The sequence below is a fragment of the Citrobacter sp. Cf072 genome, from assembly GCF_030334485.1.
Lineage (GTDB): Bacteria > Pseudomonadota > Gammaproteobacteria > Enterobacterales > Enterobacteriaceae > Citrobacter > Citrobacter freundii.
The window spans coordinates 1-57028 of sequence record NZ_JAOWDX010000035.1; the positions used below are offsets into that span (position 1 = coordinate 1).

57 protein-coding genes and 1 pseudogene (1 of these 58 cut by a window edge) are annotated in these 57028 nt (G+C 50.6%); 35 read left to right on the forward strand and 23 right to left on the reverse strand.

Annotated features, from left to right (window positions below):
- The 4 genes and pseudogenes from OGX66_RS04025 to OGX66_RS04040 all read left to right on the forward strand — a co-directional run.
- On the forward strand, positions 1 to 873 hold an 873-nt coding region (locus OGX66_RS04025; RefSeq protein ID WP_502873834.1), incomplete at its 5' end, for a bacteriophage T4 gp5 trimerization domain-containing protein.
- The gene (locus tag OGX66_RS04030) at positions 861 to 1511 is read left to right on the forward strand and encodes a T6SS effector amidase Tae4 family protein (protein ID WP_061549912.1); all 651 of its coding nucleotides are present in this window, start codon (positions 861 to 863) and stop codon (positions 1509 to 1511) included. The genes OGX66_RS04025 and OGX66_RS04030, both read left to right, overlap by 13 nt.
- Entirely contained in the window at positions 1508 to 2122 is a 615-nt protein-coding gene (locus OGX66_RS04035; RefSeq protein ID WP_044714158.1) for a hypothetical protein, read from the forward strand. The genes OGX66_RS04030 and OGX66_RS04035 overlap by 4 nt, the downstream gene beginning before the upstream one ends.
- An 86-nt stretch (positions 2123 to 2208) precedes the next feature.
- Positions 2209 to 2502 (forward strand): annotated as a pseudogene (locus OGX66_RS04040) (RHS repeat protein); the annotation flags it as partial.
- An 887-nt stretch (positions 2503 to 3389) separates the two neighbouring features.
- On the opposite strand, the gene OGX66_RS04045 reads toward OGX66_RS04040, so the two are convergent.
- Both OGX66_RS04045 and OGX66_RS04050 read right to left on the reverse strand, forming a co-directional pair.
- On the reverse strand, positions 3390 to 4526 hold the full coding sequence (locus OGX66_RS04045; protein WP_003024188.1) for an HlyD family secretion protein: 1137 nt from the start codon (positions 4524 to 4526) through the stop codon (positions 3390 to 3392).
- Between the two features lie 2 nt (positions 4527 to 4528).
- Entirely contained in the window at positions 4529 to 4891 is a 363-nt protein-coding gene (locus OGX66_RS04050; RefSeq protein ID WP_003844553.1) for a DUF3302 domain-containing protein, read from the reverse strand.
- A gap of 530 nt (positions 4892 to 5421) precedes the next feature.
- On the opposite strand from OGX66_RS04050, the gene mtlA reads away from it, so the two are divergent.
- The 3 genes from mtlA to mtlR all read left to right on the forward strand — a co-directional run bounded on the left by mtlA (position 5422) and on the right by mtlR (position 9198).
- The gene (gene mtlA / locus OGX66_RS04055; RefSeq protein WP_016151161.1) at positions 5422 to 7335 is read left to right on the forward strand and encodes a PTS mannitol transporter subunit IICBA; all 1914 of its coding nucleotides are present in this window, start codon (positions 5422 to 5424) and stop codon (positions 7333 to 7335) included.
- A 127-nt stretch (positions 7336 to 7462) separates the two neighbouring features.
- Positions 7463 to 8611 (forward strand): mannitol-1-phosphate 5-dehydrogenase, encoded by a 1149-nt coding sequence (gene mtlD, locus OGX66_RS04060; protein WP_003024180.1) that lies wholly within the window; start codon positions 7463 to 7465, stop codon positions 8609 to 8611.
- Positions 8611 to 9198 carry a mannitol operon repressor MtlR gene (mtlR, locus tag OGX66_RS04065; protein ID WP_003024179.1) on the forward strand — a complete coding sequence of 196 codons (588 nt, stop codon included), beginning with the start codon at positions 8611 to 8613 and terminating at the stop codon, positions 9196 to 9198. The genes mtlD and mtlR overlap by 1 nt, the downstream gene beginning before the upstream one ends.
- A 12-nt stretch (positions 9199 to 9210) precedes the next feature.
- On the opposite strand, the gene OGX66_RS04070 is transcribed toward mtlR, so the two are convergent.
- Positions 9211 to 9417 (reverse strand): hypothetical protein, encoded by a 207-nt coding sequence (locus OGX66_RS04070; RefSeq protein WP_003024176.1) that lies wholly within the window; start codon positions 9415 to 9417, stop codon positions 9211 to 9213.
- A gap of 292 nt (positions 9418 to 9709) precedes the next feature.
- Here OGX66_RS04070 and OGX66_RS04075 point away from each other — a divergent pair, with 292 nt between their 5' ends.
- The 6 genes from OGX66_RS04075 (at position 9710) to trmL (ending at position 16006) form a co-directional block, all read left to right on the forward strand.
- Positions 9710 to 10072 carry a YibL family ribosome-associated protein gene (locus OGX66_RS04075; protein WP_003024174.1) on the forward strand — a complete coding sequence of 121 codons (363 nt, stop codon included), beginning with the start codon at positions 9710 to 9712 and terminating at the stop codon, positions 10070 to 10072.
- Between the two features lie 262 nt (positions 10073 to 10334).
- Positions 10335 to 11990, forward strand: coding sequence for an L-lactate permease (gene lldP, locus OGX66_RS04080; RefSeq protein WP_088902957.1), 1656 nt, complete (start codon positions 10335 to 10337; stop codon positions 11988 to 11990).
- Positions 11987 to 12763: a transcriptional regulator LldR gene (gene lldR, locus OGX66_RS04085; protein ID WP_003024170.1), complete on the forward strand. Its 777-nt coding sequence runs from the start codon at positions 11987 to 11989 to the stop codon at positions 12761 to 12763. The genes lldP and lldR overlap by 4 nt, the downstream gene beginning before the upstream one ends.
- The gene (gene lldD, locus OGX66_RS04090) at positions 12760 to 13950 is read left to right on the forward strand and encodes an FMN-dependent L-lactate dehydrogenase LldD (RefSeq protein WP_003837647.1); all 1191 of its coding nucleotides are present in this window, start codon (positions 12760 to 12762) and stop codon (positions 13948 to 13950) included. The genes lldR and lldD overlap by 4 nt, the downstream gene beginning before the upstream one ends.
- Before the next feature lie 195 nt (positions 13951 to 14145).
- On the forward strand, positions 14146 to 15486 hold the full coding sequence (locus tag OGX66_RS04095) for an MFS transporter (protein WP_088902956.1): 1341 nt from the start codon (positions 14146 to 14148) through the stop codon (positions 15484 to 15486).
- A 46-nt stretch (positions 15487 to 15532) separates the two neighbouring features.
- Positions 15533 to 16006, forward strand: coding sequence for a tRNA (uridine(34)/cytosine(34)/5-carboxymethylaminomethyluridine(34)-2'-O)-methyltransferase TrmL (gene trmL, locus OGX66_RS04100; RefSeq protein ID WP_003837643.1), 474 nt, complete (start codon positions 15533 to 15535; stop codon positions 16004 to 16006).
- 86 nt (positions 16007 to 16092) lie between these two features.
- On the opposite strand, the gene cysE is transcribed toward trmL, so the two are convergent.
- The 5 genes from cysE to OGX66_RS04125 all read right to left on the reverse strand — a co-directional run bounded on the left by cysE (position 16093) and on the right by OGX66_RS04125 (position 19261).
- Positions 16093 to 16914, reverse strand: a complete 822-nt coding sequence (cysE, locus tag OGX66_RS04105) for a serine O-acetyltransferase (protein WP_003024160.1) — start codon at positions 16912 to 16914, stop codon at positions 16093 to 16095.
- A 78-nt stretch (positions 16915 to 16992) separates the two neighbouring features.
- Positions 16993 to 18012: an NAD(P)H-dependent glycerol-3-phosphate dehydrogenase gene (gene gpsA / locus OGX66_RS04110; RefSeq protein ID WP_003844543.1), complete on the reverse strand. Its 1020-nt coding sequence runs from the start codon at positions 18010 to 18012 to the stop codon at positions 16993 to 16995.
- Positions 18012 to 18479 carry a protein-export chaperone SecB gene (gene secB, locus OGX66_RS04115; protein WP_003024155.1) on the reverse strand — a complete coding sequence of 156 codons (468 nt, stop codon included), beginning with the start codon at positions 18477 to 18479 and terminating at the stop codon, positions 18012 to 18014. Before secB ends, gpsA begins: the two co-directional genes overlap by 1 nt.
- Before the next feature lie 46 nt (positions 18480 to 18525).
- Positions 18526 to 18777, reverse strand: coding sequence for a glutaredoxin 3 (grxC, locus tag OGX66_RS04120; RefSeq protein WP_003024152.1), 252 nt, complete (start codon positions 18775 to 18777; stop codon positions 18526 to 18528).
- Between the two features lie 52 nt (positions 18778 to 18829).
- On the reverse strand, positions 18830 to 19261 hold the full coding sequence (locus OGX66_RS04125) for a rhodanese-like domain-containing protein (RefSeq protein WP_003024148.1): 432 nt from the start codon (positions 19259 to 19261) through the stop codon (positions 18830 to 18832).
- A 249-nt stretch (positions 19262 to 19510) separates the two neighbouring features.
- Between OGX66_RS04125 and gpmM the strand changes: the two genes are divergently transcribed.
- The 3 genes from gpmM to OGX66_RS04140 are packed head-to-tail and all read left to right on the forward strand — an operon-like array spanning position 19511 to position 23287.
- Positions 19511 to 21055 carry a 2,3-bisphosphoglycerate-independent phosphoglycerate mutase gene (gene gpmM / locus OGX66_RS04130; protein WP_032950516.1) on the forward strand — a complete coding sequence of 515 codons (1545 nt, stop codon included), beginning with the start codon at positions 19511 to 19513 and terminating at the stop codon, positions 21053 to 21055.
- Between the two features lie 33 nt (positions 21056 to 21088).
- Entirely contained in the window at positions 21089 to 22348 is a 1260-nt protein-coding gene (gene envC / locus OGX66_RS04135; protein ID WP_270934379.1) for a murein hydrolase activator EnvC, read from the forward strand.
- A gap of 3 nt (positions 22349 to 22351) precedes the next feature.
- A complete protein-coding gene (locus tag OGX66_RS04140; protein ID WP_048217053.1) occupies positions 22352 to 23287 on the forward strand; it encodes a divergent polysaccharide deacetylase family protein in 936 nt (311 codons plus the stop codon).
- On the opposite strand, the gene OGX66_RS04145 is transcribed toward OGX66_RS04140, so the two are convergent.
- The 3 genes from OGX66_RS04145 to kbl form a co-directional block, all read right to left on the reverse strand.
- Positions 23288 to 24325, reverse strand: coding sequence for a glycosyltransferase (locus OGX66_RS04145; RefSeq protein ID WP_003844540.1), 1038 nt, complete (start codon positions 24323 to 24325; stop codon positions 23288 to 23290).
- A 192-nt stretch (positions 24326 to 24517) separates the two neighbouring features.
- On the reverse strand, positions 24518 to 25543 hold the full coding sequence (gene tdh, locus OGX66_RS04150; RefSeq protein ID WP_003024132.1) for an L-threonine 3-dehydrogenase: 1026 nt from the start codon (positions 25541 to 25543) through the stop codon (positions 24518 to 24520).
- Positions 25544 to 25552: 9 nt separating this feature from the next.
- On the reverse strand, positions 25553 to 26749 hold the full coding sequence (gene kbl / locus OGX66_RS04155; protein ID WP_003837635.1) for a glycine C-acetyltransferase: 1197 nt from the start codon (positions 26747 to 26749) through the stop codon (positions 25553 to 25555).
- 215 nt (positions 26750 to 26964) lie between these two features.
- Between kbl and rfaD the strand changes: the two genes are divergently transcribed.
- From rfaD to OGX66_RS04190, 7 genes are read left to right on the forward strand one after another with little or no spacing between them, the layout of a single operon-like run.
- The gene (gene rfaD / locus OGX66_RS04160) at positions 26965 to 27897 is read left to right on the forward strand and encodes an ADP-glyceromanno-heptose 6-epimerase (protein ID WP_003827312.1); all 933 of its coding nucleotides are present in this window, start codon (positions 26965 to 26967) and stop codon (positions 27895 to 27897) included.
- 12 nt (positions 27898 to 27909) lie between these two features.
- Complete coding sequence (gene rfaF / locus OGX66_RS04165; RefSeq protein ID WP_003837632.1) at positions 27910 to 28956, forward strand: ADP-heptose--LPS heptosyltransferase RfaF; 1047 nt, start codon at positions 27910 to 27912, stop codon at positions 28954 to 28956.
- 3 nt (positions 28957 to 28959) lie between these two features.
- Positions 28960 to 29928, forward strand: a complete 969-nt coding sequence (gene rfaC, locus OGX66_RS04170; protein WP_049002654.1) for a lipopolysaccharide heptosyltransferase RfaC — start codon at positions 28960 to 28962, stop codon at positions 29926 to 29928.
- A 16-nt stretch (positions 29929 to 29944) separates the two neighbouring features.
- On the forward strand, positions 29945 to 31228 hold the full coding sequence (locus OGX66_RS04175; RefSeq protein ID WP_174335188.1) for an O-antigen ligase family protein: 1284 nt from the start codon (positions 29945 to 29947) through the stop codon (positions 31226 to 31228).
- The gene (locus tag OGX66_RS04180; protein ID WP_088902950.1) at positions 31221 to 32234 is read left to right on the forward strand and encodes a glycosyltransferase family 2 protein; all 1014 of its coding nucleotides are present in this window, start codon (positions 31221 to 31223) and stop codon (positions 32232 to 32234) included. The genes OGX66_RS04175 and OGX66_RS04180 overlap by 8 nt, the downstream gene beginning before the upstream one ends.
- A 1-nt stretch (position 32235) precedes the next feature.
- A complete protein-coding gene (gene rfaQ, locus OGX66_RS04185; protein WP_088902949.1) occupies positions 32236 to 33291 on the forward strand; it encodes a lipopolysaccharide core heptosyltransferase RfaQ in 1056 nt (351 codons plus the stop codon).
- Positions 33292 to 34236, forward strand: a complete 945-nt coding sequence (locus OGX66_RS04190) for a glycosyltransferase family 8 protein (RefSeq protein ID WP_088902948.1) — start codon at positions 33292 to 33294, stop codon at positions 34234 to 34236.
- A gap of 26 nt (positions 34237 to 34262) precedes the next feature.
- Here the strand turns inward: OGX66_RS04190 and OGX66_RS04195 are convergent, their stop codons facing one another.
- From OGX66_RS04195 to OGX66_RS04210, 4 genes are read right to left on the reverse strand one after another with little or no spacing between them, the layout of a single operon-like run.
- Complete coding sequence (locus OGX66_RS04195) at positions 34263 to 35273, reverse strand: glycosyltransferase family 8 protein (protein ID WP_044714175.1); 1011 nt, start codon at positions 35271 to 35273, stop codon at positions 34263 to 34265.
- 50 nt (positions 35274 to 35323) lie between these two features.
- Positions 35324 to 36343, reverse strand: coding sequence for a glycosyltransferase family 8 protein (locus OGX66_RS04200; protein WP_044714178.1), 1020 nt, complete (start codon positions 36341 to 36343; stop codon positions 35324 to 35326).
- A gap of 30 nt (positions 36344 to 36373) precedes the next feature.
- Entirely contained in the window at positions 36374 to 37171 is a 798-nt protein-coding gene (gene rfaP / locus OGX66_RS04205) for a lipopolysaccharide core heptose(I) kinase RfaP (protein ID WP_088902947.1), read from the reverse strand.
- Complete coding sequence (locus OGX66_RS04210) at positions 37164 to 38288, reverse strand: glycosyltransferase family 4 protein (protein WP_088902946.1); 1125 nt, start codon at positions 38286 to 38288, stop codon at positions 37164 to 37166. The genes rfaP and OGX66_RS04210 overlap by 8 nt, the downstream gene beginning before the upstream one ends.
- 423 nt (positions 38289 to 38711) lie before the next feature.
- On the opposite strand from OGX66_RS04210, the gene waaA reads away from it, so the two are divergent.
- Entirely contained in the window at positions 38712 to 39989 is a 1278-nt protein-coding gene (gene waaA / locus OGX66_RS04215; RefSeq protein ID WP_003837609.1) for a lipid IV(A) 3-deoxy-D-manno-octulosonic acid transferase, read from the forward strand.
- A gap of 8 nt (positions 39990 to 39997) precedes the next feature.
- Positions 39998 to 40477 (forward strand): pantetheine-phosphate adenylyltransferase, encoded by a 480-nt coding sequence (gene coaD, locus OGX66_RS04220; RefSeq protein WP_003024099.1) that lies wholly within the window; start codon positions 39998 to 40000, stop codon positions 40475 to 40477.
- Positions 40478 to 40515: 38 nt separating this feature from the next.
- Here the strand turns inward: coaD and mutM are convergent, their stop codons facing one another.
- The 4 genes from mutM to radC all read right to left on the reverse strand — a co-directional run bounded on the left by mutM (position 40516) and on the right by radC (position 42732).
- On the reverse strand, positions 40516 to 41325 hold the full coding sequence (gene mutM, locus OGX66_RS04225; RefSeq protein ID WP_003844529.1) for a bifunctional DNA-formamidopyrimidine glycosylase/DNA-(apurinic or apyrimidinic site) lyase: 810 nt from the start codon (positions 41323 to 41325) through the stop codon (positions 40516 to 40518).
- Positions 41326 to 41423: 98 nt separating this feature from the next.
- Positions 41424 to 41591: a 50S ribosomal protein L33 gene (gene rpmG, locus OGX66_RS04230; RefSeq protein WP_003024094.1), complete on the reverse strand. Its 168-nt coding sequence runs from the start codon at positions 41589 to 41591 to the stop codon at positions 41424 to 41426.
- A gap of 20 nt (positions 41592 to 41611) precedes the next feature.
- Positions 41612 to 41848, reverse strand: coding sequence for a 50S ribosomal protein L28 (gene rpmB, locus OGX66_RS04235; RefSeq protein WP_003024071.1), 237 nt, complete (start codon positions 41846 to 41848; stop codon positions 41612 to 41614).
- A gap of 218 nt (positions 41849 to 42066) precedes the next feature.
- On the reverse strand, positions 42067 to 42732 hold the full coding sequence (gene radC, locus OGX66_RS04240) for a RadC family protein (protein WP_003837605.1): 666 nt from the start codon (positions 42730 to 42732) through the stop codon (positions 42067 to 42069).
- A gap of 171 nt (positions 42733 to 42903) precedes the next feature.
- Here radC and coaBC point away from each other — a divergent pair, with 171 nt between their 5' ends.
- From coaBC to slmA, 3 genes are all read left to right on the forward strand, one after another.
- Positions 42904 to 44124 carry a bifunctional phosphopantothenoylcysteine decarboxylase/phosphopantothenate--cysteine ligase CoaBC gene (gene coaBC, locus OGX66_RS04245; RefSeq protein WP_088903385.1) on the forward strand — a complete coding sequence of 407 codons (1221 nt, stop codon included), beginning with the start codon at positions 42904 to 42906 and terminating at the stop codon, positions 44122 to 44124.
- A complete protein-coding gene (gene dut / locus OGX66_RS04250) occupies positions 44102 to 44560 on the forward strand; it encodes a dUTP diphosphatase (protein WP_006687626.1) in 459 nt (152 codons plus the stop codon). The genes coaBC and dut overlap by 23 nt, the downstream gene beginning before the upstream one ends.
- A gap of 116 nt (positions 44561 to 44676) precedes the next feature.
- The gene (gene slmA, locus OGX66_RS04255) at positions 44677 to 45273 is read left to right on the forward strand and encodes a nucleoid occlusion factor SlmA (RefSeq protein WP_003024060.1); all 597 of its coding nucleotides are present in this window, start codon (positions 44677 to 44679) and stop codon (positions 45271 to 45273) included.
- 82 nt (positions 45274 to 45355) lie between these two features.
- Here the strand turns inward: slmA and pyrE are convergent, their stop codons facing one another.
- Positions 45356 to 45997, reverse strand: coding sequence for an orotate phosphoribosyltransferase (pyrE, locus tag OGX66_RS04260; RefSeq protein ID WP_003024058.1), 642 nt, complete (start codon positions 45995 to 45997; stop codon positions 45356 to 45358).
- A gap of 65 nt (positions 45998 to 46062) precedes the next feature.
- Positions 46063 to 46779: a ribonuclease PH gene (gene rph / locus OGX66_RS04265; protein WP_286510937.1), complete on the reverse strand. Its 717-nt coding sequence runs from the start codon at positions 46777 to 46779 to the stop codon at positions 46063 to 46065.
- 125 nt (positions 46780 to 46904) lie between these two features.
- Here rph and OGX66_RS04270 point away from each other — a divergent pair, with 125 nt between their 5' ends.
- Entirely contained in the window at positions 46905 to 47768 is an 864-nt protein-coding gene (locus tag OGX66_RS04270) for a YicC/YloC family endoribonuclease (protein WP_003024052.1), read from the forward strand.
- A 259-nt stretch (positions 47769 to 48027) separates the two neighbouring features.
- Positions 48028 to 48645 (forward strand): trimeric intracellular cation channel family protein, encoded by a 618-nt coding sequence (locus tag OGX66_RS04275; RefSeq protein WP_003024049.1) that lies wholly within the window; start codon positions 48028 to 48030, stop codon positions 48643 to 48645.
- Here OGX66_RS04275 and ligB read toward each other — a convergent pair.
- Positions 48642 to 50321 carry an NAD-dependent DNA ligase LigB gene (ligB, locus tag OGX66_RS04280; RefSeq protein WP_088902944.1) on the reverse strand — a complete coding sequence of 560 codons (1680 nt, stop codon included), beginning with the start codon at positions 50319 to 50321 and terminating at the stop codon, positions 48642 to 48644. The genes OGX66_RS04275 and ligB overlap by 4 nt on opposite strands.
- Before the next feature lie 261 nt (positions 50322 to 50582).
- Here ligB and gmk point away from each other — a divergent pair, with 261 nt between their 5' ends.
- From gmk to recG, 5 genes are read left to right on the forward strand one after another with little or no spacing between them, the layout of a single operon-like run.
- Complete coding sequence (gene gmk, locus OGX66_RS04285; protein ID WP_003024042.1) at positions 50583 to 51206, forward strand: guanylate kinase; 624 nt, start codon at positions 50583 to 50585, stop codon at positions 51204 to 51206.
- 54 nt (positions 51207 to 51260) lie between these two features.
- Positions 51261 to 51536 (forward strand): DNA-directed RNA polymerase subunit omega, encoded by a 276-nt coding sequence (gene rpoZ / locus OGX66_RS04290; RefSeq protein ID WP_000135058.1) that lies wholly within the window; start codon positions 51261 to 51263, stop codon positions 51534 to 51536.
- 18 nt (positions 51537 to 51554) lie between these two features.
- Entirely contained in the window at positions 51555 to 53669 is a 2115-nt protein-coding gene (gene spoT / locus OGX66_RS04295) for a bifunctional GTP diphosphokinase/guanosine-3',5'-bis pyrophosphate 3'-pyrophosphohydrolase (RefSeq protein WP_003024038.1), read from the forward strand.
- A gap of 10 nt (positions 53670 to 53679) precedes the next feature.
- Positions 53680 to 54369: a tRNA (guanosine(18)-2'-O)-methyltransferase TrmH gene (gene trmH, locus OGX66_RS04300; protein ID WP_003837594.1), complete on the forward strand. Its 690-nt coding sequence runs from the start codon at positions 53680 to 53682 to the stop codon at positions 54367 to 54369.
- Between the two features lie 5 nt (positions 54370 to 54374).
- The gene (recG, locus tag OGX66_RS04305) at positions 54375 to 56456 is read left to right on the forward strand and encodes an ATP-dependent DNA helicase RecG (RefSeq protein WP_003837591.1); all 2082 of its coding nucleotides are present in this window, start codon (positions 54375 to 54377) and stop codon (positions 56454 to 56456) included.
- Positions 56457 to 56498: 42 nt separating this feature from the next.
- Here recG and gltS read toward each other — a convergent pair whose 3' ends face one another.
- On the reverse strand, positions 56499 to 57028 hold the 3' end of the coding sequence (gene gltS, locus OGX66_RS04310; protein ID WP_003024029.1) for a sodium/glutamate symporter. The gene runs 676 nt beyond the window's last position; only the last 530 of its 1206 coding nucleotides appear in the window; its start codon lies beyond the right edge, outside the window; its stop codon occupies positions 56499 to 56501.

The window sequence follows — 57028 nt, forward strand, 5'->3', positions numbered from 1 at the left end:
ACGGTCGCGCATGACCAGCGCAACACGACGGGGAATGACCGTCAGGTGACGGTGGGTCATGATGACACGGTGACCGTAAAGAACGACCGGAAGACAGAAGTGATGCACGACCGGCGTGAGCAGGTGGGGAATGACGAGACGCTGGTTGTGGGCAATGACCGGAAGATGTCGGTGAAGGGAAAACAGGAGCAGACCACCACCGGTGACCATATCAGCCTGGTGAAAGGGATGAAGAGCCTGGAGGTGAAGGGGGACCTGGCGCAGAAGATAAGCGGCGCGCTGGGAATAAAGGTTCAGAGCGATATTGTGCTGGAAAGCAGCAGCCGGATAAGCCTGAAGGTGGGCGGTTCATTTGTGGTCATCCACCCGGGCGGCGTGGACATTATGGGGCCGAAAATCAACCTGAACGGCGGGGGGAGTGCGGGAACCCCGGTGGGGGTGATGCAGCCGGGCGCGCTGGAGGCGCTGGCGGATAATGCGGGAGACGGGAAGGATAACGGAAGTAGCGATGGTGATAACGGTGCCGGGAGTGGGGTGGGCGATGACCAGGGTTACTCCAGCAGTGGGGATGATGAACAGGATAATAAAGAGAAAAAAATCACCTCAATTAGCTGGTCTTATGGTGAAGAACAAACAGAGCTTAGTGATATATCTAGACACTATGTTGATTTGAATCTTCATATGCATACTCTAAATTATGATATAGGTGAAAACGTAAGTTGTGATGTTTTTTATTTCACTCCTGATGGGACGGAGGATAGCCTTTCTGTTAGTGCTGATGTAAATAAAAATAATGAAGCTATTGCGATGAATATTTTTTCTGATATTTCCTCTAAAATATATCTTACTATGGTGATTAAATGGCTGGGATAGTGACGGTTAAAGAAAAGGGTAAAGACATAGGCAAGGTCGTTGTAAAAAGACCACCGTATGACCTCATCAAGGAAAAATATTTGGACCTATTCCCTAACAATGTAGATACGGGTGCTCCGTTGGATAGTGCCGCTTCTGTATATTTTGCGTATCTGTGGGTCGGTGGGCATGCTTTTAGAGAGTATAAAAGAAATCCATCCGCATATGGTAACGCATGCGCGTTACGAATCAGTTACGCTTTGAATATGTCTGGGATGCTTATTCCATCAAAGGTTTCGGTGTTGCCTACAACAAAAATTGGTGGGGATAGAATACTCCAGGGCGGAAATGAATATGTGATTGATGGGGGTAAATATTATTACATATATTCCGTAGAAAATCTCATAACTTTCCTTGAGTACGCTTGGGGAAAAGCAGACATGTTTAAATATGTTCCAAAGAGAGTTTCACAATTAGATGAACTTAAGAAAATGAATAAGAAAGGGATTGTTATATTTTACATTGACGGATTTAGTGATGCGACTGGTCATGCTACTATCTGGGATGGAGTTAAATGCCTTGATGGCAGTACATATTATGATCCGTCGTTACATCCAAAACAGACACTTACTGCTATTAAATTTTGGGATCTCAAATGAAGTTAAGTATGTTCTTTATACTTTTATTATTGAGTTGTGGTGAAGTGTTTGCTTCAGAGCCAGATTATATCCTGCGAGGCAGAGCAATATTATCTCAGTGGGGGGAGATTTATTGTATTAAAAAGTATGTTTTGCAAGGGGTTGATAACAATGATGTTAATGATTCATTACATCTATTTGATTATAGTGATAGAGTGAGCTCTTTAATTTATAGTGATATTTCTAAAGGTAATGTGTTTTATTACATAGATAAGAATATCAGTGATTTTGGGAATTTAGTTAATGGAAAACGGTTAAATCTCATCGCTTGTGTTGAGTTGGTGGATTCTGTTAAGTATATAGAATTTATAAAAAAACAAGACCGATATTTTTACCAAAATAATGCTGGCGTGGGATCTGTAATTCGGTCCTGTGGGCAGAAAATTCCATTTGGAGGATACTGGAGAATGATCTCAAGGTATGGCATTTATGAAAGTCGTAGATTTAAAAAAGGAGATATTTTTCCTGAGTGGAAAAGTAATGATGGATTTAATGGTGGCGAATGGATTCTTGAGTCAAGGGATGATGGCGGTCCCATTAAATTAGATGTCCCATATTTTAAATTTGATTAAATAAATTTAAAAATCAACATCGGGCTTAGGGAAAGATCACACTAAAGAGTGTTTTTTGTACAGATAAATAGAAAGGAACTATCTATGCCCACAGCCCTTACGACTACACACCGTATCGTCGGAAATGGGTGAAACCAAACCTGACCTGCACACCGTGGGATGATCCCAGCTATCCTGGGATGGACACAAAGACAGCAAGAGATTACCTCCCACAAAAAGATTGGCAAATAGATAAATTACCTGCGGGATATACTTGCGCAGAGACTTATTTATTCCCAGACCTTGATGACCCCGGAGGACCTGCAACGGCAGGGATAGATGATTTGGCTGAATTAGGAGTTAAAGGTGCTCAGAGAATTATGAGAGGAGCAAGAAAATGAAACGATTTTTATTAATTTTTTTACAATCATCATTAATTTTAATGCATTAGCATCTTGTGAAATACATCCTGCCGAAGGCTCCTTGCAGGACTTGCTGGATGCAGCTGAAAAAAAAGCGTTTTACGATAATGAAATTACACATATTAATGTGAGAAGCCATATCAGGGGTGCTTTTGCTCAGGAAAAGAGTAGCGACCCTGCGCAGTTGTTGGCAATTCTTGATAATTCATCCATGGTAAAATACTTCAAAGCAGAGAATTCGACTTACGCTCGTATGACCGCGTATCTTCCTAAAAAAATGAATCTTACGAATGTGTCACCGAGATTCAATATGGAGTACTTCGTAGTGAGAGAAAGTAAATCCTGGCTGAGGAAATGCATAATAGCGGTGTGGCCGGAAGAGGCATGGAGCCAAAACGGAAGATCTACATCATTGTAGACTGCCGCTGGCGCTGATTGATGCCGATAACCGTGTGATATGACGGGCGGAAAATGACGAATGGGGTAATCTGCTTTATGAAGATAACCCGCTGAATCTGCAACAGCTTATCCGGTTGCCAGAACAGCAGCGGGATAAAAAAACTGGGCTGTACTCCCCCTGACTGGCTAGAAAGGTTTAAGAAAAAACAACATGCTTTTTAAACAGACTCTGATAGATAATTTATTAAGCAATCGATACTTCCTCTATGTCTTACGAAAATGATCAGTGTGACTATTGTAAATCAATAAATATCCGAGGATATGAGTCAGATTGAATGGTGGAGGGGAAAAAAGAATAACCTCAAGTAAACATATTCAACATCCAAGGTAAATGAATTGCTATTTACAACATATAAACAATTCACTTTACCTTGGTTAAATTTCTATCCGTGTAATCCAATATCAACTCAATGATCCAAATAAAGGTAATGCATCCAGCTGGTCATGCGCAGCAGCACTTTACGCATCACTGAAACGTGAGCGAAATGGTCGGAATAGACCGCCACCTGAGCATAGATACCGTCCGGCAGCGCATCCACATCGGCATTAGGATCCAACTCAATCGTAGCCAGCACGCCATCGGTACCCGGCACCACAGTTAAGGACTGTAATGCTCCCTGCGCCTGATAAGAACCGCCCGGCACAACCGGAAGAATGGAGGTCAACTTACCGGAGAAAACCTGACCAGGCAGCGCGTTGAAGACCACTTCCGCTTCATCACCCGGTTTAAGACGCAGCAACGAGTTCTGGCGGAATTGCGCCACAATTTGCCGTTTCTGTTCCGGAATAAATACCATCACCGGGCGCAGAGGTAGTGCGGCGGCGTAGGTCCCGGGCCGAATAAGCACCTGCGTAACATAGCCGTTGCTGGGGGCACGGACGATAGTCTGCTCAAGATTGTATTTGGCTTCAGCGAGCTGAGCGCGCAGAGACGCAACCTGAGATTGCTCCCCGTTGACCATACTGTCTAACTGACTCTGAATCTGCGTCTGTTCGGCAACGGAACCTTTTACCAGCGCGTCCTGTGCCAGATAGTTCTGCCGGGCGTTGTCGATATCGCTTTCAGAGAAGGGATTAACCTTCGCCTGGCTGCCCTTCAAATAGCGTTGATAATCTTTATACAGACGATCGCGTTCAGCGGAAACACGGGTAGTATTGGCGACGGCTTCAGAAAGTTGGGCTTTCAGATTGTCGATGTTGTGTGTGGCGGTAACAAGATCAGCCTGCAGTCTGTCAACACGTGCCTGATAGCGGCCTGGATCGAGTTTAAATAACACTTCGCCTTTTTTAATCAACTGATTATTTTTATCCGTTACCTCACTAACAATTCCTGTGACTTGCGGAGTGATCGGAATTGAAATAACCGCTTTTTGCGCCGTAAAGGTATACGGGTGGTTATAGTTCATTAATAAGATCAGTCCCGCAACAATGAATACCCCACCTAATGCAGCAGTAGCGAGCGTCCATTGGTTTACCGGAATACGGAATATTTTAAAGATGGCCCAGGCAAAGGCCACATAGGTCAGGACTATCAACAAATCCATGATTAAATCTCCGGAAAGGTGGAGTTATCTGTTTTCTTCTCCCCATCCAGTCTTTTTTCCAACTGGGTGATGCGCTCTGCCAGTGCGGCAATCTCGGGGTCTGGGTCCTTTCCGTTCGACATGATGTGTGATTGCATGCCCCACCCCCGTTCAGGCTGGTAGAGCGTCGCCCAAATCCACAGGAACGGCCATATTGCATGGAGTGTAAACAGGCTAATCCAACCCGCCGTATGAATGGCATCAGCATGAGGATGGTTGCGTTTTTTAGCCATGTTATAGGGAATATCGTGAATGGCGATGATTCCGTAAAACAGAACCAGAAAGACGAAGATCAGCACACCCAGTGCGAAATAATTTAGAAACATACCTGCCTCGAATTCACGCTAATTAGAGTTTTTTTATGCCGGCAGCCGCATGCACCCAGGCTGATGTTTTGAACATAACTGCAGTTTGGGGTTTTCGCCATACCACAAAATAAATATTTTTTCTGGTGAGAAGTTGCTTTCTTTGCAATAAAAATATCGGGGGGTAGAACCTGCTGTAGATCACATCCGAGCAAATGCAGATGAAAATACTTTGCGATCTGCATCACAAAGATTCAACAAACAGCAAAGGATAAAATGTGAATCAGTTCACATTTACCCCCCATTTTTGGCGAATTCTGATCCAGTGATGTTTTTTTGTACCGATACTTTGTGATTAAGATCACATTAACTAACGCCATACACCCTATATTTACGTGACGAACATCACATAAAAGGTCGTCGACTGGACAGTTGAACGATTCAGTGCCAGATTTCGCAGTATCTACAGGGTCCGGCTACCTCCTGCCGCTACATTAACAAACCTCGGGCTTTCAGCCTGCGCGATAGCAAACATAAGAAGGGGTGTTTTTATGTCATCCGATATTAAGATCAAGGTGCAAAGCTTTGGTCGATTCCTCAGCAATATGGTGATGCCAAATATCGGCGCGTTTATCGCGTGGGGTATTATCACCGCATTATTCATTCCGACAGGGTGGTTGCCGAACGAAACGCTGGCGAAGCTTGTCGGTCCTATGATCACCTATCTGCTGCCGCTGCTGATCGGTTATACCGGTGGTAAGCTGGTTGGCGGCGAACGTGGCGGCGTGGTTGGTGCTATCACCACCATGGGCGTTATCGTCGGTGCAGATATGCCAATGTTCCTCGGCGCGATGATCGCAGGTCCGCTGGGCGGCTGGGCTATCAAACATTTCGACAACTGGGTAGACGGTAAGATCAAGTCCGGTTTTGAGATGCTGGTGAATAACTTCTCCGCAGGCATCATCGGGATGATCCTCGCCATTCTGGCATTCCTTGGCATTGGCCCATTGGTTGAAGCACTGTCCAAAATCCTGGCGGCAGGCGTTAACTTCATGGTTGTCCATGACATGCTGCCGTTGGCGTCTATCTTCGTTGAACCGGCGAAAATCCTGTTCCTCAACAACGCCATCAACCACGGTATTTTCTCACCGCTGGGTATTCAGCAGTCCCATGAGATGGGCAAATCCATCTTCTTCCTGATTGAAGCTAACCCGGGTCCGGGTATGGGCGTTCTGCTGGCATACATGTTCTTCGGTCGCGGCAGCGCTAAGCAGTCTGCGGGCGGCGCGGCAATCATCCACTTCCTGGGTGGTATCCACGAAATTTACTTCCCGTACGTGCTGATGAACCCACGTCTGATCCTGGCCGTTATCCTCGGCGGTATGACTGGCGTATTTACCCTGACTATCCTGAACGGCGGTCTGGTTTCTCCGGCCTCTCCGGGTTCTATCCTGGCCGTGCTGGCCATGACGCCGAAGGGCGCTTACTTCGCTAACATCGCTGCTATCTGTGCTGCTATGGCAGTCTCCTTTGTGGTTTCAGCCATTCTGCTGAAAACCAGCAAAGTGAAAGAAGATGATGACATTGATGCCGCAACCCGTCGTATGCACGACATGAAAGCGGAATCCAAAGGCGCATCTCCGCTGGCGGCTGGCGACGTGACCAACGACCTGAGCCATGTGCGTAAAATCATCGTTGCCTGCGATGCCGGTATGGGTTCCAGCGCCATGGGTGCGGGCGTACTGCGTAAGAAAGTACAGGATGCAGGTCTGTCTCAGATTTCCGTCACTAACAGCGCGATTAACAATCTGCCGCCGGATGTGGATCTGGTCATTACCCACCGTGACCTGACCGAACGCGCGATGCGCCAGGTGCCTCAGGCACAGCACATTTCGCTGACCAACTTCCTCGACAGTGGCCTGTACTCCAACCTGACCGAACGTCTGGTCGCTGCACAGCGCCACAACGTGAACGAAGAGAAAGTCCGCGATCACCTGAAAGACAGCTTTGAAGAGGGTGATACCCACCTGTTCAAACTGGGTGCGGAGAATATCTTCCTCGGTCGTAAAGCCACTAACAAAGAGGAAGCAATTCGCTTTGCTGGTGAGCAACTGGTGAAAGGCGGTTACGTTGAGCCAGAATACGTCGAGGCGATGCTGGACCGCGAAAAACTGACTCCGACTTACCTCGGCGAGTCCATCGCAGTACCGCACGGGACGGTTGAAGCCAAAGACCGTGTGCTGAAAACCGGTGTGGTGTTCTGCCAGTACCCGGAAGGCGTTCGCTTCGGTGAAGAAGAAGACGATATTGCCCGCCTGGTGATTGGTATCGCAGCACGTAACAACGAGCACATCCAGGTGATTACCAGCCTGACCAACGCGCTGGATGACGAATCCGTGATCGAACGTCTGGCCCATACCACCAGCGTGGATGAAGTTCTGGAGCTGCTGGCTGGTCGTAAGTAAACGTTATTGCCCGGTAGCACTCACGCTTACCGGGCCTAAAAATCCTCTCCCTTGTGGAGAGGGTTAGGTTGAGGGAAAAGCCTCACCCCAGCCCTCTTGGGTAAAAACATTGATGAAGGTTAATACTATGAAAGCATTACATTTTGGCGCAGGTAATATCGGTCGTGGCTTTATCGGCAAACTGCTGGCGGACGCGGGGATACAGCTGACGTTCGCGGATGTAAATCAGGTCGTACTCGATGCCCTGAATGCCCGTCATAGCTATCAGGTTCATGTCGTAGGTGAAAACGAACAGGTTGATACCGTCTCCGGCGTCAACGCCGTGAGCAGCATCGGCGATGATGTCGTCGACCTGATTGCCCATGTAGATTTAGTCACTACCGCCGTCGGTCCAGTCGTGCTTGAGCGTATCGCTCCGGCCATCGCCAAAGGGCTGGTTAAACGCAAGGCACAGGGTATAGCTACTCCGCTGAATATCATCGCCTGTGAAAACATGGTGCGCGGAACGACCCAGTTGAAAGGCCATGTAATGAACGCGCTGGCAGATGAAGACAAAGCCTGGGTTGAAGAACATGTTGGCTTCGTCGATTCCGCCGTGGACCGCATTGTTCCGCCTTCGGCTTCAGCAACCAATGACCCGCTGGAAGTTACCGTAGAAACCTTCAGTGAGTGGATTGTCGACAAAACACAGTTCAAAGGTGAACTACCAAATATTCCAGGAATGGAATTAACTGATAACCTAATGGCATTTGTCGAACGTAAACTCTTCACGCTGAACACCGGGCATGCTATAACCGCGTACCTCGGAAAATTGACCGGTCATCAGACCATCCGTGACGCGATTCTCGACGAGAAAATCCGCGCAGTGGTAAAAGGTGCGATGGAAGAGAGCGGCGCGGTACTGATCAAACGCTATGGTTTTGATGCAGCAAAACATGCGGCATACATTCAGAAAATCCTCGGTCGCTTTGAAAACCCGTATCTGAAAGATGACGTTGAGCGCGTGGGTCGTCAGCCGCTGCGTAAGCTGAGCGCGGGAGATCGTCTGATTAAACCGCTGCTGGGTACGCTGGAGTATGGTTTGCCGCATGCGAATCTGGTTATCGGTATTGCGGCAGCGATGCACTATCGCAGCGAAGAAGATCCGCAGGCACAGGAACTGGCCGCGCTGATTGACGAAAAAGGTCCACAGGCCGCGCTGGCGCAAGTTTCCGGGCTGGATGCCAACAGCGATGTCGTGCTTGAGGCTGTTAACGCGTATAACGCAAAGAAATGATGCAGGACCTGGCGCAGGATATCCTGCGCCTGAATAATAGATTGTCAGATATGCAGGCAATAATGGAACAAACGCAGGCCTTTGAAAATCGTGTGCTTGAGCGTCTGAATGCTGGCAAAACCGTACGCAGCTTCCTCATCACCGCCGTAGAACTGCTCACCGAGGCGGTGAATATTCTTGTGCTTCAGGTATTTCGCAAAGACGACTATGCGGTGAAATATGCTGTAGAACCACTGCTTGACGGCGACGGTCCGCTGGGCGATCTTTCCGTTCGCCTGAAGCTCATCTACGGTCTGGGCGTACTCAGCCGGCCGGAGTATGAAGACGCCGAGCTTCTGATGGCGCTGCGGGAAGAGTTAAACCATGACGGCAATGAATATGCGTTCACCGACGATGAAATTCTTGGTCCTTTTGGCGAACTCCACTGCGTGACGGCACTCCCGCCGCCACCGCAGTTTGATACCTCAGACTCAGGTCTGCACGCGATGCAGATCCAGCGCTACCAGCAGATGGTGCGCTCCACGATGGTACTTTCCCTGACCGAGCTGATTTCTAAAATCAGCTTAAAAAAAGCCTTTCAAAAATAAGACGATGCTTGCTTATTTCTCTTCCTGCTGCGGTCGATAAAGCTGCCGATAATACGCCAGACGTTGCAGATACAACTGCGCATTCTCCTGCGGTATTTCAGAAGGGACAACGTTGCGTGGCGGTGTTTTATTCAGATACTCGCGAAAAGCCTGGCTTGAAGCCATAAAATCGACCGTCTTATCAATTAGAGCCGAAACGTTCTCACCTATTTTCGCCATAATCTTCCCTCCTCCATGTATTAACCGCGCTCAGCCTGCGCGGTTGATCGTTTAAGTTTAGGATCGGTTTGGCAATTACATTAAGGAAAACGTGCTTCACTATGGACCCGCCAACAAAATGCGCCATGGTCGATCTTATCGCTTAAAATTCCTTATTAATCAAAATAGTAATATTTTCATTAGCTGAATAATACTTGCAACATTTGATTATTTATCTTCGATTAGTTGTGAATAATCCCGCTCTGCGCGCATACTATAGGATATTCATCCTATTTTTATCAGAAGCTATCCTATGAAAGAAGTCGAAAAAAACGAAATTAAACGCCTGAGCGATCGTCTGGACGCTATCCGCCACCAGCAGGCTGACCTGTCTCTGGTTGAAGCCGCCGACAAATATGCTGAGTTGGAGCAAGAGAAAGAAACTCTGGAAAACGAGATTGCGCGTCTGCGTGAAGTCCATGGTCAGAAGCTGAGCAAAGAAGCGCAAAAGCTGACGAAACTCCCTTTCCGTCGTACCATCACCAAAAAAGAACAGGCCGACATGGGCAAGCTGAAGAAGAGCGTGCGCGGCCTGATTGTCGTTCACCCGATGACCGAGCTTGGCCGTGAAATGGGCCTGAAAGAGATGACGGGCTTCGCGAAGAGCGAGTTCTGATCTCCCACCGGGCAACATCCGCTTGCCCGGTCCTTCACTTCCCCTCGCAATTGGCCCTACCAATTTTAGCCAGATCATACCAGCACCTCACATTTCATTAAAATGTGCGTACAATGCCGTTGCCAATAAATAACATTTGATTAACCATTCATTGTCATTACCCCTACACAACAATATTGGCAGGGCCACTTTTACACATAATGTGACGAAGATTTGAGCAAAGACTCATTCCATTATGTCGGCGGCCCCCAGGAGACCTGCAATGAATCTCTGGCAACAGAACTACGACCCGGCCGGTAACATCTGGCTTTCCAGTCTGATCGCATCGCTCCCCATCCTGTTCTTTTTCTTCGCCCTGATTAAGCTCAAGCTGAAAGGCTACGTTGCGGCGTCATGGACGGTGGTGATCGCTTTGTCGGTCGCCCTGCTGTTTTACAAAATGCCGGTCGATCACGCTCTGGCATCCGTAGTGTACGGTTTCTTCTACGGTCTGTGGCCAATTGCCTGGATCATTATCGCCGCGGTATTCGTCTATAAAATCTCGGTGAAGACTGGGCAGTTCGACATTATCCGCTCCTCGATACTCTCGATTACCCCAGACCAGCGTCTGCAAATGCTGATTGTCGGTTTCTCCTTTGGGGCATTCCTCGAAGGGGCGGCAGGCTTCGGTGCTCCGGTAGCGATTACCGCCGCACTGCTGGTTGGCCTAGGCTTTAACCCACTGTATGCAGCAGGTTTGTGCTTGATCGTAAACACCGCTCCAGTCGCTTTTGGGGCAATGGGCATTCCGATTCTGGTTGCCGGTCAGGTTACCGGGCTGGACAGCTTCGAGATTGGCCAGATGGTGGGCCGTCAACTGCCGTTCCTGACCATTATCGTGCTGTTCTGGATTATGGCGATTATGGATGGCTGGCGTGGTGTCAAAGAAACCTGGCCTGCGGTGATGGTCGCTGGCGGCTCGTTTGCTATCGCGCAGTATCTCAGCTCTAACTTTATCGGACCGGAACTGCCGGACATCATCTCTTCTCTGGTTTCCCTGGTCTGTCTGACGCTGTTCCTGAAGCGCTGGCAGCCGGTACGCATCTTCCGCTTTGGTGATATGGGCGCTTCGCAGGTCGATATGGATCTGTCGCGCACCCGCTACACCGCCGGGCAAATCATCCGCGCCTGGTCGCCGTTCCTGTTCCTGACAGCTACCGTCACGCTGTGGAGCATACCGCCGTTTAAAGCGCTGTTTGCGCCAGGCGGCGCGATGTACCACTGGGTAGTCAATATTCCGGTTCCGTTCCTCGACAAGCTGGTTGCCCGTATGCCGCCGGTCGTACACGAAGCCACAGCCTACGCGGCGGTGTACAAATTTGACTGGTTCTCCGCGACCGGTACCGCAATACTGTTTGCCGCCCTGCTGTCCATCGTCTGGTTGAAGATGAAGCCGTCTGCTGCGCTTCAGACCTTTGGTAGCACGCTGAAAGAGCTGGCGCTACCTATCTACTCCATCGGGATGGTGCTGGCATTCGCCTTTATCTCTAACTACTCCGGGCTTTCATCCACCCTGGCATTGGCCCTGGCGCACACCGGCAGCGCATTTACCTTCTTCTCGCCGTTCCTTGGCTGGCTGGGGGTATTCCTGACTGGATCCGACACCTCATCAAACGCACTGTTTGCCGCCCTACAGGCTACGGCCGCTCAGCAAATCGGTGTTTCGGATGTATTGATGGTGGCTGCAAATACCACCGGCGGCGTGACCGGAAAGATGATCTCTCCGCAATCTATCGCTATCGCCTGTGCGGCAGTGGGATTAGTGGGAAAAGAGTCTGACCTGTTCCGCTTTACCGTGAAGCACAGTCTGATTTTCACCTGCATGGTGGGTGTGATTACCACACTGCAGGCCTATGTCTTAACCTGGATGATTCCATGATAGTAATGCCCAGACGCTTGTCAGACGAAGTCGCATCTCGTGTGCGGGCGCTGATTGAAGAACAACAGCTGGAAGCGGGCATGAAGTTGCCCGCTGAGCGTCAGTTGGCCGTACAGCTCGGCGTATCGCGCAACTCGCTGCGCGAGGCGTTAGCAAAGCTGGTGAGTGAAGGCGTACTGATTAGCCGTCGTGGCGGTGGGACGTTTATTCGCTGGCAGCATGAGGCATGGTCTGAACAAAACATCGTTCAGCCGCTGAAAACCCTGCTGGCGGACGATCCTGATTACAGTTTCGATATTCTGGAAGCCCGCCACGCCATCGAAGCCAGCACCGCCTGGCACGCAGCTATGCGTGCCACTGCTGCCGACAAAGAGAAGATCAGGCTCTGTTTCGAGGCCACACAAAGCGAAGATCCAGATCTCGCCTCGCAGGCAGACGTTCGCTTTCATCTCGCCATTGCGGAGGCCTCACACAACGTGGTGCTGTTACAGACCATGCGCGGTTTCTTCGACGTATTGCAGTCTTCGGTGAAACAGAGCCGCCAGCGAATGTACCTCGTGCCGCCCGTATTTTCACAGCTGACGGCACAGCATCAGGCCGTACTGGATGCGATTGTTGCCGGAGATGCCGACGGCGCGCGTAAAGCGATGATGGCGCACCTCAGTTTTGTCCACACCACGATTAAACGATTTGATGAAGATCAGGCCCGCCAGGCGCGAATCACCCGCCTGCCCGGTGACCCTGGTGAGAATAGCAGGGAGAACAACACATGATTATTTCAGCAGCCAGCGACTATCGCGCCGCAGCCCAGCGCATCCTACCCCCCTTCTTGTTCCACTATATTGACGGTGGGGCGTATGCAGAGCACACTTTGCGCCGTAACGTGGCAGACCTGTCGGAGGTGGCCCTTCGCCAGCGCGTGCTGAAGAATATGTCCGACCTGAGCCTGGAGACAAAACTGTTCAACGAAACGCTCTCCATGCCGGTGGCCCTTGCACCTGTCGGTCTGTGCGGCATGTATGCGCGTCGGGGCGAAGTTCAGGCCGCCGCCGCCGCTGATGCCAAAGGCATTCCGTTTACGCTTTCCACAGTATCCGTATGCCCGATTGAAGAAGTCGCCCCGACTATCAAGCGTCCGATGTGGTTTCAGCTGTATGTTCTGCGCGATCGCGGCTTTATGCGTAACGCCCTGGAACGAGCCAAAGCGGCAGGTTGCTCCACGCTGGTCTTTACCGTCGATATGCCAACACCTGGCGCACGCTACCGTGACGCCCATTCCGGGATGAGCGGTCCAAATGCGGCACTGCGCCGCTACTGGCAGGCTGTCACCCATCCACAGTGGGCATGGGACGTTGGCCTGAACGGTCGCCCGCATGATTTAGGCAACATCTCGACCTATCTTGGCAAACCCACCGGCCTTGAAGACTACATCGGCTGGCTGGCGAATAATTTCGATCCGTCGATTTCCTGGAAAGACCTCGAGTGGATCCGCGAATTTTGGGATGGTCCGATGGTGATCAAAGGGATCCTCGATCCTGAAGATGCTCGCGACGCCGTACGCTTCGGCGCTGATGGCATCGTTGTCTCTAACCACGGTGGTCGCCAGTTAGACGGCGTGCTGTCTTCAGCTCGCGCGTTACCCGCTATTGCCGATGCGGTAAAAGGCGATATCACCATTCTGGCAGACAGCGGGATCCGCAACGGTCTGGACGTCGTACGCATGATTGCGCTGGGCGCGGATAGTGTTCTGCTGGGACGTGCTTATCTGTACGCGCTGGCAACCCACGGTCAGGCCGGGGTAGCGAATCTGCTGAATCTGATCGAGAAAGAGATGAAGGTGGCAATGACCCTGACCGGTGCAAAATCGATTAGCGAAATCAGTCATGATTCGCTGGTACAAGAACTGGGAAAAAGCCTGCCTGCTGCGCTGGCACCTCTGGTTCAGGGTAGCGCGGCGTAACAATATCCCCATAAAACCCACTTTCTGCATGGTCGGTCTGTTCTCAGCCCGGCCATTTTTTATCCAAAAATAACGACCAGTTAACATTTATAACCAATATATTTGACAACTTTTTATCCACCTGTCAGATGTATATACAAGCTAATACAAGGGCGAAATATACAGATAACAACCATCATAACGGGCGAGGGTAACATGGCTTATTCCGGAAAAGTGAATATCCAGCAGGCGATAGATGACAGTCCTTTTTCGCGCTTCCACTGGGTCATTATTGTCCTGGGTTTTCTGGTCCTGGCCATCGACGGCTTCGATACGGCGGCGATGGGCTATATTGCGCCCACGCTCTCAGCCGACTGGGGCATCAAGAAACAGGATCTCGGACCGGTGTTAAGCGCCGCGCTATTGGGCCTGTCATTTGGTGCACTGCTGGCCGGTCCGATTTCCGATCGTATGGGCCGTAAACGCGTGCTGGTCTTTTCCTGTCTGTTTTTTGGCCTCGCCAGTCTGGGAACTGCCTATGCCCAGACGCTGAATATGCTCACATTTTGGCGCTTTCTCACCGGGCTGGGTCTTGGCGCGGCAATGCCCAATGCCATCACCCTGGTGTCAGAATTTGCACCAAAACGCTGTCGTTCAATGGCGATTAACACCATGTACTGCGGCTTTCCGTTAGGGGCTGCAGGCGGCGGGGTGATCTCCTCCTGGCTTATCCCCAACTACGGCTGGCACAGCGTCCTGCTTGCCGGTGCGATCGCCCCGCTGGCCCTCACCGTATTGTTGGTGCTGTTCCTGCCGGAGTCGGTGAAGTATCTGGTTCACCGCGGTAAAGGGGTTGCACAGGTTAAACGCATTGCTCAACGCTTTATATCGGGAAGTCTGGAACAGGTTACCCAGTTTTATCTGGATGAAGACCGCGTCACGGTCAAAAAAGGCAGCGTGGCACAGCTATTCAGTATGCCCTGGCTGCCGGGCACGCTGATGCTCTGGATGACCTACTTTATGGGATTGGTTATCTATTACGTGCTGCTGAGCTGGATGCCAACGCTGATGCTGGGAATGGGCTATCCGCTGGCTGAATCCGCCTGGCTGACGTCACTGTTTACCTTCGGCGGTACTGCGGGGATCCTGCTGGCCGGTTGGTTAATGGATCGCTGGGAAGCACATAAAGTGGTGTCACTTGGCTTTATTCTGACGATGCTGTTTGCCCTCGCTCTCGGGTTTGAACATAACCATATCATCCTGTTCGGCGCACTGATCTTCCTGATGGGGATTACCATGAACGGCGCGCAGTCCGGGCTGCAGACGCTGGCCGCCACGTTTTATCCAACCCACTGCCGCGCGACGGGCATTGCCTGGATGCAGGGCGTGGGCCGCTTCGGTGGCGTAGCCGGAACGATGATGAGCGCCCAGTTGCTTTCCCTGCAATGGCAGGCAGACAGTATATTAATGTTCCTCAGCCTTCCGGCGCTGGTTGCGGCTGCCGCAACGGTTTACAAACTGCAACGCTATAAACCGCACGCGCTGACCGTCGCATAGTACCCGCTCTTTCTGCTATTCTGCCCCCCGTTATCAAGGGGGCAGTATGCTTAACATCGTTTTATTCGAACCAGAAATCCCGCCAAATACCGGCAATATTATCCGTCTTTGCGCCAACACCGGCTTTCGTCTGCATATTGTTGAGCCAATGGGCTTTACCTGGGACGACAAGCGCCTGCGTCGCGCGGGGCTGGATTACCATGAGTTTACCGCAGTGCTGCGCCACCCTGATTACGCCAGCTTCGTCGCCGCAGAAAATCCGCAACGTCTGTTTGCCCTGACCACCAAAGGTACGCCAGCGCATAGCGCAGTAAGCTATCAGGATGGGGATTATCTGATGTTTGGCCCTGAAACTCGCGGTCTGCCATCCAGCATCCTCGACGCGCTGCCAGCCGAACAAAAAATTCGAATTCCGATGATGCCGGACAGTCGCAGCATGAACCTGTCAAATGCAGTGTCGGTGGTGGTGTATGAGGCCTGGCGCCAGTTAGGTTATCCCGGCGCGGTATTGCGTAGTTGATTTTTGTCGGATGGCGGCTGACGCCTTATCCGACCCACGAGATTTGTAGGCCCGGTAAGCACTGCGCCGCCGGGCATAGCTCGAAATCAGATGCCATCACCGTATTCGAAAGTATGATGAATCCCGTTGAAATGCTGATCCATATCCATAGACGGTTTATCGCTGTCAGGCTTACCGACGATGCGTGCAGGTACGCCTGCCGCAGTGGTATGTGGGGGTACCGGTTGTAAAACCACGGAACCTGCGCCAATCTTCGCGCCGCGCCCGACTTCAATGTTGCCGAGAATTTTTGCCCCCGCGCCAATCATTACACCTTCACGAATTTTCGGATGACGATCGCCGCCGGCTTTACCGGTCCCGCCGAGCGTGACGGATTGCAGAATAGAGACATCATTTTCAATCACTGCCGTTTCACCGACCACAATGCCGGTTGCGTGATCGAGCATAATCCCACGGCCAATTTTTGCCGCCGGATGAATGTCTACCTGGAAGGTAACGGACACCTGATTTTGCAGGAAGATCGCCAGCGCCTGACGCCCCTGATGCCACAGCCAGTGACCGATACGGTAGGCCTGAAGCGCATGAAAACCCTTCAGGTACAGAAGTGGGGTGGAATATTTATCGACAGCCGGGTCACGCGTACGTACCGCCTGAATATCACAGGCCGCTGAGGCAATCATTTCAGGATCGGCGGCATAGGCCTCTTCCACGACTTCGCGAATCGCAATGGCGGGCATGATTGGAGAAGCAAGTTTATTCGCCAGCATATAGCTTAGCGCACTGCCGAGATTTTCATGTTTGAGCAGCGTTGCGTGGTAAAAACTGGCCAACATTGGCTCACATTCCGCCAGTGCCCGGGCTTCCGCTTTAATGTTTTTCCAGACGATATCCAGTTCTTCACACGGCATTGCGTACTCCAGAAGGTAGCAAAACGACCGACCCGTTCTTCGCGGGTCGGGTCGTTAGATTGAAACGGTTCCTTACGGCTAGTGGCTGCTTCGCTCGTCCTTGCGCGCACGACCTAATAACGTCAATGCTGCCTCGCGCGCGTTTTTTCCGCAATACAATACTTGATAAATTTCCTCGGTTATTGGCATCTCGACACCAAAACGGTGCGCCAATTCACGAACTTCTTTCGTATTGCGGTAGCCTTCAACCACCTGACCAATCTTGTCCTGCGCGCCCTGCACGTCCATACCCTGGCCGAGCATCATGCCAAAACGACGGTTACGCGACTGGTTGTCGGTACAGGTCAGCACCAGATCGCCTAAACCCGCCATCCCCATAAAGGTGGCAGGATCGGCACCCAGCGCCGCGCCAAGGCGAGACATTTCGGTCAGTCCACGGGTGATCAATGCGGTACGCGCATTCGCGCCAAAACCGATGCCGTCAGACATCCCCGCACCAATCGCAATGACGTTTTTCACCGCGCCGCCAAGCTGCACGCCAATGAAATCCGGGTTGCTGTAAACGCGAAAGCTTTTGCCGCAGTGCAGCAACTGCTGGAGATCGTCAGCAAAGGCATCGTCCGTCGAGGCCAGAGAAATCGCCGTCGGCATGCCCGCAGCCAGCTCTTTGGCGAACGTCGGGCCGGAAATAACCGCCAGTGGAATTGAGTCCCCCAGCGCTTCACGCGCGACGTCCTGCAGCAGACGCCCTGTTTCCGCCTCCAGACCTTTTGTCGCCCAGACCAGTCGTGCGTCAGGACGCATCAATGGTTTGATGTTTCGCAGCACTTCGCCAAAGACGTGGCTCGGCACCACCACCAGAATATTACGACTGGCGGCCAGCGCAGTGGCTAAATCACTTTCCAGGCGCAGTGTGTCAGGAAAAGGCACATCAGGAAGGAACGCGACGTTGCAGCGATCGTGCTCAAGGGTCGCGATATGTTTCGGATCATGGCCCCACAGGACAACCTGATGGCCATTTCTTGCCAGGGTGATGGCAAGAGCGGTGCCGTACGAGCCGGCACCAATCACAGTCATTGAAGCATTACTTTGGTTCATCAGGCATCCTGATGTTCTTCAGTACCTTCGCCAGCCTGCTGCTGTAAATAGTTCATGAACAGCGCATCAAAGTTGACCGGCGCAAGGTTCAGTTGCGGGAACGTACCGCGTGAAACCAGGCTGGTGATGCATTCGCGGGCATACGGGAACAGAATGTTCGGGCAGTATGCGCCCAGGCAATGCGCCATCTGAGTCCCTTCGATACCACTGATGGAGAAAATACCGCCCTGCTGAACTTCGCACAGGAACGCAGTTTCTTCACCAAGAGAAGCCGTTACAGTGACACGCAGCACTACTTCATACACGTCATCTGCCAGTTGGGTAGATGCGGTATCAAGATCAAGTTTAACCTCTGGCTGCCAATCTTTCTGGAAAACATGCGGTGCATTTGGCGCTTCGAAAGACACATCCTTGGTATAGATACGTTGGATCTGGAAAGCCATTTCAGTGTTATTTTGTTCTGACATGTTTAGAAAACCCTTAGTGTTGTCCTTTAAATACTTTCAGTACGCCTTATCGCAGCAGGGGATCCAGTCCACCACGCGCATCCAACGCATACAAGTCGTCACAACCGCCAATGTGCTGTGCATCAATAAAAATCTGCGGAACCGTCGTACGGCCACTGCGCTTGATCATCTCTTCACGTTTTACGGCATCGCCGTCAATCGGAAGCTCCTGGAAACTCACACCCTTGCTGTTCAACAGCGCTTTTGCGCGATGGCAAAACGGGCAGGTTGCTTTGGTGTAGATCTCAATATTGGCCATGACTTATCTCCAGTGTTCTTTTTACCCTGCGGCATGAAAGAAGATGGGTAAATTACTTGCCGCGAACCAGTGGCAGATTCTCACCACTCCAGCCCGCTACGCCGTCTTTCAGTACGGATACTTGCTCAAAACCGGCTTTAATCAGCGCAGTTGCTGAATCCTGGCACTGCATGCCTGAACCATCAACCACAATCACAGGTTTGTTTTTGTGTTTTTCAAGTTCGCCAAAATTGTTGGCTTTGATTTCGCTCGGCAGCAGGTTAGTGGAGCCTGCGATATGGCCTTTGCGGAAGTCGTCGCGCTGGCGTAAATCCACAACAACGGCGTCTTCTTTGTTGATGAGACGTGTAGCTTCGCCGCGAGTAATCACCTTCACTTTTGAGGTCAGGCTCTTAAACGTGGTAAATAATACAGCCGCCAGTAACGCAATCCAGGCGATACTCAAGACAGGGTGGCGACTAACAAATTGCATAATTTCTTGCATGGGGGGTAACAACTCCCGACTCAGTGATTAAAAAAACCAGGAAAGGAGTATACCTGCGCGTTGGCGCAAATACAGCCAGAGCGTGCATTGGATTGCATTTTTGCGGGGCGCTACGGAAAAAAAAATGTAAATCGGTGTTCCCCCTGGCACGCGATCCCCCATTATTTGATCTTCGGGGGCTACTTTATCGATTCAGCTGTAGTAAAATTACGCAATTATTTTTTATCTCTTGAGTGTGAGGTTGTCGCAATGTCGGTTTCTAAAAAACCTATGGTACTGGTGATTCTGGATGGCTACGGCTATCGCGAAGACAGCCAGGATAACGCCATTTTTAGTGCTAAAACCCCGGTAATGGATGCGCTGTGGGCAAAACGTCCGCATACCCTGATTGATGCGTCCGGTCTGGAAGTCGGCCTGCCCGATCGCCAGATGGGCAACTCCGAAGTGGGTCACGTCAACCTGGGCGCGGGCCGTATCGTGTATCAGGACCTTACCCGTCTGGACGTTGAAATCAAAGAACGTACTTTCTTCGCTAACCCGGTGCTGACCGATGCGGTCGACCAGGCAAAAAATGCCGGAAAAGCGGTACACATCATGGGTCTGCTCTCTGCTGGCGGCGTTCACAGCCACGAAGATCACATCATGGCGATGGTAGAAATGGCCGCTGAACGCGGCGCTGATAAAATCTATCTGCACGCTTTCCTTGATGGTCGTGATACTCCGCCGCGCAGCGCTGAACATTCACTGCAGAAATTCGAAGAGAAATTTGCCGCGCTGGGCAAAGGCCGCGTAGCGTCCATCATCGGTCGTTACTACGCTATGGACCGCGACAACCGTTGGGATCGCGTTGAACAGGCTTACGATCTGATGACGCTGGCGAAGGGCGAGTTCCAGTTCGCTACGGCGGTTGAAGGTCTGCAGGCTGCTTATGCCCGCGACGAAAACGACGAATTCGTTAAAGCCACCGTGATCCGTGCCGAAGGTCAGGCAGATGCTGCTATGGAAGATGGCGATACGCTGATTTTCATGAACTTCCGTGCTGACCGTGCGCGTGAAATCACCCGTGCGTTTGTTAACGCTGATTTCGACGGCTTCGCCCGTAAGAAAGTCGTTAACCTCAACTTTGTGATGCTGACCGAATACGCGGCAGACATCAAAACTGCGGTTGCTTACCCACCAGCATCTCTGGCCAACACCTTTGGTGAGTGGATGGCGAAGAACGAAAAAACGCAGCTGCGTATTTCCGAAACTGAAAAATATGCGCACGTGACCTTCTTCTTCAACGGCGGCGTAGAAGAGCCGTTCAAAGGCGAAGACCGCATCCTGATTAACTCTCCGAAAGTTGCGACCTACGATCTGCAGCCGGAAATGAGCTCTGCTGAACTGACTGAGAAGCTGGTTGCAGCGATTGAGAGCGGTAAATACGACACCATCATTTGTAACTACCCGAACGGCGACATGGTTGGTCACACCGGGGTGATGGAAGCAGCGGTTAAAGCGGTTGAAGCGCTGGATCACTGCGTTGAGCAGGTGACTAAAGCGGTTGAGTCCGTTGGCGGCCAGTTGCTGATCACCGCAGACCACGGTAACGCAGAGCAGATGCGTGATCCGTCCACCGGTCAGGCACATACTGCACATACCAACCTGCCCGTTCCGCTGATTTATGTCGGTGGTAAGAACGTCAAAGCAGTCGAAGGCGGCAAACTTTCTGATATCGCCCCGACGATGCTGACGCTGATGGGTATGGAAATCCCGCAAGAGATGACTGGTAAGCCGCTGTTCATCGTGGAATAATCCCTCCCCATGAGGGGAAAGGCGATTAATACCATCACTCGGGCCGTGAAACCGCGTAAGTTTTCAGTCAGGCCCTTGTTCTACGCCAGCGCGCTTAGCGCTGGCGTATTGCTGTGCTCCTTTTCCGCCCACGCGGACGAACGCGATCAGCTCAAATCTATTCAGGCCGATATCGCGGCAAAAGAACGCGCGGTACGCCAACAGCAACAACAACGTTCCACTCTCCTCGCTCAGCTTAAAGCTCAGGAACAAGCCATCGCCGTTGCCGCAAGGCAGTTACGCGAAACGCAGAACTCACTGGCACAGCTGAACGCACAAATCGCTGAGATGAACGCCGCGCTCGCGAAGCTGGAAAAGCAGCGGGCAGCGCAAGAGCGCAGTCTGGCAGCCCAGTTAGACGCCGCGTTTCGCCAGGGTGAACACACCGGTATTCAGCTCATCCTTAGCGGCGAAGAAAGCCAGCGCGGACAGCGTCTGCAGGCCTATTTCGGCTATCTGAACCAGGCGAGGCAAGAAACTATCGCGCAGCTGAAACAAACGCGCGAAGAGGTCGATTCGCAAAAAGCCGAGCTGGAAGATAAGCAGAGCGAACAGCAGACCCTGCTGTACGAACAACGCGCTCAGCAGGCTAAGCTGGAACAGGCACGTAACGAACGCCAGAAAACGCTTTCGAGTCTGGAATCATCGATTCAACAGGGCCAGCAGCAACTGGGCGAAATGCGCGCTAACGAATCCCGTCTGCGCAACAGCATTGCTCGCGCCGAAGCTGCGGCCAAAGCGCGCGCGGAACGTGAAGCGCGCGAGGCGCAGGCCGTACGTGATAAGCAGAAGGATGCGTCACGAAAAGGCTCGACCTACAAGCCGACCGAAAGCGAAAAATCACTGATGTCCCGTACCGGCGGCCTGGGTTCGCCGCGCGGCCAGGCATTCTGGCCCGTTCGTGGCCCAACACTGCATCGTTATGGCGAACAGCTGCAGGGTGAGCTACGTTGGAAGGGTATGGTTATTGGCGCATCCGAAGGCACCGAAGTTAAAGCCATTGCCGATGGTCGCGTCATTCTGGCGGACTGGTTGCAGGGCTATGGCCTGGTGGTCGTCGTTGAGCACGGTAAAGGCGATATGAGCCTGTACGGTTATAACCAGAGCGCACTGGTCAGCGTCGGTACGCAGGTTCGCGCCGGGCAGCCTATAGCACTAGTGGGTAGCAGCGGCGGTCAGGGCAGGCCGGCACTCTATTTCGAAATTCGTCGCCAGGGTCAGGCGGTCAATCCACAGCCGTGGTTGGGAAGATAAGTTTTGCCACAACAATTTCGTCGTCTACTACTCTCTCTCGCCAGCCTGCTGGCCTTCGCAACACCTGTTTTTGCTGGCAAACTCGCCATCGTCATTGATGATTTCGGCTATCGCCCACACACTGAAAACCAGGTACTGGCGATGCCTTCTACCATCTCCGTTGCCGTTCTGCCTAACGCCCCACATGCACGTGAAATGGCAATCAAAGCGCATAACAGCGGGCATGAAGTATTAATCCATCTGCCAATGGCGCCGCTGAGCAAGCAGCCGTTAGAGAAAGATACATTACGCCCTGAAATGAGCAGCGAAGAGATTGAGCGAATTATTCGCGACGCGGTAAGCAAAGTACCGAATGCGGTCGGTCTGAACAACCATATGGGCAGCGCGATGACCTCCAGTCTGTTTGGCATGCAGAAGGTGATGCAGGCGCTGGAGCGATACGATCTCTACTTCCTGGACAGCATGACCATTGGTAACAGCCAGGCAATGCGCGCAGCGTCAGGGACCGGTGTGAAAGTCATCAAACGCAAAGTCTTCCTGGATGACACGCAAAACGAAGCCGATATTCGCCGTCAGTTTAATCGTGCCGTCGAGCTGGCGCGCCGCAACGGTTCCGCAATCGCCATTGGCCATCCTCACCCGTCTACGGTTCGTGTCCTGCAGCAGATGCTGTATAGCCTGCCAGCCGACATCACGTTGGTTCGCCCAAGCAGCCTGCTCAATGAACCGCAGGTGGATACCTCCAGACCAAACCTCACGCCACCGAAGAACGGTATACCTGATGCGCCGCGTAATCCTTTCCGCGGGGTGAAATTATGCAAACCGAAGCAGCCGTTAGAGCCGGTGTACGCCAGCCGCTTCTTCAGCGTGCTCGGCGAAAGCATTACCCAAAGCACGCTGGTGCAGTATATGCGCCTGCAGTGGCAGGGCTGGCAATAATCAGTCTTTGCTATCCAGCGTTAAATGAGCCAGGCGGCGCGGCGTCAGTGCTTTATCGCGCCACTGGCTAAAGCGGATGGCCCACAACAGCACCTGATAACCCAGCTTAACGCTGCAAATATTGCTTACCATACGCTTGAACATACCTGACACGAATACTTCAGCAATCATGCGCTGGCGGATTTTCTCGTCCGGTTCTTTACGGATGCAATGACAAACGCGTAGCGCTTCGTAAATCACCTGCTGTTTGAATTCCGGGTAAATGGGAATACGCCCGGCGTAGTCGTGATTCATCTTATCCAGCAGACGGGTAATTTTGATGTAGTGGCGCTGGTAAGCGAGATTTTTCAGCCCGGTGCGCGGCAGACGGCTAACAGATGCGCCGTGCAGGAAGTATTTATACAGAGGGATTTCCGTGTAACGCGCGCGCTTCGCATTAAACATAAACTCCGTCGTCCAGATAATATCCTGGTGATGCAGGCCAGACAGGAAGGTCAGCCCCGCGTCGCGGATAGTCTGATGACGATAAACGCCCATCCAGACAACGTGTCGCCAACGGCGGCTGGCTAACGCTTTGCGTAACCAGTCTGGCCCGGTCATCACGCCGGTAGAACGAATACGATCGGTAGGAATGGATGCCCAGGTGTGGCCGGTTTCCGCAATACACCAATCAGCGTTGCACTGCGCAACATCCAGGTTGTCTTTCAGCGCCATAGTCATCAGCGTTTCATACATTTCCGGATAGGCAATATCATCGCCGTCTACGTACGCGATGTACTCCCCCCTGGCGACTTTCATCCCGGTATTGCGCGCCGCCGAAACGCCCCCATTGCGCTGGTGCAGCAGATGAACGTGCGGATAACGATCCGCATAAGACTGAGCAAGCTCCGCAGAGTTATCCGTAGAGCCATCATTAACAATGATGATCTCCAGGTTCTTCCAGGTTTGCGCAATCAGCGAATCCATACACGCAATGAACGGTTCACCCGTGTTGTAAAGCGGCATAATGACGCTCAGGAGACCAGGGATATAGGTCATATCAAATCCAGCCAGACAATAGAGTAATCGGCACTTTTTAGCATATTAAGCGGTAGATTTTCAGAAAAAATTATTAATTCTTTAGCGGAAAATGCGCCGGGCGGGGGAGATTGTGCAGGCAAAAAACGCCCCGGATGATTAATGATAATCAACATCCGGGGACAACACACAGAATCCACAGGGTGGATACGGTTAATCCCAGCTCAGGATCACTTTCCCTGACTGGCCTGAACGCATCGCGTCAAAGCCCTGCTGGAATTCATCGATGGAGAATCGATGGGTGATGATCGGCGACAAATCCAGACCAGACTGGATCAGTGCAGCCATTTTGTACCATGTCTCAAACATCTCACGACCGTAGATACCTTTAATAAACAGTCCTTTAAAGATAACTTTCGTCCAGTCGATGGACATATCAGATGGCGGAATACCCAGCATAGCAATACGGCCACCGTGATTCATGGTGTCCAGCATAGCGCGAAACGCTGGCGGCGCCCCGGACATCTCCAGGCCCACATCAAACCCTTCGGTCATACCCAGTTCAGCCATCACGTCGGTCAGATTCTCTTTCGACACGTTGACCGCGCGGGTGATACCCATTTTGCGCGCCAGCTCAAGGCGATACTCATTAACGTCGGTGATCACCACGTGGCGTGCGCCAACGTGCTTCGCGACCGCCGCCGCCATAATACCGATTGGACCCGCACCGGACACCAGTACATCTTCCCCAACCAGATCGAACGACAGCGCCGTGTGCACTGCATTACCGAACGGATCGAAGATAGACGCCAGGTCGTCGGAGATATTGTCCGGGATTTTAAATGCGTTAAATGCCGGGATCACCAGGTACTCCGCAAAGCAGCCCGGACGGTTTACACCGACACCGGTCGTATTGCGGCACAGGTGAGTACGTCCACCGCGGCAGTTACGGCAATGTCCGCAGGTGATATGACCTTCGCCTGAAACGCGATCGCCGATTTTAAAGCCTTTAACTTCCTGACCGATGCCAACAACTTCGCCGACATATTCATGCCCAACGACCATCGGTACTGGGATGGTTTTTTGCGACCATTCATCCCAGTTATAAATGTGAACGTCAGTCCCGCAGATGGCTGTTTTACGGATTTTAATCAGCAAATCGTTATGACCGACTTCCGGTTCAGGAACGTCAGTCATCCAAATGCCCTCTTCCGCTTTCAGTTTGGATAACGCTTTCATTTCACATCCTCAGGCAATAACGCCCAGTTGTTTACCAATGCGTGTGAACGCCTCAACAGCACGCGTAATCTGCTCAGGGGTATGCGCCGCAGACATCTGGGTACGGATACGCGCCTGGCCTTTTGGAACCACCGGATAGAAGAATCCGGTAACGTAAATCCCCTCTTTTTGCAGTTCACGAGCAAAGTCCTGCGCGATCACTGCATCACCCAACATCACCGGGATAATCGCGTGATCGGCACCGGCTAAAGTAAAGCCTGCGGCAGACATTTGCTCGCGGAACTGACGTGCGTTCGCCCACAGGCGGTCGCGCAGGTCGCTGCCTGCTTCAACCATTTCCAGCACTTTAATGGAGGCCGCAACAATCGCTGGCGCCAGTGAGTTGGAGAACAGATAAGGACGGGAACGCTGACGCAGCCACTCAACAACTTCTTTACGCGCTGCGGTGTAACCACCGGATGCGCCGCCGAGTGCTTTACCCAGCGTACCGGTGATGATGTCCACGCGACCCATCACGTCACAGTATTCATGGGAGCCACGACCATTTTCGCCGACAAAACCGACGGCATGGGAATCATCAACCATGACCAGCGCGTCGTATTTATCCGCCAGATCGCAAACGCCTTTCAGGTTAGCGATCACACCATCCATAGAGAACACGCCATCAGTGGCGATCAGGATATGACGAGCGCCCGCTTCACGTGCTTCTTTCAGGCGAGCTTCCAGTTCCACCATATCGTTGTTGGCGTAACGGAAACGTTTTGCTTTACACAGACGAACGCCATCTATGATAGAAGCGTGGTTCAGGGCATCGGAAATAATTGCGTCTTCTGCGCCCAGCAGCGTTTCAAACAGGCCGCCATTGGCGTCGAAGCAGGAAGAGTAAAGGATGGCATCTTCCATACCGAGGAATGCCGCCAGTTTTTGCTCCAGTTGCTTATGGCTATCCTGGGTACCGCAAATAAAGCGAACCGAAGCCATACCAAATCCGTGAGAATCCATACCCGCTTTTGCTGCTGCAATCAGTTCCGGATGATTAGCCAGTCCCAGATAGTTGTTCGCACAAAAGTTAATAACGTGGCTTCCGTCCGCCACGGTGATATCCGCCTGCTGGGCAGATGTAATAATGCGCTCTTCTTTAAACAATCCTTCCGCACGTGCGGTGTCGAGATCGTTGGTTAACTGTTTGTAAAAATCCCCACGCATTTCAATTCTCCAGACTGGGCAAATTTCAGCACATATTACCCAAAGCTATACGTTGATACGAGATGACGCATCATCACTTCTTCAAAATGAAGCATAAATCACGTGTACCCGCACGGCTTATCGGTGAATGGCTGAAGCCTGAGCCATGTAGTGATATGATAGAAAGTATTCGTGTCTGAGATTGTCTCTGACTCCATAATTCGAAGGTTACATTTATGATCATCGTTACCGGCGGCGCGGGCTTTATCGGCAGCAACATCGTTAAGTCCCTGAATGATAAAGGCATCACCGACATCCTGGTGGTGGACAACCTGAAAGACGGCACCAAGTTCGTTAACTTGGTGGATCTGAATATTGCTGACTACATGGACAAGGAAGACTTCCTGATCCAGATTATGGCCGGGGAAGATTTCGGCGATATCGAAGCTATTTTCCACGAAGGCGCATGCTCTTCCACCACCGAGTGGGACGGCAAGTATATGATGGACAACAACTATCAATACTCTAAAGAGCTGCTGCACTACTGCCTGGAGCGTGAAATCCCGTTCCTGTACGCGTCCTCTGCCGCCACCTATGGCGGTCGCACTTCTGATTTCATCGAATCCCGTGAATATGAGAAACCGCTGAACGTCTATGGCTACTCAAAATTCCTGTTCGACGAGTACGTGCGTCAGATCCTGCCGGAAGCCAACTCTCAGATTGTTGGCTTCCGCTATTTCAACGTCTACGGACCGCGTGAAGGCCATAAAGGCAGCATGGCGAGCGTCGCTTTCCACCTCAATACTCAGCTTAACAATGGCGAAACACCAAAACTGTTCGAAGGCAGCGAAAACTTCAAACGTGATTTCGTTTACGTTGGCGATGTGGCTGCAGTGAACCTGTGGTTCCTGGAAAACGGGGTATCCGGCATCTTTAACCTCGGTACTGGTCGTGCGGAATCTTTCCAGGCCGTTGCTGACGCAACGCTGGCGTACCACAAAAAAGGCAGCATTGAGTACATTCCATTCCCGGAAAAACTGAAAGGCCGCTACCAGGCGTTTACTCAGGCAGACCTGACCAACCTGCGCGCCGCGGGCTATGACAAGCCGTTTAAGACCGTTGCTGAAGGCGTAACGGAATATATGGCCTGGCTGAACCGCGACGCATAAGGCAGGCAATCTATGAGGATTCTGGTGGTTGGCCCGTCTTGGGTGGGCGACATGATGATGTCGCAAAGTCTCTATCGCACGCTCAAGGCGCGCTATCCCCAGGCGATAATCGACGTGATGGCACCTGCATGGTGCCGTCCGCTGTTATCGCGGATGCCGGAAGTCAATGAAGCGATCGCGATGCCGCTTGGGCATGGCGCTCTGGAAATTGGTGAACGGCGTAAGCTCGGTCATAGCCTGCGTGAGAAGCGCTATGACCGCGCTTATGTGCTGCCTAACTCGTTTAAATCCGCGTTGGTGCCCTTTTTTGCAGGTATTCCGCATCGTACCGGTTGGCGTGGTGAAATGCGCTACGGCCTGCTCAACGATGCGCGCGTGCTGGATAAAGACGCATGGCCGCTGATGGTCGAACGCTATGTGGCCCTGGCCTACGATAAAGGCGTGATGCTGTCGGCTAAAGATTTGCCGCAACCTCTGCTGTGGCCACAGTTGCAGGTCAGCGAAGGTGAAAAGTCTCTGACCTGTAGCCAGTTCTCCCTTTCTGCCGAACGCCCCATCATCGGTTTTTGCCCGGGTGCGGAATTTGGTCCGGCGAAACGCTGGCCACACTACCATTATGCTGAACTGGCAAAACAGCTGATCGACGAAGGTCATCAGATTGTGCTGTTTGGCTCGGCAAAAGATCATGAAGCCGGAAATGAAATCCTGGCAACGTTAAGCGTTGAGCAGCAGGCCTGGTGTCGTAATCTGGCGGGCGAAACGCAGCTGGAGCAGGCCGTTATTCTGCTCGCCGCCTGCAAAGCGGTCGTCACCAACGACTCTGGATTAATGCACGTTGCCGCAGCGTTGAATCGACCTCTGGTAGCATTGTATGGCCCAAGTAGTCCGGACTTTACCCCGCCGTTGTCGCACAAAGCGCGGGTCATTCGTCTGATTACGGGCTATCACAAAGTGCGCAAGGGCGATGCGGCAGAAGGCTATCACCAAAGCCTGATTGACATCACACCCCAGCGTGTACTGGAAGAACTCAACGACCTGTTGTTACAAGAGGAAGCCTGACGGATGCGGGTTCTGATCGTTAAAACGTCGTCTATGGGCGATGTACTGCATACGTTGCCCGCATTAACCGATGCGCAGCAGGCTATTCCGGGTATTCAATTTGATTGGGTGGTGGAAGAAGGATTCGCGCAGATCCCTTCCTGGCATGCAGCCGTTGACCGGGTCATCCCAGTGGCGATTCGCCGCTGGCGTAAAGCCTGGTTTTCAGCGCCGATTAAAGCCGAGCGTAAAGCGTTTCGCGATGCGGTACGTTTGCAGCAGTATGACGCGATAATTGATGCGCAGGGTCTGGTTAAAAGTGCGGCGTTGGTGACGCGTCTGGCACGTGGCGTCAAGCATGGTATGGACTGGAGTACGGCCCGCGAGCCGCTGGCTAGCCTGTTTTATAATCGCAAGCATCACATTGCTAAACAGCAGCATGCGGTAGAACGTACGCGTGAATTGTTCGCCAAAAGTCTGGGATATGCCAAACCGCAGTCGCAGGGTGATTACGCTATCGCTCAGCATTTTGTGAATGAATGTAATGCTGATACAGGCCATTATGCTGTATTTCTGCATGCCACAACACGTGATGATAAGCACTGGCCAGAAGCCAACTGGCGGGAGCTGATTGAGCTGTTAAATAATACGGGCATCCGTATTAAACTCCCCTGGGGCGCCCCTCATGAAGAAGAGCGCGCCAAAAGGCTGGCGGAAGGTTTTCCCTACGTTGATGTCCTGCCGCGAATGAGTCTGGAAGAGGTTGCGCGCATTCTGGCGGGGGCAAAGTTTGTGGTGTCGGTTGATACAGGTCTCAGCCATTTAACCGCCGCCTTGGATCGCCCCAATATTACGTTGTATGGCCCGACAGACCCGGGATTGATTGGTGGATATGGGAAGAATCAATACACACAGCAGAGCCATTCCGGAAAATTGCAGGATCTGGACGCAAGCTTAGTCAACGTATCGCTAATTGATAATAATTTGCTTTAACTTTAAGAGACGAACCATGCTTCGCCAACACATGTTTTCTCGTTTTGTTTGTAGTATAAAAAATAATCCATTCGATTTTATATACGTCTTATTTTATGCTGGGATCCTGGCAACTCTTGCGATGGTCCTGGTCAATCCAGATGAAGCGCTGAAGGTATTTATTTTCTCCACGGCCCTGTCTCTGCCGCTGATAGGAAAAAATATAAAGCATGTGTGCAGTAACAAACAAAATCTGGTTTTGCCATTTATGTTGCTGCTTTTCGGTTTAGTCCAGATTATTTGGGTAGAAATATTTAAACAACCTGGCTCAGCCTTTACCGGTGCCTATCGTTCATACCAGAACGGTGGCAAAGTGATGATTTTTGCCGCACTGGTTATGACAGCTCTGACCACGCGAGAGCCGTGTGCTAACAAAACTCGCATTACCAGTCTCTGGACGATTCTTACCGCAATAGGCTTGTATCTTTTCGCAAGCTACGAGGCTGCCGGAGCACCAGATATTATGACCTACCGTGTTGCGCTGGGCTTTGAACACCAAACCGGCACAGCCTACGCTCTGACGCTAATTGCATTATTAGCGTCTCAGGCCATTATTAATCTCCGTCTAAAACACACCGTTGCACTCTATCTGTTACATTTTTTGATATCGCTGGCAGTCATCATCACAACGCAAACTCGGGCTGCTATTTTGGTATACCCGATCCTGAGTGTCGGCCTATTCCTGATGTACTATCGTCACAACCGCACCATGCTATTAAGGGCACTGCTGGGTTTTGTAATACTGGTGGGAATTGCTGCGATTCCCTTAAAACCAATCATTGAAAGCCGCTACCAGAACTTCCTGGTCGATCTGCACTCTTATAATCAAAACAATAGTAATACTTCTATCGGCGCGCGACTGGCGATGCAACGGGCAGGGATTGAATCTGGGAACGGTCATGATTGGGGGCAGTCACTTGAACAACGCGGAGCAGAAATTCAGCGACTTGCCGTGCAAGATACTTCCTTACAAGGGGCACTTGAGTTCATTAACGTCCACCTGCATAACGAAGTCATTGATACCTTTTCGCTAAAGGGCATCCCTGGGGTTGTTGTGCTACTCTTGCTCTATATCGCTATGTTTTTAACAGCTTACTGGCAACGTAGTCCCTTGTTGTTCGTTATCTCAGGCGCAATCGCTATCTATGGCTTGAGTGATTTATTATTGTATGCCAAAGGTGAAGCCCTGAGCAGCGTACTGGCGTTATGTGTAGCAGCAGTACTGAGCTCGAATCCAACAAGAGAACGATGCCATGGTTAACGCTTCCGGTTATTTACTGAGCATTATTATACCTACATACAACAACGCTGAACTCATCACAGCGACGTTGGCGTCTATACATCAGAGCATCACTGATGATGTAGAGGTAATAATTGTTAATGATGGCTCTACGGATTTAACCGAAGAGCGTATAAATGCGTTTTACCGCGAAAAAGATTGCCATAATGTTAAATATATAAGCCAAAAAAATCAGGGCGTTGCAATCACCCGTAACGTTGGGCTTGCCCATGCGACAGGGAAATATATTGGCTTTGTTGACAGTGACGATATTGTCTGCGCAGATTATTTCACTATTCTTCTCCCTAAGTTGAGAGATGAACAATATGACATTCTTGAATTTAATTTAACCCGGGAGATAAAAAATCTGTATCAGAATTCATCTGGTATAGAAAACGGCATTAGTCAGCATGAAATTATATTATCGGATAATAATTATACTCCTTTGCTACCAATATTCCGGGCAGGGCAATGGCATCTCATGACAAAAATCTTCCATCGTAACATTATTGGCAACGATCGATTCGAAGAACATCGCCGGTACGAAGACATGATTTTCTGCCCTTTCCAATACTTTAAATGCCATAAAATATTAAAGATTGAAAATACACTGTATTTTTACCGGAAAAATGAAAAGAGCATTACCGAGAATATTATTGATAGTGATGCGGATAGTATCTTTTTTGCTATGCGAAAAATGTATAACTATATAAATAAAAATAGCGCAAAACGTACTGTTGCCACACTGATGATCATCAACTGTTTTCTGGAAGGACGTAAACTATTACGCAAGAAAAAAGGTTATTATCGCTACAGCGAAAGCATGCTGAATGATATTCAGAATGCACTAGCATGCTGCGATACGAAAATCGTCAAGAAAAAAATAATTCTTAAGATGAAATATCCCCATATTGATCGTTCTATTTCTGAAATAAGATATAAAACAATATCTGCATTTAAGAACTTATTTTTTCGAAAGGGATTTTAACATGTTTGAAAAAATTGACCGAGTTCTTATTTGCAAGCTCAAGTTTTATGGAGATGTTCTGTTAACAACGCCAGTCATTGCCAGCATTCGGGCTCGTTATCCACATGCTAAGATCGATCTGCTCCTCTATAAAGATACCAAAGCAATCTTAGCCGCCCACAAAGACATCAATACATTTTATCTCATTGAGAAAAAACAGGGCCTGCTGGCAACAGCAAAGAATTATCTCTCAGTACGTCAACAACTGAAGAAAAATCACTATGACCTGATTGTTAACCTCACTGAACAATGGCCAATTGGTGCGCTTATCGCCTCTTTACGCCGCCCTTCAATTGCCTTCCAGCGCGAAAAAGATCAGTGGAATCGACTTTTTACGCGAGTAACACCGTCCATTGGGACGCATATTGTTGAACAAAACCTTTCGATTCTAAAAGGCATTGGCTTTAGCGAAGCAGAACTAAAGAAAGAGATGTCGCTGAGTTATCGTCAAGATGATTATCAACATCTGGTATCCCTGTTACCCACGTTGCCTACGCAGAAATATGTCGTTATTCAACCCACTGCCAGACAAGAGTTTAAATGCTGGGATGATGAGAAGTTCGCGCATGTTATAGACCACCTGCATCAGCGTGGTTTGCATGTCTATCTTACCTGTGGGCCTGCAACAAGTGAGCAGCAACAGGTTCAGCGCATTGCTGAACTGTGCCAATCGTCTCCTGATCTGACGCTGGCAGGTAAAACGACCTTCCTGCAACTAGCTGCGTTGATCGACCATGCTGTTTTGTACATTGGTGTCGATTCCGCACCTATGCATATGGCTGCAGCGCTAAGGACACCGCAGGTTTGCCTGTTTGGCGCCACCAACTACCAACAGTGGAAGCCATGGTCTGATAAAGCCGTTTTGATTTGGGCTGGCGAATACCATCCGATGCCTTCGCGGGATGAGCTCGACCGGTCAAAAAAATATCTGACATGGATACCGGAACAGGCCGTGGTTGACGCTATTGATATGGTACTTCATGATAGTGACAATGTTCAAGGTAATGAGAAAGCATAAATGGACAACAAAAATAACATTATTAATATTGCTTACTGTACAGATGCTAATTATCTGGAATATGTAGCAGTGTCCATTATGTCTGTCATAATGAACAACCCGGAACAGCACCTGTCATTTTTTGTCTTTGTCTATGACGTTACTGACGAAGAAATCAATAAACTGCGTTCAACCAGTGATAAAATTCAGGTTATCAATATCGATAAAGAAGAGATTGAAAAGTATAACAGTGACTTTGCAATCAAACATCTGAACCGTTCGACCTATATGCGTCTGGCCGTACCGCGCTTACTTAAAGATAAAGTTGAGCATTTTATCTACCTGGATGCAGATACCCTGTGTTTTGATAAGCTCAATGACATTAACAGCATTGATATCAGCAACGTCATTTGTGCAGTCAGCCACGATTCTCTCGATATTCATGATACAAAAAATGCCAAACGCTTGGGCCTGAGTACTGGTCATTATTTCAATGCTGGTTTTTTGTATATCAATATTGAAAACTGGGTCAAGCATGATATTGAAAATAAAGCAAACACGGTGTTATTTGAACAAGGTAAATCCTTACCTTACTTTGACCAGGATGCATTGAATATCGCAATGGACGGTAACGTTAAGTTTATTGATAACAGATGGAATTTTTTGTTCAACTGGTTTACCGATCAACAAAAAGAGATATTCTTCTACCAAAAAGATATTCTGCCAAGAATTATCCACTTCACTGGTGGAAGGAAGCCCTGGTATAAAGAACATACTGGGCTTTCACAGCAACTTTATCTTTTCTACCATCATTTCACACCATGGCGAAACACAGAAATGCGTTCTTATGCTCCACGTATGAGACCTACTGATTATCGGGTCTATTCACGCCAGGAAGCTAAAAAAGGGAAGTATTGCGCCTCGATCAAATGGTATTTGAAATACCTTAAGACTAAATTACGTTAATAAAAAACTCCCTTACGGGAGTTTTTTTACTTACTTTTTAATTTTTCCCGCAAATAACCAATATAGCTTATTACCGAGGCGAAATACTTCCCTTGTAATCTTTCATGGCGTGATTTCTTTTTATATTGTTTTGGCGTTCTGGCGGGTAACAATGGAACATCTGCCCAAGGCGAAGCCTTCCAGGCGTCAACAAAAAACTGTGCTGAAGGATAATTTGCCCATGAATTCCAGGGTTTAGTCACGCCTATATAATGGATAAGGATGGTATCATCTGTTATATATTCTTTATAACTTGAGGTATCCTTACTTTTGAGTTCTTGTTTAATGCCGTAAATTGCATCATAAATTCTTGGTAAAAAAATTGTCTTACCAAAAAACATTATATTTAAGACATCCTGATCCAGAAAAGCGAATTTTCTTGTCTTATCCAAGAGGATCGAAAATGCTTCCGTAAAGAATTTTTGTTTTTTCCATTCCTTTAAATTTGCAAATATAACACCGGCATTGAAATATTGTTCGTTAAATTCCGGAGTATTAAGTCGCTGCGCGGCATACACCCGACTATCTTCAACATCCTGAATAACCGCTGCAACATGATGTTCCAGATTGATTTGTGTTAACTCAATAAGTGATCCTTTACATACAACATCAGCGTCTATATAGAGAAGATTATCGATCTTTTCGCTAAGATACTCAAACGCGATAAATCTGAAGTAGGTTGCGTGTGACCATGCATTCCCACACGGAAGGATCTTTAATCCTTCGGCATCCATCACATATACAGTTATATTGGTAGAAAACTGCTTAGCTAGTTTTTCTAATCTTTTGCGGTAATCTGAGTCAAGATAATCAGTAAAAAGATGAAAATGTATGCTGATATCTTTGTTATGTAGTAAAACGGACGACATCGAAACTGCCGCCCCAAACATAAAGTTTTGATCAACACCCCATGCAATATTGAGCTGTGGGGTTTGAGTTTCTGGAGCCCCAAAAACCTCAATGGTGTCTTTAATAGACTGATGACAATCAAAATTCATGTACTACACCTTTTTATATGCTATCTGAAAATTATCTGCACATCTAAATACTAATGAGACCGTGCACTATGTAGTTTGTTTTTTATATACATCACATGACTAAGTATCGAACGAATATATTTACGCTGCACTCTTTCATGTCGTGATTTACGTTTATACAGTTTTGCTGTGTTTGCATTTAACAAGGATTTTTCCGCCCATGCGGATTTTTTATAGGCATCAATGAAGAATTTAGCCACCGGATATTTAGCCCATGTATGCCATGGCTTAGTAACACCGACATAATGTATTAATACAGTATCATCTGTAATATAATCCTTGTAAATTTTATCATTTTTATTTTTCAGTTCCTGATCAACACCATAAATGCAGTTAAAATCTCGCCTCAGGAAAATGACATTACCGACAAACAATATATTCAGAACATCCTGGTCAAAATACAGAAGTTCCTTTTGGCGTTTATCTAAGATAGAAAATGCCTTTGTCAATAACTGCTGCTCACGCCAAACTTGAAGATTCGCAAATACCACACCGGAATTAAAGTAACCGTTACTCAATTCAGGAATACCGAGTCTGTTACCGGATTTAATACGCACTTCATCAATATCATTGATAACAGCAGCATATTCCCCACAGAAGTTAATCTCGGTAAGCTCGCGAAGAGAGCCTTTGCAAATAACATCTGCATCAAGATACAGTACGGAGCTTAACTCTGTGCTTAAATATTCAAATGCGAAATAACGATAGTACATTGCATAAGTCCATGCTTTTGTACTCGGCAACTCACGAAATGCAGCGTTATCGAACACAAGGACAGTGACTGTCGTACTGTACATCTGCGTCAGGCGTTTTACGCATTCCAGATAATCATCATCTATATAGTCTGTTGCTATATAAAAGTGGATATCAATATCAGGATTATTCACTAATACTGATGTCATAGAAATGCCAGAACCAAACAAAAAATTACGATCGACACCATACGCAACACTTAATTTTTTACTCTTGTCATGCGAGGAGCTGTCGATAACATGTTTTTGAATGATTAGCTTCTGGAAATCAATGTTCATAATAAAATGGCCTCAAACTTCATGTGTTATTTATAGCGCTTTTCTAATTGTTCTTTGTCTTATTTTTTGCGCTTTTGTGACAGCCTGTTCAAACAACCTGACTTCCTGACGAAAGATTTCACGTAGTGGCTTCGAAAAATAGACACGTAAAAAACGGTAGATATCTCTGGACGTCAACCCGATCTCAAGTGAAGAGAAATAGAGTCCAATCAGATCCTTATCCCGCCAGCGGCGTGGCACATGCTGACGAATTTGTGCACGATGCAAATCGATTACGGAGAGTTTGATATCCGCAATATTTTCTGGCATCGGTTGTTGGAGTAAAAAATGGCAAATATAGCAATCCCGATGATTTACTCCCCCCCGATGCATTTTACCCACCATTTCTGCCACACGGGTAATAATGGTCCGTTTTAATACAAAATCAGGGGGCTCAACTTTCCACCTTGCACAAAAATCTTCAAGGCTGATAGCAGGAGAGAGATCTTCAGTGATGATAAATGAGGTGCGCTCTAACGGATTCAGTCCTTTCTGCCCAAATGCCACGCCGGTCATGGTGTCAACACTCAGTTCCTGTAAGCGATGAATTGCCAGCCACTCCCGGTCTGCGCCCAGTACAGGCATACGTAAAGATATAAGATTCTTCACCACTTCTTTAAGCGTGGTTCCATGATGATATTTAAGAAAATAACCCTTACCCATCATCTCAAAACGTAGGGTACGTCGTGTTTCCAGGGCGCGAAAAACCTCACCGTTCAGCTTAGCGACTTCAGTAAACGGGTCTTTTCCTTGCCACTGCGTGGCAAATGGTTCTTTTAATTCAATCATTCTTAGGACCTAAAATGATATCTGCAGCTTTATCTGCCAGGCTGTAGAGATCTTTTGTATCAGCAAAATGCCGTGCGTTCCCGGCCCAACGACTTCTCTGCTCATTATTTTGCAGCGCATCGAAAAGTGCTGTATTCAGATTTTCCTGCTCAAAAGGTTCAGGAATCACCACCCCACATTGGGCGGCGTTGATATAACCCGCATAGCCGCAAACTTCGGTAGTTAATACCGGCAGTCCGGCAACTACAGCTTCTAGCAAGACAATACCGGCGGCTTCCTGTACAGCTGGGTGAAGTAATAAATCAGCAGCAGACATCAATTCTGCGACATCGTCCCGCCCCGAGAAGAACTGCACTTGTTCTTCAACCCCCAATTGACGAGCCTGAGCGCGATAGCGATCGGCCTTATCCTGACCAACAACCATCAATCGTGTGCGGTGGCGAATGACATCAGGCAAAGAAGCCAACGCCTGTAATGTTCTTGGCACGCCTTTGCGTTTGAAATCGGAACCTACCTGTAAGAGCAAGAACTGATCGAGACCAATACCATTTTTTTCTCTAACAATCAGCCGGCTGTTTTCAGGTTGCTGGCTGTACTTTCTGTCAGGGTAGATTCCTGGAGGCAGAATACGAAAGCGCTGGCTCTCAGTTTGGTAATGATGCTTGAAGTCACCAATTTGTTTATCGGTTAACATCAAAAGCGTAGTGCCGACACCCTGCTGAAATACGGCTTTTTCAAATGCAGAGTAGTGTCGGTACCTGCGCGTCAATTTGTAGAAAAAGCCTTTCTCGCGGGCAACCTTTTCCGCATAGCAAACGTCCGCAGCGTAATACACATCCAGGCCAGGCATTTTATTAAAACCAACGATACGATCGACGGGATGTTGAGTTAAATAATTCTGAACCCACTGATAATATTGCTCGTTTTTCCCATGATTCGTTCTGGATGTAACGGGGACGAGTATAATCTCCAGCCCTTCCGGACGCTCGCCCTGCCATGACTGGGTAAATACCTGAACATGATGACCACGAGAAGCAACCGTCAGCGCTACCCGCAAGAAATCACGCTGTAACCCACCATAGGGAAAATACTTGTACAAACAAAAAGCAATATTCATGCATTAATATCCGCATCGCGTCGCCAGGCATATCAGGTTTGAAGCATCAGAATCGTGTAATCCTTGCCTAAAGCATCCAAAGATGACTTTCTGTGCTTTCGAAACGTTTCTGCCCGCTAGCTACCTGAAATTGCGCAGTAGTATATCATTTATTATCAAGCATTCCGAAATGAATATTTTTTAAACAAAAAACAAAATAAACCATTAAAAACATACAGATAAATAAGACACCAGTTCATCAGGAAACGCACACCGCACAAGAGGTTAAGCATATAAATGCGGCCATGTGCATTTTTGAAATAGCCATCAGCGAAATCAGTTCCCCACCAATTCCATCGTTTTGATACAACCTGGATAAAAATGATGGTAAAGCCATAGTTAAATACATAGAATCCCCAGCACATTCATAAGTCAGCTACCATTATGCTCGAATTGCTTTACACCGCCCTTTTCTACCTTATTCAGCCTTTGATCTGGATACGGCTTTGGGTGCGCGGACGTAAGGCTCCGGCCTACCGTAAACGCTGGGGCGAACGCTACGGCTTTTATCGCCGCCCGCTAAAACCCGGCGGGATCATGCTTCATTCGGTTTCTGTGGGCGAAACGCTGGCTGCAATCCCATTAGTTCGCGCTCTGCGCCACCGTTATCCCGACTTGCCGATCACGGTCACCACCATGACGCCAACCGGTTCCGAGCGCGTACAATCTGCTTTTGGCACTGATGTTCAGCATATTTATCTGCCTTACGATTTACCGGATGCCCTGAACCGTTTTCTGAATAAAGTTGACCCCAAACTGGTGTTAATTATGGAAACCGAGCTGTGGCCAAATCTGATCGCGGCACTCCATAAGCGTCACATTCCTCTGGTCATTGCCAACGCACGTCTTTCTGCTCGTTCAGCCGCTGGCTATGCGAAATTAGGTAAATTTGTTGGCAGACTACTGCGTCGAATTACGTTAATTGCCGCACAAAACGAAGAAGATGGCGCACGTTTTATTACGCTTGGCGCCAGAAGCAATCAGGTCACCGTTACTGGCAGCCTGAAGTTTGATATATCCGTCACGCCACAACTGGCCGCAAAAGCGGTGACATTACGTCGTCAATGGGCTCCTCACCGTCCGGTATGGATTGCAACCAGCACCCACGACGGCGAAGAAAGCATCATCATTGCCGCCCATCAGGCGTTATTAAATCAGTTCCCGAATCTTTTACTAATTCTGGTTCCCAGACATCCTGAACGGTTCCCGGATGCAATTAACCTCGTACGCCAGGCAGGGCTAAGTTATACCACCCGTTCTTCGGGTGAAGTTCCGTCCTCAGGCACTCAGGTTGTGATCGGCGATACCATGGGTGAGCTGATGTTGCTGTATGGCATTGCCGACCTTGCTTTTGTCGGCGGTTCACTGGTTGAACGTGGTGGGCACAATCCACTGGAAGCCGCGGCACATGCTATTCCAGTGCTGATGGGACCACATACGTTTAATTTTAAAGATATTTGCGCCCGCCTCGAACAGGCAAGCGGATTGATCACCGTCACCGACGCACCTACGCTGGTAAAAGAAGTATCTTCTTTACTGACCGATGCAGATTATCGTAATTTTTATGGCCGTCACGCAGTTGAAGTTCTGTATCAAAATCAGGGCGCGTTACAGCGTCTGCTGCAGCTGCTGGAACCTTATCTGCCACCCAAAACGCATTGAGGCAAGCCATGCAAAAACGGGCGATTTATCCAGGAACCTTTGATCCCATAACTAACGGCCATCTTGATATCGTGACGCGTGCGACCAGCATGTTCGATCACGTGATCCTGGCGATTGCCGCAAGTCCCAGTAAAAAACCGATGTTTACCCTTGAAGAGCGCGTCGAGCTGGCGCAACAGGCAACGGCGCATCTCGGCAATGTGGAAGTTCTGGGATTCAGCGACTTAATGGCAAATTTTGCCCGTGATAATCAGGCTAACATTCTGATCCGAGGCCTACGCGCGGTAGCAGATTTTGAGTATGAAATGCAGCTGGCGCACATGAACCGCCACCTAATGCCGCAACTGGAAAGCGTCTTTCTGATGCCGTCTAAAGAGTGGTCATTTATCTCATCGTCACTGGTGAAAGAAGTCGCCCGCCATCAGGGTGATGTGACGCACTTTCTGCCGGAAAACGTCCATCAGGCGTTAATGAGTAAGTTGAAGTAATGTGCCTGGCCGGATGCTGCATCCGGCCAGCAATGACACTATTTCTGACAGCGACGGCAATAGAACGTTGTACGCTGGGCGTGTTTTGTCGCAACAATCGGTGCGCCACATGCGCGGCAAGGTTCACCTTCTCTCCCATAGACCTGCAGCTCCTGGGCAAAATAGCCCGGCTTACCGTCACTTTGCAGAAAGTCCTTCAGCGTCGTCCCGCCCTGCTCGATAGAACGCAGCAAAACCGCCTTGATAACGCGTACCAGCAGTTCACACTCATCTTTCGACAGCGATGATGCCAGACGGTCAGGATGGATACCAGCCGCAAACAGCGACTCGCTGGCATAGATGTTTCCCACCCCCACCACCAGCTTGTTATCCATCAGCCAGGGTTTAATCGCCGTTTTCTTCTTTGCACATTTCTGCTGTAGATAACCGGCGTTGAAATCGTCACTCAGCGGCTCAGGGCCAAGATGGGCGAGGACATTATGTCCATCCAGCTCTTTAGTCCACAGCCAGGCACCAAAGCGACGGGGGTCGGTATAACGCAGAACTTTGCCATTGCTCATCACTAAGTCAACGTGGTCGTGCTTATCTGCCGGAAGCTCTTCAGGAAGGATACGCAAACTACCCGACATCCCCAGATGAATGATTACCCAGCCATCCGGCAGCTCCAGAAGCAGGTATTTTGCGCGCCGCTGTACGCTCAGGACAGGTTTATCGCTCAGGCGATAGATTTCCTCTGATACCGGCCAACGCAAACGACCGTTACGCACAGTCGCGTGCATAATCGTTGCCCCCACCAGATGCGGCTCAATCCCACGGCGACTGGTTTCGACTTCAGGTAATTCAGGCATAGTATCTCCGGCGGTGTATCAGGTCTCATTAATATGGGGACGGCCAGAAAACAAAAAACCCCGCCGAGGCGAGGTTTTTTGCTACATCGAAACTAAAATTATTTGATTTTAGCTTCTTTGTACAGTACGTGCTGGCGTACAACTGGATCGAATTTTTTCAGTTCCAGTTTTTCCGGCTTAGTACGTTTGTTCTTCGTAGTGGTATAGAAATGACCAGTACCAGCAGAAGAAACCAGCTTGATTTTCTCACGAATACCTTTAGCCATGATTTATTTCCTCTTAGTACTTAGTACTTTTCGCCACGGGCACGCAGTTCAGACAGAACTGTTTCGATGCCTTTCTTATCAATTACACGCATACCTTTAGCAGATACACGCAGGGTGACAAAACGCTTCTCGCTCTCAACCCAGAAACGGTGAGAGTGCAGGTTCGGCAGGAAACGGCGTTTAGTCGCGTTCAGTGCGTGGGAACGGTTGTTACCGGTCACCGGACGCTTGCCAGTAACTTGGCAGACTCGGGACATGTCTATTCTCCAAAAATCAAATTAGCTCGAGCTTCGTATGGGGTATCGGCGCCTCGTCAGGCTTTACAGCCCGGTCATCGCATAGTTCTAAGTGAACTCTCGATTGCCAGGCCCAAATGCCAAACCCGAGATTCTCAAAGGTGGCGTAGTATACGCTGACCCGGCGTTATGCTCAAGTCCCGAACAGACAAAGATCCCGATGGATCGCGTAAAGTGCGTTAAATCCAACCGCGTTCCGCAAAAGAAACGTACTCTCCGCGCCCAATGACCAGATGATCAAGCACCCGGATATCCATGAACTGACAGCATTTCACAACACGCTCGGTGATGAGTTTATCTGCTTTACTCGGCTCTGCACACCCCGAAGGGTGATTATGCGCAAGGATCACGGCGGAAGCATTCATTTTTATCGCTTCGCGGACAATTTCTCGCGGATGTACCTCGACGTGGCTTAGTGTCCCGGAAAAAAGTTTGCTGTGTTTAATCACTTGATGTTGAGAATCCATAAAGATCACCAGAAAGATCTCGCGTTCCTCTTGCGAGAGCTGGCTTTGCAGAAATTCACGCGCCATTTCCGGGCTAAGTAAAGCACGCTCCTCTATCACTCGCACGTTGTAGTAGCGTCTTGCCAGCTCCGCAATACCCTTCAACTGTGCATACTTCGCGATACCGATTCCCGGAACATAGCTAAAATCCATGTAATCAGCAGACAACAAGCCATACAACGACTCAAAATGCTGAAGCATCTCTTTCGCTAGCGTAAGCACATCTTTACCCTGAATGCCGGTACGTAAAAAAAGCGCCAGTAACTCAACATCGGTCAGCGAACTGGCCCCCTGTGCCAACAGCTTTTCCCTGGGCATCATACTTCCTGTATTGTCCATACTTTTCCCTCCTTTCGCGTCCGCATAGTGGCATAACACCGACGGTGAATCGACGCGCTGTTTTCACTTCTTCGTAGTGCCTCGCAAAGTAGAAGACGGTCAAAAGCACGACAAATTGCGGATTGTGATAAAATATCCGCCTTCTGGTGAAACCCAACAGGAAAGATCATGATGAGCCTGGCCGGTAAAAAAATCGTACTTGGCGTCAGTGGCGGTATTGCTGCGTACAAGACCCCTGAGCTGGTGCGTCGTTTACGGGAACGCGGCGCTGACGTCCGCGTGGCGATGACCGAAGCGGCAAAAGCATTTATTACTCCCCTGAGTTTACAGGCAGTTTCAGGTTATCCCGTTTCCGACAGCCTGCTTGATCCCGCAGCCGAAGCTGCGATGGGCCACATTGAGCTGGGAAAATGGGCCGATTTGGTCATCCTGGCGCCCGCTACAGCAGACCTGATTGCTCGTGTCGCCGCAGGTATGGCCAACGACCTGGTGTCAACGATTTGTCTGGCAACACCTGCTTCTGTTGCTGTACTGCCAGCCATGAACCAGCAGATGTATCGCGCAGCCGCGACCCAGCACAATCTGGGTATTCTTGCCTCACGCGGTTTGCTCATTTGGGGCCCAGATAGCGGTAGCCAGGCATGTGGCGATGTCGGTCCTGGACGTATGCTGGATCCGTTAACGATTGTGGATATGGCGGCAGAACATTTTTCGCCTGTCAACGATCTGCAACATCTCAACATCATGATTACGGCGGGTCCGACGCGTGAACCGCTTGATCCCGTGCGTTATATTTCCAACCATAGCTCCGGGAAGATGGGATTTGCTATCGCGGCCGCTGCAGCAAAGCGCGGGGCAAACGTCACACTAGTATCGGGTCCGGTTTCGTTATCCACACCACCATTTGTTCAGCGGGTTGATGTGATGACCGCGTTGGAAATGGAAGCCGTTGTGCAGTCTGCAGTGCAACAACAGCATATTTTTATCGGCTGCGCTGCAGTCGCTGATTATCGCGCTGAAACTGTCGCCCACGAAAAAATAAAAAAACAAGCGACGCAGGGTGATGAATTAACAGTAAAAATGGTCAAAAACCCGGACATTATCGCCGGTGTTGCCGCACTGGATGCTAACCGTCCTTTTGTCGTTGGGTTTGCCGCCGAAACAAATAATGTGGAAGAATATGCCCGGCAAAAACGCATCCGCAAAAACCTTGATGTGATCTGTGCGAACGACGTTTCGCTGTCAACTCAAGGGTTTAACAGCGATAGCAACGCATTACACCTTTTTTGGCAGGATGGAGACAAAGTCTTACCGCTTGAGCGTAAAGAACTCCTGGGCCAATTATTACTCGACGAGATCGTGACCCGTTATGATGAAAAAAATCGACGTTAAGATTCTGGACCCGCGCGTTGGGCAACAATTTCCGCTCCCGACGTACGCCACTTCTGGTTCTGCCGGACTTGACCTGCGTGCTTGTCTTGATGACGCCGTAGAACTGGCACCGGGCGCAACAACGCTGGTGCCAACCGGGTTAGCTATCCACATTGCCGATCCTTCTCTGGCAGCGGTGATGCTCCCGCGCTCCGGATTGGGCCATAAGCACGGTATCGTGCTGGGCAATCTGGTTGGTTTGATTGATTCCGACTACCAGGGCCAACTGATGGTGTCCATCTGGAACCGTGGTCAGGACAGCTTCACTATTGAGCCGGGCGAACGTATCGCGCAGATGGTATTTGTACCGGTCGTGCAGGCTGAATTTAATCTGGTGGAAGAGTTTGAAGCCACCGATCGTGGCGAAGGTGGCTTCGGCCATTCCGGGCGCAAGTAACCCGCAGAAAAGTATCCCATAGCGTAATAACGCAATAACACACCGCAAACAACAGTTTGCGGTCGCTGTGTGGATGCCTGCCTGGCAAGAGCTTATTTTCAGGGGTATTTTGTAACATGGTAGAAAAGCAAACTGCGAAAAGGAATCGTCGCGAAGAAATACTTCAGTCTCTGGCACTGATGCTTGAGTCCAGCGATGGTAGCCAACGCATCACCACAGCAAAGCTGGCAGCCTCAGTTGGCGTATCCGAAGCGGCATTGTATCGCCATTTCCCCAGCAAGACCCGTATGTTCGATAGCCTGATTGAGTTTATCGAAGATAGTCTGATTACGCGTATCAATCTGATTTTGAAAGATGAAAAGGACACCAGCGCGCGTCTGCGTCTGATCGTTCTGCTGATTTTAGGGTTTGGTGAGCGTAATCCGGGCCTGACGCGAATTCTGACCGGACACGCGTTGATGTTCGAGCAAGACCGTCTGCAAGGTCGCATTAACCAACTTTTTGAGCGCATTGAAGCGCAGTTGCGCCAGGTTCTGCGAGAAAAAAGAATGCGTGAAGGTGAAGGCTACACCGTGGATGAAACGCTTCTGGCCAGCCAGTTACTGGCTTTCTGCGAAGGTATGCTATCCCGGTTTGTACGTAGCGAATTTAAATACCGCCCAACGGATGATTTTGACACCCGCTGGCCGTTGGTTGCCGCTCAATTGCAGTAGCGATTTCGTCTTGTCCGGCCTACGTAAACCGTAGGCCCGGTAAGTGCGTAGGCCGGATCAGCGCAGCGCTATCCGGCTGTCCTTATACACCGTATGCTTCGCGATAGGCTCGTACTGCCGCCAGGTGCTCCGCCATCTCCGGTTTCTCTTCCAGATACGCAATCAGGTCTTTCAGGGTGATAATAGAGATCACTTTGCAACCGTAATCACGTTCCACTTCCTGAATAGCGGAAATCTCGCCGCGACCGCGTTCCTGACGATCGAGAGAAATCAGTACCCCCGCCAGAGTGGCGCCATTCGCCTGGATAATTTCCATCGACTCACGAATCGCCGTACCTGCGGTGATAACATCATCCACCAGCATCACGCGCCCCTCAAGTGCGCTACCGACCAGATTGCCACCTTCACCGTGGGTCTTCGCCTCTTTACGGTTAAAGCAGTACGGCAAATCTTTATCGTGGTGTTCAGCCAGCGCAACGGCCGTTGTAGTCGCAATCGGAATACCTTTGTACGCTGGGCCAAACAGCAAATCGAACTCAATACCGGAATCCACCAGCGCTTCGGCGTAAAAACGGCCTAACAGAGCCAGGTCGCGCCCGGTATTAAACAGTCCGGCGTTGAAGAAATAGGGGCTTTTACGCCCGGATTTCAGCGTAAACTCGCCAAACTTTAGTACCTGCTTGCTAAGCGCAAACTCAATAAACTGGCGCTGATACGGTTTCATGGATTCGCTCCTCATCTCACTTTATTACAGACAAAAAAAAGGCGACTCATCAGTCGCCTTTAAAATCAATTTTCTAACGCCGCCTTCTGCGTCGCTATAATGGATTCGATTCCCCCTCGGGCCAACGCCAGTAGGGTGAGAAGTTCTTCATGGCTGAATGGCTCACCTTCCGCCGTGCCCTGAACCTCTATAATGCGACCGTCTTCAGTCATCACTACGTTCATATCGGTTTCTGCAGCAGAGTCTTCAACGTACTCGAGATCACAGAGCGCTTCACCGTTAACAATGCCCACGGAAACCGCGGCGACCATCCCTTTCATCGGGTTAGTTTTCAGTTTACCGCTCGCGACCAGCTTGTTCAGCGCATCAGCTAACGCAACACATGCACCGGTAATTGATGCGGTGCGCGTACCGCCATCTGCCTGGATAACATCGCAGTCCAGGGTAATGGTGAACTCACCGAGCGTCTTCAGGTCAACGGCAGCGCGCAACGCGCGAGCGATCAGACGCTGGATTTCCATGGTACGACCGCCCTGCTTACCTTTCGCCGCTTCACGGGCGTTACGGGTGTGTGTGGCGCGTGGCAGCATGCCGTATTCTGCGGTGATCCAACCCTGGCCCTGACCTTTCAGAAAACGCGGTACGCCTTCATCAATAGAAGCGGTACATAGCACTTTGGTATCACCAAATTCGACCAGCACGGAGCCTTCAGCGTGTTTTGTATAATTACGGGTCAGGGTGACGGGACGCACCTGATTGGCACTACGACCTGCTGGACGCATGATAAAATCTCCGGCTTGAAACGAATGTGGCTGCGCATTATACGGACTTCCGACTGTTATTCCTATCCTGACAAGACGTGGATGGCTATAATCCTCCCATCTCATCTTTAAAAACAGGAACGTCTATGATCCGCAGCATGACCGCTTACGCCCGGCGTGAAATCAAGGGTGAATGGGGTAGCGCTACCTGGGAAATGCGCTCGGTAAACCAGCGTTATCTGGAAACTTATTTTCGCCTGCCGGAGCAGTTCCGTAGTCTCGAACCCGTAGTTCGCGAACGTATCCGCACGCGTCTGACGCGCGGTAAAGTCGAATGTACGCTGCGTTTTGAGCCTGATGCCAGTGCACAGGGCGAGCTGATTCTGAATGAAAAACTCGCTAAACAGCTCGTTAGCGCTGCTAACTGGGTCAAAATGCAGAGTGATGAAGGTGAAATTAACCCGGTTGATATCCTGCGTTGGCCAGGCGTAATGGCAGCCCAGGAGCAAGATCTGGACGCCATTGCCGCCGAAATCCTCGCCGCGCTTGACGGTACGCTGGATGACTTTATCGTTGCGCGTGAAACCGAAGGACAGGCACTGAAGGCGTTGATCGAGCAGCGTCTGGAAGGCGTCAGCGCCGAAGTGACGAAGGTACGTGCGCATATGCCAGAAATCCTGCAATGGCAGCGCGAGCGTCTGGTAGCCAAACTGGAAGATGCTCAGGTGCAACTGGAAAATAATCGTCTTGAGCAAGAGCTGGTGCTGATGGCACAGCGTATCGACGTGGCTGAAGAACTGGATCGCCTGGAAGCTCACGTCAAAGAAACCTACAACATTCTGAAGAAAAAAGAGGCGGTTGGCCGTCGTCTGGACTTCATGATGCAGGAATTCAACCGTGAGTCGAATACTCTGGCATCGAAGTCTATCAATGCCGAAGTGACTAACTCCGCAATTGAACTGAAGGTATTGATCGAGCAAATGCGCGAGCAAATTCAGAATATCGAGTAAGTCACCATCTCACGTAGCCCGTCAATAAACGGCGGCGCTACGTGCTTTTCCCGACGCTATCAGTTCTCATCTATGCGATCAGACTTATATTTTCTCATCATTTATTGTCACCACTCATATCACAAAGCGCATGCCATAACGTGTTTACAACAATTTCGCATTAGCTGTAGTTATTAGAATCACTTCGCCTTAGAAAATCTCAATCGTGACAGTGCGCACAAATCGTTAACCTTAGCCCCCAGCAAATCAGGGGGAATACATGCTGTTACACGTTTTATACTTAATTGGTATTACTGCCGAAGCCATGACCGGTGCGCTTGCGGCTGGGCGTCGTCGTATGGATACATTTGGCGTCATTATCATTGCCACCGCGACAGCCATTGGCGGTGGTTCAGTACGCGATATTCTTCTCGGCCATTATCCGCTCGGCTGGGTAAAGCACCCTGAATACGTCATTATCGTAGCCACTGCCGCGGTACTGACCACTATTATTGCTCCCGTGATGCCCTATCTGCGCAAAATATTCCTCGTACTGGATGCGCTGGGCCTGGTGGTCTTTTCTATTATCGGGGCTCAGGTGGCACTGGATATGGGCCATGGACCGATTATCGCCGTGGTCGCTGCGGTCACTACCGGGGTTTTCGGCGGCGTATTACGCGATATGTTCTGCAAACGCATCCCGTTAGTGTTCCAGAAAGAGCTGTATGCCGGCGTATCATTTGCCGCTGCTGTGCTATACATCGTGCTACAGCATTATGTCTCCAGTCATGATGTGGTGGTTATCTCTACCCTGCTCTTCGGCTTTACCGCCCGACTACTGGCGCTGCGCCTGAAGTTAGGTCTGCCGGTATTTTACTATCGCCATGAAGGCCATTAAGGCATAAAGCCCGCGATCCGCTGAGCAGCTAACCAGTTGCTCAGCGCTGTGACCTCTCGATCCTCCAGCCACTGAATAACCTGCCGTGCCCGCTGCTCCCCCATGAAAGGAAGCTGCCGCCAGCTTTGTTCATCGCGTTCTTGCAATTGCTGCCACGAACCATCCCGGCTGGCATTCAGCGTTGCCTGTGTTAACGGTATTCCCATAGCAATCAGCCAGCGCGTGAACGGAAGATCGCGTGACAGGTTGAATTGATGCCATAACTTCTCCCCTTTGCTTACACCAAATGTGGACTGTAGTTGTTCCTGAGTTAGCCCGAGCCAGGAAAAGATATGCTCAAAGCGATACACCTGGTGGAGCTCCCGCCATCCCGCCTCGCCGATGCCCTCCAGCCCCAGCACCTCTTTGGCCCCCAGCCAGACCAATCTGGCAACAAACTGTTCCTGGCACTGCGCTGTGGCATAAAAACAGGTTAATGAATTGAAGCGCCCCTCAGGTGGCACTGGCTTAATACGCTGGGTACTGCGCCAGACCACCTCATCTATACGGGGGATCCCTTGTCCGGCCAGGCTCACCAGAATCTGATCGCCAGGCGCGATATCCCATTCATCCCAGCGTCGAACGGAGCCAATATTGACGCGCTGTACGCGTTTATCATCCAGCATGACGGGAGTCAGCAATGCTACCACCGCAATTTTCCCGCTTTTACCAACGGAGAACTGAATACCCGTTACCTCAGACACCCTGGCCACGGGAGGATATTTCCACGCAGCCAGCCAGTCTCCCTGTCCGGGTAGCCAGTATCGCGCCTGCGGCTCTTTTCCTGTTCGCACGACCACGCCATCAGTGACAAAAGGTAATGCTGAAGTCCACCAATTTGCTCGCACTTGCTCTACGTCATCCGCACTCTTCACGGCCTTGGTAAAATGTTGCGTGAAACTGAACCCGGCAGCAGTGAGCTGCTCCAGTCTTTCAGACATGACCGCAGGACCATCGGGCCAGGCCCAGATAAAAATAGCCAGCGAGCCTAATAATTCCTGATTGCTCTGGCGCATCATCAATCCAGCAACCTTCGAGCGGGTGTTCATTCCCCCTCTCTGCTTCTGAATATGCCCCTCTTGCTGCAAAAAAATCTCACCCTGCAACGTACTGTTAGCGAGATTCCCCTTGGTGGAATGTGGTACGGAAGGGATCTGAAGAACCTTTTGCGTCCAGTCTTCGCCTTTCAGGCCATTACCACGGCTAATCGCCCGTACCAGATTGCCATTGCGATAGACTAACGTCACTGCCACGCCATCCACCTTCGGTTGCACCCAGAGATCGCTGCGCGCGTGCATCCATTGCTGTAGCGCTTGCTTATCGGCAAGTTTTCGAACACCCGTGTGGGGAACGGGGTGCGATACTGTGCCACCCATTGGTGGCGCAGACAGATCTGGTGGAACTTCATCACCAAAACAGCGCTGCCATTGAATTAGTTGCGCATTGAGCTGGTCATAAACGCCGTCATCTACGGCACTTTCACCCTGTTTCCAGTAACTGTCATTCCACTGTGTTATCTGCTGCTGTAGTCGTGAAATTTCCTCGTTTGCCCTGGCAGGTGACCAGACGGGGCATACCGCCCATGCGGGTAGATACCCCATTAGCAAAACCAGCCCTATGCCTTTCCATAATCCCATGTTACCTCCGCTGAGCACTGCATTTCCTGGCAGGTATAGCGCGAAATAATAGGGAAACAGAGCGGCAAAAAAGCATCCTGCGAGCACCGTTCCTGACATTTGCGCGTATTGCTGCAAATCATCGATAAAACAGGAAACTGATACGCAAAACGCAATAAACATGCGCAAAAAGTGTGACAAGGGCTACGTCACATAGCGGCTACGTGTATAATAAGCCCGTATGTAGGCTCTCTTTCGACAATCACATACATTAAGATACTCATGGCTCAAGGCACGCTTTATATTGTTTCTGCCCCCAGTGGCGCGGGTAAATCCAGCCTGATTCAGGCTTTATTAAAGACCCAACCGTTGTATGACACCCAGGTTTCTGTTTCGCACACCACGCGCGCACCGCGCCCGGGGGAAGTGCACGGTGAACACTATTTTTTTGTGAACCATGATGAATTCAGAACCATGATTGGCAGAGACGCGTTCCTGGAACACGCGGAGGTTTTCGGTAATTACTACGGCACCTCACGTGAAACCATTGAGCAAGTATTAGCATCCGGCGTAGACGTCTTTTTAGATATCGACTGGCAAGGTGCGCAGCAAATTCGTGAAAAAATGCCGCATGCGCGCAGTATTTTTATTTTGCCGCCATCTAAGATTGAGTTGGATCGCCGTCTGCGTGGCCGCGGTCAGGATAGCGAAGACGTGATCGCAAAACGTATGGCGCAAGCTGTTGCAGAAATGAGCCATTACGCCGAATATGATTATCTTATTGTGAACGATGATTTCGATACCGCCCTGGGCGATTTGAAAACCATCATTCGCGCCGAACGTCTGCGCATGAGCCGCCAAAAGCAGCGTCATGACGCTTTAATCAGCAAACTGTTGGCAGACTGAACCCACATTCAGTATCATGCCCAGTCATTTCTTCACCTGTGGAGCATTTTAAGTATGGCACGCGTAACTGTTCAGGACGCTGTAGAGAAAATTGGTAACCGTTTTGACCTGGTACTGGTCGCCGCGCGTCGCGCTCGTCAGATGCAGGTAGGCGGAAAGGATCCGCTCGTACCGGAAGAAAACGATAAAACTACCGTTATCGCGCTGCGCGAAATCGAAGAAGGTCTGATCAACAACCAGATCCTCGACGTGCGTGAGCGCCAGGAACAGCAAGAGCAGGAAGCCGCTGAATTACAAGCCGTTACCGCTATTGCTGAAGGTCGTCGTTAATCACAAAGCGGGTCGCCCTTGTATCTGTTTGAAAGCCTGAATCAACTGATTCAAAACTACCTGCCGGAAGACCAGATTAAGCGTCTTCGGCAGGCGTATCTCGTTGCACGTGACGCTCACGAGGGCCAGACACGTTCAAGCGGTGAACCCTATATCACGCACCCGGTAGCGGTAGCCTGTATTCTGGCCGAGATGAAACTCGACTACGAAACGCTGATGGCTGCACTGCTGCATGACGTGATTGAAGATACCCCAGCCACCTATCAGGACATGGAACAGCTTTTTGGTAAAAGCGTTGCAGAGCTGGTAGAAGGGGTATCGAAGCTTGATAAGCTTAAGTTTCGCGATAAGAAAGAGGCGCAAGCCGAAAACTTTCGCAAGATGATTATGGCGATGGTGCAGGATATCCGCGTCATTCTCATCAAACTTGCCGACCGTACTCACAATATGCGCACGCTGGGCTCATTACGCCCGGACAAGCGTCGCCGCATCGCCCGTGAAACCCTCGAAATCTATAGTCCGCTGGCACACCGTTTAGGTATTCATCACATTAAAACCGAGCTGGAAGAGCTGGGTTTTGAAGCGTTGTACCCGAACCGCTATCGCGTGATTAAAGAAGTGGTTAAAGCCGCTCGCGGCAACCGCAAAGAGATGATCCAAAAAATCCTCTCGGAAATCGAAGGGCGTTTGCAGGAGGCAGGTATTCCGTGTCGCGTAAGCGGGCGTGAGAAGCACCTGTACTCTATTTACTGCAAAATGGTACTCAAAGAGCAGCGTTTTCACTCCATCATGGATATCTACGCATTTCGCGTCATCGTTCATGATTCCGATACCTGCTATCGCGTACTCGGCCAGATGCACAGCCTGTACAAACCACGTCCTGGCCGCGTGAAAGACTATATTGCCATCCCAAAAGCGAACGGATATCAGTCTTTGCACACCTCAATGATCGGCCCTCATGGCGTCCCGGTTGAAGTACAGATTCGTACTGAAGACATGGACCAGATGGCAGAGATGGGTGTCGCAGCGCACTGGGCTTACAAAGAGCACGGCGGCGAAAGCAGCACCACTGCGCAAATCCGCGCTCAGCGCTGGATGCAAAGCCTGCTGGAACTGCAGCAGAGCGCCGGTAGCTCGTTTGAATTTATTGAAAGCGTTAAATCTGATCTCTTCCCGGATGAGATTTATGTTTTCACACCGGAAGGGCGCATTGTCGAACTGCCCGCCGGTGCAACGCCTGTCGACTTCGCCTACGCCGTGCATACCGATATCGGTCACGCTTGCGTCGGCGCGCGCGTCGACAGACAGCCTTACCCGCTTTCACAACCGCTCTTTAGCGGTCAGACAGTTGAGATTATTACCGCCCCGGGTGCGCGCCCGAATGCCGCGTGGCTCAACTTCGTCGTCAGTTCGAAAGCGCGCGCCAAGATTCGCCAACTGCTGAAAAACCTCAAGCGCGATGATTCCGTCAGTCTGGGCCGTCGACTGCTCAACCATGCCCTGGGCGGTAGCCGTAAACTGGCTGAGATCCCGCCAGAGAGCATCCAGCGTGAGCTTGAGCGCATGAAGCTCGCCACTCTTGACGATCTGCTCGCAGAAATCGGTCTGGGTAATGCCATGAGCGTGGTGGTAGCGAAAAACCTCCAGCAGGGCGAAGCAACAGCGAACGTACCGGCACAATCTGGCCATGGTCATCTGCCGATCAAAGGTGCAGACGGCGTGCTGATCACCTTCGCGAAATGCTGCCGTCCAATTCCAGGCGATCCCATCATTGCCCACGTCAGTCCGGGTAAAGGTCTGGTGATTCACCATGAGTCCTGCCGTAATATTCGTGGCTACCAGAAAGAGCCAGAGAAATTTATGGCGGTGGAATGGGATAAAGAAACAGAGCAGGAATTCATCACCGAGATTAAGGTGGATATGTTTAACCACCAGGGTGCTTTGGCGAACCTGACGGCGGCAATCAACACGACCACCTCCAATATTCAAAGCCTGAATACGGAAGAGAAAGATGGTCGCGTCTATAGCGCCTTTATTCGCTTGACCGCTCGCGATCGCGTGCACCTGGCGAATATCATGCGCAAAATTCGCGTCATGCCGGACGTGATAAAAGTCACCCGTAACCGTAACTAGAACACGTTTTATGAATGAACAGCGCTATGCACGTATCCGCGAAATGCTCGCACGTCGTCAGCCCGATCTGACCGTCTGCATGGAAGAGGTCCACAAACCTCATAACGTTTCCGCTATCATTCGTACTGCAGATGCGGTCGGCGTGCATGAAGTCCACGCCGTCTGGCCGGGTAGCCGTATGCGCACCATGGCCTCTTCTGCCGCAGGCAGCAACAGTTGGGTGCAGGTGAAAACTCACCTTACTATTGGCGATGCGGTCACACATTTAAAAAACCGCGGCATGCAGGTTCTGGCAACTCATCTGTCAGATAAAGCCGTGGATTTTCGCGAGATTGATTACACACGCCCCACCTGCATCCTGATGGGCCAGGAGAAAACCGGCATCACTCAGGAAGCGTTGGATCTGGCTGATCAGGACATCATCATTCCCATGACTGGCATGGTGCAGTCGTTGAACGTTTCGGTCGCCTCCGCGCTGATTCTGTACGAAGCACAACGCCAGCGGCAAAACGCTGGGATGTACCGACGAGAAAACAGCATGCTGCCACAAGACGAGCAGCAGCGCTTACTGTTTGAAGGCGGTTATCCGGTGCTGGCGAATGTCGCTAAGCGCAAAGGTCTTCCCTACCCTCACGTAAACACGCAGGGCGAAATTGAAGCCGATGCAACGTGGTGGGCCACTATGCAGTCTGCGAGATAAACGCGATGAAAGGCCGTTTACTGGATGCCATCCCACTCAACTCTCTGACCGGCGTTGGCGCAGCACAAAGCAGTAAACTGGCGAAAATTGGCCTGCACACCGTACAGGACCTCCTTCTACACCTCCCCCTGCGTTACGAAGACCGTACCCATCTGTACCCAATTGGCGAACTGCTGCCGGGCGTCTATGCCACCGTTGAAGGCGAAGTGCTGAACTGCAATATCACCTTCGGTGGCCGCCGGATGATGACCTGTCAGATCAGCGATGGCTCCGGCATTCTCACCATGCGCTTTTTCAACTTCAGCGCAGCAATGAAAAACAGCCTCGCCACCGGTCGCCGGGTGCTGGCCTACGGTGAAGCCAAACGCGGGAAATACGGCGCAGAGATGATCCACCCGGAATACCGTGTGCAGGGCGATCTCAGCACGCCGGAATTACAGGAAACGCTGACCCCTGTTTATCCGACTACCGAAGGCGTGAAGCAGGCCACGCTGCGCAAGCTGACCGATCAGGCACTGGATCTGCTCGATACTTGCGCCATTGCCGAACTGCTACCGCCAGAGCTGTTACAGGGCATGATGAGCCTGCCCGAAGCACTGCGCACGTTGCACCGCCCCCCACCGTCGCTGCAACTCAGCGATCTGGAAACAGGACAACATCCGGCGCAGCGACGTCTGATTCTCGAAGAACTGCTGGCGCATAATCTCAGCATGCTGGCACTACGCGCCGGGGCACAGCGTTTTCATGCCCAGCCGCTGAGCGCAAACAATGCGCTGAAAGATAAGCTGTTGGCGGCGCTACCATTTAAACCGACTGGCGCACAGGCTCGCGTTACCGCGGAGATCGAACGTGATATGGCACTGGATGTCCCAATGATGCGCCTGGTACAGGGTGATGTCGGCTCAGGTAAAACGCTGGTTGCGGCGTTAGCCGCCCTGCGCGCTATCGCACATGGTAAGCAGGTTGCGCTGATGGCCCCCACCGAATTATTGGCTGAACAACATGCGAATAACTTCCGCAGCTGGTTCGCGCCGCTGGGCGTTGAAGTGGGCTGGCTGGCGGGCAAGCAGAAAGGCAAAGCGCGTCTGGCGCAACAGGAAGCCATCGCCAGCGGTCAGGTGCAGATGATTGTCGGTACTCATGCAATTTTCCAGGAACAGGTTCAGTTCAACGGTCTGGCACTGGTTATCATCGACGAACAGCACCGCTTCGGGGTGCATCAGCGTCTGGCGCTGTGGGAAAAAGGTCAGCAGCAGGGTTTCCACCCGCACCAGCTAATCATGACTGCCACGCCAATCCCGCGCACGCTGGCGATGACCGCCTATGCCGATCTCGACACCTCAGTAATTGATGAACTCCCACCGGGACGTACCCCGGTCACCACGGTCGCCATTCCGGATACCCGCCGCAGCGATATTATTGATCGCGTGCGCAACGCCTGTACCCACGAAGCGCGCCAGGCATACTGGGTCTGTACGCTGATTGAAGAGTCTGATCTGTTAGAAGCTCAGGCAGCAGAAGCAACGTGGGAAGAGCTTAAGATTGCGCTGCCAGAACTCAATATTGGCCTGGTACACGGCCGTATGAAGCCCGCCGAGAAGCAGTCAGTAATGGCGGCCTTTAAGCAGGGTGAACTGCATCTGTTGGTTGCCACCACAGTGATTGAAGTGGGCGTGGACGTGCCAAACGCCAGCCTGATGATTATTGAAAACCCGGAGCGCCTGGGCCTGGCCCAGCTGCATCAGCTACGTGGCCGCGTAGGTCGTGGCGCGGTGGCCTCCCACTGCGTCCTGCTGTACAAATCACCGCTGTCTAAAACCGCGCAGAAACGCTTGCAGGTTCTGCGAGACAGCAACGACGGGTTCGTGATTGCGCAAAAAGATTTAGAGATTCGCGGCCCCGGCGAGCTGTTAGGTACTCGCCAGACCGGAACGGCAGAATTCAAGGTCGCAGATTTACTGCGTGATCAGGCGATTATCCCGGAAGTTCAGCGCATTGCTCGCCATATTCACGAACGCTATCCGCAACAGGCCGTGGCGCTAATAGAGCGCTGGATGCCGGAAACCGAACGCTACTCCAACGCATAGTCGATTCATAGCGGCGGCGGATGTTACCCCGCCGCACAGCCGTTATTGCGCAAAAATCGGTAACAGCAGATACAGCTTAATCACCAGCGCGTTGACGATATCGATAAAGAATGCCCCCACCATCGGCACCACCAGAAACGCCATATGGGATGGCCCAAAGCGTTCGGTAATCGCCTGCATGTTGGCAATCGCCGTCGGCGTCGCGCCGAGGCCAAAACCGCAGTGACCGGCAGCCAGCACAGCGGCATCGTAGTTCTTACCCATCATGCGCCAGGTAACGAATATCGCATACAGCGCCATGAAAATGGTCTGCACAACCAGAATTGCCAGCATCGGCAAGGCCAGAGAAGCCAGTTCCCATAGCTTCAGGCTCATCAGCGCCATCGCCAGGAACAGTGACAGACTAACGTTACCCAGCACAGAAACCGCACGTTCGAACACCCGGTAGAAGCCCAGTAGCGCCAGACCATTGCTGAGGATCACCCCAACAAACAGCACGCAAACGAAGGTCGGCAGTTCCAGTACCGTTCCAACCAGCATTTGCGCAACGATTTTCCCCACCGTCAGACAGA

Excerpts from the sequence above, each read along its gene's own strand:
- coaBC (WP_088903385.1), top strand. The coding sequence starts at position 42,904 with ATGAGCCTGGCCGGTAAAAAAATCGTACTTGGCGTCAGTGGCGGTATT.
- mutM (WP_003844529.1), bottom strand. The coding sequence starts at position 41,325 with ATGCCTGAATTACCTGAAGTCGAAACCAGTCGCCGTGGGATTGAGCCG.
- OGX66_RS04145 (WP_003844540.1), bottom strand. The coding sequence starts at position 24,325 with ATGACCTATATCCCTGGTCTCCTGAGCGTCATTATGCCGCTTTACAAC.
- lldR (WP_003024170.1), top strand. The coding sequence starts at position 11,987 with ATGATAGTAATGCCCAGACGCTTGTCAGACGAAGTCGCATCTCGTGTG.
- cysE (WP_003024160.1), bottom strand. The coding sequence starts at position 16,914 with ATGCCGTGTGAAGAACTGGATATCGTCTGGAAAAACATTAAAGCGGAA.
- OGX66_RS04035 (WP_044714158.1), top strand. The coding sequence starts at position 1,508 with ATGAAGTTAAGTATGTTCTTTATACTTTTATTATTGAGTTGTGGTGAA.
- trmH (WP_003837594.1), top strand. The coding sequence starts at position 53,680 with ATGAATGAACAGCGCTATGCACGTATCCGCGAAATGCTCGCACGTCGT.
- rfaF (WP_003837632.1), top strand. The coding sequence starts at position 27,910 with ATGAGGATTCTGGTGGTTGGCCCGTCTTGGGTGGGCGACATGATGATG.
- rpoZ (WP_000135058.1), top strand. The coding sequence starts at position 51,261 with ATGGCACGCGTAACTGTTCAGGACGCTGTAGAGAAAATTGGTAACCGT.
- rpmB (WP_003024071.1), bottom strand. The coding sequence starts at position 41,848 with ATGTCCCGAGTCTGCCAAGTTACTGGCAAGCGTCCGGTGACCGGTAAC.
- dut (WP_006687626.1), top strand. The coding sequence starts at position 44,102 with ATGATGAAAAAAATCGACGTTAAGATTCTGGACCCGCGCGTTGGGCAA.
- OGX66_RS04050 (WP_003844553.1), bottom strand. The coding sequence starts at position 4,891 with ATGTTTCTAAATTATTTCGCACTGGGTGTGCTGATCTTCGTCTTTCTG.
- lldD (WP_003837647.1), top strand. The coding sequence starts at position 12,760 with ATGATTATTTCAGCAGCCAGCGACTATCGCGCCGCAGCCCAGCGCATC.
- OGX66_RS04175 (WP_174335188.1), top strand. The coding sequence starts at position 29,945 with ATGCTTCGCCAACACATGTTTTCTCGTTTTGTTTGTAGTATAAAAAAT.
- rfaQ (WP_088902949.1), top strand. The coding sequence starts at position 32,236 with ATGTTTGAAAAAATTGACCGAGTTCTTATTTGCAAGCTCAAGTTTTAT.
- slmA (WP_003024060.1), top strand. The coding sequence starts at position 44,677 with ATGGTAGAAAAGCAAACTGCGAAAAGGAATCGTCGCGAAGAAATACTT.
- OGX66_RS04180 (WP_088902950.1), top strand. The coding sequence starts at position 31,221 with ATGGTTAACGCTTCCGGTTATTTACTGAGCATTATTATACCTACATAC.
- OGX66_RS04195 (WP_044714175.1), bottom strand. The coding sequence starts at position 35,273 with ATGAATTTTGATTGTCATCAGTCTATTAAAGACACCATTGAGGTTTTT.
- lldP (WP_088902957.1), top strand. The coding sequence starts at position 10,335 with ATGAATCTCTGGCAACAGAACTACGACCCGGCCGGTAACATCTGGCTT.
- OGX66_RS04270 (WP_003024052.1), top strand. The coding sequence starts at position 46,905 with ATGATCCGCAGCATGACCGCTTACGCCCGGCGTGAAATCAAGGGTGAA.
- radC (WP_003837605.1), bottom strand. The coding sequence starts at position 42,732 with ATGGACAATACAGGAAGTATGATGCCCAGGGAAAAGCTGTTGGCACAG.
- OGX66_RS04125 (WP_003024148.1), bottom strand. The coding sequence starts at position 19,261 with ATGCAAGAAATTATGCAATTTGTTAGTCGCCACCCTGTCTTGAGTATC.
- OGX66_RS04210 (WP_088902946.1), bottom strand. The coding sequence starts at position 38,288 with ATGAATATTGCTTTTTGTTTGTACAAGTATTTTCCCTATGGTGGGTTA.
- rfaD (WP_003827312.1), top strand. The coding sequence starts at position 26,965 with ATGATCATCGTTACCGGCGGCGCGGGCTTTATCGGCAGCAACATCGTT.
- OGX66_RS04095 (WP_088902956.1), top strand. The coding sequence starts at position 14,146 with ATGGCTTATTCCGGAAAAGTGAATATCCAGCAGGCGATAGATGACAGT.
- OGX66_RS04275 (WP_003024049.1), top strand. The coding sequence starts at position 48,028 with ATGCTGTTACACGTTTTATACTTAATTGGTATTACTGCCGAAGCCATG.
- grxC (WP_003024152.1), bottom strand. The coding sequence starts at position 18,777 with ATGGCCAATATTGAGATCTACACCAAAGCAACCTGCCCGTTTTGCCAT.
- ligB (WP_088902944.1), bottom strand. The coding sequence starts at position 50,321 with ATGGGATTATGGAAAGGCATAGGGCTGGTTTTGCTAATGGGGTATCTA.
- secB (WP_003024155.1), bottom strand. The coding sequence starts at position 18,479 with ATGTCAGAACAAAATAACACTGAAATGGCTTTCCAGATCCAACGTATC.
- gmk (WP_003024042.1), top strand. The coding sequence starts at position 50,583 with ATGGCTCAAGGCACGCTTTATATTGTTTCTGCCCCCAGTGGCGCGGGT.
- waaA (WP_003837609.1), top strand. The coding sequence starts at position 38,712 with ATGCTCGAATTGCTTTACACCGCCCTTTTCTACCTTATTCAGCCTTTG.
- coaD (WP_003024099.1), top strand. The coding sequence starts at position 39,998 with ATGCAAAAACGGGCGATTTATCCAGGAACCTTTGATCCCATAACTAAC.
- OGX66_RS04045 (WP_003024188.1), bottom strand. The coding sequence starts at position 4,526 with ATGGATTTGTTGATAGTCCTGACCTATGTGGCCTTTGCCTGGGCCATC.
- OGX66_RS04070 (WP_003024176.1), bottom strand. The coding sequence starts at position 9,417 with ATGGCGAAAATAGGTGAGAACGTTTCGGCTCTAATTGATAAGACGGTC.
- rpmG (WP_003024094.1), bottom strand. The coding sequence starts at position 41,591 with ATGGCTAAAGGTATTCGTGAGAAAATCAAGCTGGTTTCTTCTGCTGGT.
- tdh (WP_003024132.1), bottom strand. The coding sequence starts at position 25,543 with ATGAAAGCGTTATCCAAACTGAAAGCGGAAGAGGGCATTTGGATGACT.
- kbl (WP_003837635.1), bottom strand. The coding sequence starts at position 26,749 with ATGCGTGGGGATTTTTACAAACAGTTAACCAACGATCTCGACACCGCA.
- rfaC (WP_049002654.1), top strand. The coding sequence starts at position 28,960 with ATGCGGGTTCTGATCGTTAAAACGTCGTCTATGGGCGATGTACTGCAT.
- gpmM (WP_032950516.1), top strand. The coding sequence starts at position 19,511 with ATGTCGGTTTCTAAAAAACCTATGGTACTGGTGATTCTGGATGGCTAC.
- gpsA (WP_003844543.1), bottom strand. The coding sequence starts at position 18,012 with ATGAACCAAAGTAATGCTTCAATGACTGTGATTGGTGCCGGCTCGTAC.
- OGX66_RS04200 (WP_044714178.1), bottom strand. The coding sequence starts at position 36,343 with ATGAACATTGATTTCCAGAAGCTAATCATTCAAAAACATGTTATCGAC.
- OGX66_RS04190 (WP_088902948.1), top strand. The coding sequence starts at position 33,292 with ATGGACAACAAAAATAACATTATTAATATTGCTTACTGTACAGATGCT.
- mtlD (WP_003024180.1), top strand. The coding sequence starts at position 7,463 with ATGAAAGCATTACATTTTGGCGCAGGTAATATCGGTCGTGGCTTTATC.
- recG (WP_003837591.1), top strand. The coding sequence starts at position 54,375 with ATGAAAGGCCGTTTACTGGATGCCATCCCACTCAACTCTCTGACCGGC.
- OGX66_RS04030 (WP_061549912.1), top strand. The coding sequence starts at position 861 with ATGGCTGGGATAGTGACGGTTAAAGAAAAGGGTAAAGACATAGGCAAG.
- OGX66_RS04075 (WP_003024174.1), top strand. The coding sequence starts at position 9,710 with ATGAAAGAAGTCGAAAAAAACGAAATTAAACGCCTGAGCGATCGTCTG.
- mtlA (WP_016151161.1), top strand. The coding sequence starts at position 5,422 with ATGTCATCCGATATTAAGATCAAGGTGCAAAGCTTTGGTCGATTCCTC.
- mtlR (WP_003024179.1), top strand. The coding sequence starts at position 8,611 with ATGCAGGACCTGGCGCAGGATATCCTGCGCCTGAATAATAGATTGTCA.
- rph (WP_286510937.1), bottom strand. The coding sequence starts at position 46,779 with ATGCGTCCAGCAGGTCGTAGTGCCAATCAGGTGCGTCCCGTCACCCTG.
- trmL (WP_003837643.1), top strand. The coding sequence starts at position 15,533 with ATGCTTAACATCGTTTTATTCGAACCAGAAATCCCGCCAAATACCGGC.
- rfaP (WP_088902947.1), bottom strand. The coding sequence starts at position 37,171 with ATGATTGAATTAAAAGAACCATTTGCCACGCAGTGGCAAGGAAAAGAC.
- pyrE (WP_003024058.1), bottom strand. The coding sequence starts at position 45,997 with ATGAAACCGTATCAGCGCCAGTTTATTGAGTTTGCGCTTAGCAAGCAG.